The 57,671-nt window shown below is 74.7% G+C and carries 35 protein-coding genes (2 of these 35 running past the window's edge); 17 read left to right on the top strand and 18 right to left on the bottom strand.

Annotated elements, in window-relative coordinates:
* On the bottom strand, positions 1-502 hold the 5' portion of the coding sequence (locus ACIGNX_RS12275) for a GAF and ANTAR domain-containing protein (RefSeq protein WP_396539147.1). It extends 287 nt beyond the left edge of the window; 502 of the gene's 789 nt are visible here — the first part of the coding sequence; it begins with the start codon at positions 500-502; its stop codon lies off the left edge, out of view.
* Between the two features lie 91 nt (positions 503-593).
* On the opposite strand from ACIGNX_RS12275, the gene ACIGNX_RS12270 reads away from it, so the two are divergent.
* Positions 594-1,265: a TetR/AcrR family transcriptional regulator gene (locus tag ACIGNX_RS12270; RefSeq protein ID WP_396539201.1), complete on the top strand. Its 672-nt coding sequence runs from the start codon at positions 594-596 to the stop codon at positions 1,263-1,265.
* Positions 1,266-1,562: 297 nt separating this feature from the next.
* On the opposite strand, the gene ACIGNX_RS12265 is transcribed toward ACIGNX_RS12270, so the two are convergent.
* A complete protein-coding gene (locus ACIGNX_RS12265) occupies positions 1,563-2,210 on the bottom strand; it encodes a hypothetical protein (protein ID WP_396539145.1) in 648 nt (215 codons plus the stop codon).
* Positions 2,211-2,304: 94 nt separating this feature from the next.
* Positions 2,305-3,489: a GDSL-type esterase/lipase family protein gene (locus tag ACIGNX_RS12260; RefSeq protein ID WP_396539143.1), complete on the bottom strand. Its 1,185-nt coding sequence runs from the start codon at positions 3,487-3,489 to the stop codon at positions 2,305-2,307.
* 229 nt (positions 3,490-3,718) lie between these two features.
* Between ACIGNX_RS12260 and ACIGNX_RS12255 the strand changes: the two genes are divergently transcribed.
* Positions 3,719-4,540 (top strand): peptidoglycan DD-metalloendopeptidase family protein, encoded by an 822-nt coding sequence (locus ACIGNX_RS12255; RefSeq protein WP_396539141.1) that lies wholly within the window; start codon positions 3,719-3,721, stop codon positions 4,538-4,540.
* Between the two features lie 45 nt (positions 4,541-4,585).
* On the opposite strand, the gene ACIGNX_RS12250 is transcribed toward ACIGNX_RS12255, so the two are convergent.
* From ACIGNX_RS12250 to ACIGNX_RS12235, 4 genes are all read right to left on the bottom strand, one after another.
* Positions 4,586-5,374, bottom strand: coding sequence for an NPP1 family protein (locus ACIGNX_RS12250; protein ID WP_396539199.1), 789 nt, complete (start codon positions 5,372-5,374; stop codon positions 4,586-4,588).
* A gap of 203 nt (positions 5,375-5,577) precedes the next feature.
* Positions 5,578-6,072, bottom strand: a complete 495-nt coding sequence (locus ACIGNX_RS12245) for a hypothetical protein (RefSeq protein ID WP_396539139.1) — start codon at positions 6,070-6,072, stop codon at positions 5,578-5,580.
* A gap of 282 nt (positions 6,073-6,354) precedes the next feature.
* Positions 6,355-8,190, bottom strand: a complete 1,836-nt coding sequence (asnB, locus tag ACIGNX_RS12240) for an asparagine synthase (glutamine-hydrolyzing) (RefSeq protein WP_396539137.1) — start codon at positions 8,188-8,190, stop codon at positions 6,355-6,357.
* Positions 8,191-8,438: 248 nt separating this feature from the next.
* Complete coding sequence (locus ACIGNX_RS12235; RefSeq protein ID WP_396539135.1) at positions 8,439-9,701, bottom strand: LacI family DNA-binding transcriptional regulator; 1,263 nt, start codon at positions 9,699-9,701, stop codon at positions 8,439-8,441.
* A 402-nt stretch (positions 9,702-10,103) separates the two neighbouring features.
* Here ACIGNX_RS12235 and ACIGNX_RS12230 point away from each other — a divergent pair, with 402 nt between their 5' ends.
* The 13 genes from ACIGNX_RS12230 to ACIGNX_RS12170 all read left to right on the top strand — a co-directional run bounded on the left by ACIGNX_RS12230 (position 10,104) and on the right by ACIGNX_RS12170 (position 48,510).
* A complete protein-coding gene (locus ACIGNX_RS12230; protein ID WP_396539133.1) occupies positions 10,104-11,075 on the top strand; it encodes a magnesium transporter CorA family protein in 972 nt (323 codons plus the stop codon).
* A gap of 1,101 nt (positions 11,076-12,176) precedes the next feature.
* Positions 12,177-14,864: an aldehyde dehydrogenase family protein gene (locus tag ACIGNX_RS12225; protein WP_396539132.1), complete on the top strand. Its 2,688-nt coding sequence runs from the start codon at positions 12,177-12,179 to the stop codon at positions 14,862-14,864.
* A gap of 13 nt (positions 14,865-14,877) precedes the next feature.
* Positions 14,878-16,605, top strand: a complete 1,728-nt coding sequence (locus ACIGNX_RS12220; RefSeq protein ID WP_396539130.1) for a thiamine pyrophosphate-binding protein — start codon at positions 14,878-14,880, stop codon at positions 16,603-16,605.
* 19 nt (positions 16,606-16,624) lie between these two features.
* On the top strand, positions 16,625-17,875 hold the full coding sequence (fabF, locus tag ACIGNX_RS12215) for a beta-ketoacyl-ACP synthase II (protein WP_396539128.1): 1,251 nt from the start codon (positions 16,625-16,627) through the stop codon (positions 17,873-17,875).
* 47 nt (positions 17,876-17,922) lie between these two features.
* Positions 17,923-28,905, top strand: coding sequence for an amino acid adenylation domain-containing protein (locus ACIGNX_RS12210; protein WP_396539126.1), 10,983 nt, complete (start codon positions 17,923-17,925; stop codon positions 28,903-28,905).
* Complete coding sequence (locus ACIGNX_RS12205) at positions 28,902-39,845, top strand: amino acid adenylation domain-containing protein (protein WP_396539124.1); 10,944 nt, start codon at positions 28,902-28,904, stop codon at positions 39,843-39,845. The genes ACIGNX_RS12210 and ACIGNX_RS12205 overlap by 4 nt, the downstream gene beginning before the upstream one ends.
* On the top strand, positions 39,842-43,738 hold the full coding sequence (locus ACIGNX_RS12200) for an amino acid adenylation domain-containing protein (RefSeq protein WP_396539122.1): 3,897 nt from the start codon (positions 39,842-39,844) through the stop codon (positions 43,736-43,738). Before ACIGNX_RS12205 ends, ACIGNX_RS12200 begins: the two co-directional genes overlap by 4 nt.
* Positions 43,735-43,947: an MbtH family protein gene (locus ACIGNX_RS12195; protein WP_396539120.1), complete on the top strand. Its 213-nt coding sequence runs from the start codon at positions 43,735-43,737 to the stop codon at positions 43,945-43,947. The genes ACIGNX_RS12200 and ACIGNX_RS12195 overlap by 4 nt, the downstream gene beginning before the upstream one ends.
* A 30-nt stretch (positions 43,948-43,977) precedes the next feature.
* A complete protein-coding gene (locus ACIGNX_RS12190) occupies positions 43,978-44,754 on the top strand; it encodes a thioesterase II family protein (protein ID WP_396539118.1) in 777 nt (258 codons plus the stop codon).
* 11 nt (positions 44,755-44,765) lie between these two features.
* Positions 44,766-45,746: a TauD/TfdA family dioxygenase gene (locus ACIGNX_RS12185; protein WP_396539116.1), complete on the top strand. Its 981-nt coding sequence runs from the start codon at positions 44,766-44,768 to the stop codon at positions 45,744-45,746.
* A gap of 3 nt (positions 45,747-45,749) precedes the next feature.
* Positions 45,750-46,574 (top strand): enoyl-ACP reductase FabI, encoded by an 825-nt coding sequence (fabI, locus tag ACIGNX_RS12180; protein WP_396539114.1) that lies wholly within the window; start codon positions 45,750-45,752, stop codon positions 46,572-46,574.
* Positions 46,575-46,759: 185 nt separating this feature from the next.
* Positions 46,760-47,713: an ATP-binding cassette domain-containing protein gene (locus ACIGNX_RS12175; protein WP_396539112.1), complete on the top strand. Its 954-nt coding sequence runs from the start codon at positions 46,760-46,762 to the stop codon at positions 47,711-47,713.
* On the top strand, positions 47,710-48,510 hold the full coding sequence (locus ACIGNX_RS12170) for an ABC transporter permease (protein ID WP_396539110.1): 801 nt from the start codon (positions 47,710-47,712) through the stop codon (positions 48,508-48,510). Before ACIGNX_RS12175 ends, ACIGNX_RS12170 begins: the two co-directional genes overlap by 4 nt.
* An 89-nt stretch (positions 48,511-48,599) precedes the next feature.
* Here ACIGNX_RS12170 and ACIGNX_RS12165 read toward each other — a convergent pair whose 3' ends face one another.
* Positions 48,600-48,809, bottom strand: coding sequence for a hypothetical protein (locus tag ACIGNX_RS12165; RefSeq protein WP_396539108.1), 210 nt, complete (start codon positions 48,807-48,809; stop codon positions 48,600-48,602).
* 30 nt (positions 48,810-48,839) lie between these two features.
* The gene (locus tag ACIGNX_RS12160) at positions 48,840-49,274 is read right to left on the bottom strand and encodes a hypothetical protein (protein ID WP_396539106.1); all 435 of its coding nucleotides are present in this window, start codon (positions 49,272-49,274) and stop codon (positions 48,840-48,842) included.
* Positions 49,275-49,302: 28 nt separating this feature from the next.
* Here ACIGNX_RS12160 and ACIGNX_RS12155 point away from each other — a divergent pair, with 28 nt between their 5' ends.
* Complete coding sequence (locus ACIGNX_RS12155) at positions 49,303-50,520, top strand: sensor histidine kinase (RefSeq protein ID WP_396539104.1); 1,218 nt, start codon at positions 49,303-49,305, stop codon at positions 50,518-50,520.
* Positions 50,517-51,164, top strand: coding sequence for a response regulator (locus tag ACIGNX_RS12150; RefSeq protein ID WP_396539102.1), 648 nt, complete (start codon positions 50,517-50,519; stop codon positions 51,162-51,164). Before ACIGNX_RS12155 ends, ACIGNX_RS12150 begins: the two co-directional genes overlap by 4 nt.
* 4 nt (positions 51,165-51,168) lie before the next feature.
* On the opposite strand, the gene ACIGNX_RS12145 is transcribed toward ACIGNX_RS12150, so the two are convergent.
* The 9 genes from ACIGNX_RS12145 to ACIGNX_RS12105 form a co-directional block, all read right to left on the bottom strand.
* Positions 51,169-51,870, bottom strand: coding sequence for an SDR family oxidoreductase (locus ACIGNX_RS12145; protein WP_396539100.1), 702 nt, complete (start codon positions 51,868-51,870; stop codon positions 51,169-51,171).
* Positions 51,867-52,277: a MaoC/PaaZ C-terminal domain-containing protein gene (locus ACIGNX_RS12140; protein WP_396539098.1), complete on the bottom strand. Its 411-nt coding sequence runs from the start codon at positions 52,275-52,277 to the stop codon at positions 51,867-51,869. The genes ACIGNX_RS12145 and ACIGNX_RS12140 overlap by 4 nt, the downstream gene beginning before the upstream one ends.
* Complete coding sequence (locus ACIGNX_RS12135; RefSeq protein ID WP_396539096.1) at positions 52,274-52,720, bottom strand: MaoC family dehydratase N-terminal domain-containing protein; 447 nt, start codon at positions 52,718-52,720, stop codon at positions 52,274-52,276. The genes ACIGNX_RS12140 and ACIGNX_RS12135 overlap by 4 nt, the downstream gene beginning before the upstream one ends.
* A gap of 234 nt (positions 52,721-52,954) precedes the next feature.
* A complete protein-coding gene (locus ACIGNX_RS12130; protein ID WP_396539094.1) occupies positions 52,955-53,719 on the bottom strand; it encodes a DUF899 domain-containing protein in 765 nt (254 codons plus the stop codon).
* Positions 53,720-53,776: 57 nt separating this feature from the next.
* Complete coding sequence (locus tag ACIGNX_RS12125; RefSeq protein ID WP_396539092.1) at positions 53,777-54,142, bottom strand: ArsR/SmtB family transcription factor; 366 nt, start codon at positions 54,140-54,142, stop codon at positions 53,777-53,779.
* 5 nt (positions 54,143-54,147) lie between these two features.
* The gene (locus tag ACIGNX_RS12120; RefSeq protein ID WP_396539090.1) at positions 54,148-54,579 is read right to left on the bottom strand and encodes an SRPBCC domain-containing protein; all 432 of its coding nucleotides are present in this window, start codon (positions 54,577-54,579) and stop codon (positions 54,148-54,150) included.
* 139 nt (positions 54,580-54,718) lie between these two features.
* Positions 54,719-56,251 carry a thiopeptide-type bacteriocin biosynthesis protein gene (locus tag ACIGNX_RS12115; protein ID WP_396539088.1) on the bottom strand — a complete coding sequence of 511 codons (1,533 nt, stop codon included), beginning with the start codon at positions 56,249-56,251 and terminating at the stop codon, positions 54,719-54,721.
* On the bottom strand, positions 56,248-57,348 hold the full coding sequence (locus ACIGNX_RS12110) for a hypothetical protein (protein WP_396539086.1): 1,101 nt from the start codon (positions 57,346-57,348) through the stop codon (positions 56,248-56,250). The genes ACIGNX_RS12115 and ACIGNX_RS12110 overlap by 4 nt, the downstream gene beginning before the upstream one ends.
* Positions 57,345-57,671, bottom strand: the final stretch of a protein-coding gene (locus ACIGNX_RS12105) for a TOMM precursor leader peptide-binding protein (protein WP_396539084.1). Its footprint extends 1,338 nt past the window's final position; only the last 327 of its 1,665 coding nucleotides appear in the window; the start codon falls outside the window, past its right edge; it ends in the stop codon at positions 57,345-57,347. Before ACIGNX_RS12105 ends, ACIGNX_RS12110 begins: the two co-directional genes overlap by 4 nt.

Raw genomic sequence — 57,671 nt, 5'->3', positions numbered from 1 at the left:
AGGCGCCGGGTTCGGACGCGTAGACCTTCATCGCGCCCAGCGCCTGACCACCCGCGAGCACCGGTGTGCTCAACGCCGAACGCAGGCCCGTGCCGCGCACCGCCGCGACCCACTCCGGCCAGCGGTGCTCCCGGCCGAGGTCGTCGACGCGCACCGCGGTGCGCCGCTCCCACGCCGTCAGGCAGGGGCCCTGCCCCAACTCGTACTGGAGGGCGTCGGCGCGGGCCACCACGTCGTCGGTCGCGGCCGCGGTCACCCGGCGCCCGTCCAGGTCGGCCAACGTGAAGCCGGCTCCGATCGCACCCGGGAAGACCTCCTTCGCCGCGGCCGTGATCAACCGCAACGCGGTGCCCATCGCCTCGGCGGACAACAGCATGCCCGACACGCGGACGAACACGCCCGCCGGGTCGTCACCCGGTGGCGAGCCCGGCGTCATCCGCACCACCTCCGCGCGCCCGCGGTCGTCCCCGCGCGAGTAGTTCCAGGCCGAGTCGACCCCCATCGTCGCGACATACCCATTCCGGCCCGTTCTAATCGCGATCGGCGTGGATCACCGCGCGACCAGCGCGATCACGGGCGGCCGGCGCGGTACGGTGTCGACCGTGGTGGCGGGCGTCGGCAGGGCTTCACGAGCGGAGCAGGTCGGCGCCACGCGGCAGCAGATCCTCACGACGGCGGAACGGCTGTTCGCCGAGCGGGGGCTGTACGCGGTGTCCAACCGCCGGATCAGCGCGGCCGCGGGCCAGGGCAACAACACCGCGGTCGGCTACCACTTCGGCACCAAGGTCGACCTGGTGCGGGCGATCATGCGCCGGCACACGTCCCGGATCGAGTCGTTGCGGCAGGACGCGGTGGCCGCCGCCGCCGGGTCGCGGGAGGTGCGGGACTGGGTCGCCTGCCTGGTGCGGCCGGTGACCGCGTACCTGGCCTCCTCGGGCGGGCAGACCTGGTTCGCGCGGTTCAGCGCGCAGGTGATGACCGACCCGGCGCTGCGCGCGGTCGTGGCCGAGGAGGCGCTGGCCGAGGCCTCCCTGCGGCACGTGGTGGACAACCTGGTCGAGCTGGTGCCGGACCTCCCGCCCGACGTGCGCGAGGACCGGGCCGCGATGGTGCGCCGGCTCATCGTGCACGCCTGCGCCGAGCGTGAGCGGGCGCTCGCCGAGGGCGCGGCCACGCCGAGGTCGACCTGGGACGAGACCGCGTCCGGCCTGATCGACGCCATCACGGGCCTGTGGTCGGCCCCGTGCACCGAAGAGCGCCGGTAGCGGGTGGTGGTTGAGCCACCGCGCCGCCCCACGACGATCACGGCCGCGGTCCGCGAGGCTGCCGAGGTGTGCCCGGCGGGGTGATCGCGCCGGCGGACCACGCGTGACCGAAGTGTCCGATGTGCTCCTCGTGGGCGCGTCGGCCTGGCCATCGCCGAGGCGTTGCGCCGCAACGGCTTCACCGGTGGCCTGACGACGCTGGACGACGAGCCGCACCCGCCCGGCGGGGAGGTGTCCGTCGTGGACGGTGCCGCCGCGGCACGGTGGCGAACCGCCGGAGTCACCCGGTGACGCGGGTCACTTCGTCCAGGTGACCGGCGACTTGTCGTACCCGTCGCCCTTGTCGAACGTCGCGCCGCCGACGCTCGCGCCCTCACGGGCACCCTGCAGCACGCACGTCTCGAACTTGGCACCCGCGGTGGTGAAGTCCTTCTTCGCCGACTCCGACTGGCACTGCGCCGTCTCGCCGCTGATGATGACGCCGGTGCCCTTGCCGTCCGGGCCGACCGCGCGCAGGCTGACCGAGCTGTAGGCGAGGTCCGTGCCGCCGACGTTCTCCACCGAGACCCGGATGTAGAACGGCGTGATGCCCTTGGCCTTCTCGCCGAACGCGGCCAGGTCGGCGTTGTCGCCCTGCTCGATGGCGGTGACGGTGATCGCGATCGTGCCGTTCTTGTCCGTGCCGTACTTGAACGGCACCACCGCGCGCTCGCCGACCTTGAGCTTCGTGCCGGGCGCGGTGACGTCACCCGGCGCGGCGGGCGCCGCGGAGGTGGCCGAACCGGTCTTCGACGCGGCGCTCGACGTGGTGGTCCCGGCGGTCGCCTCCGTGGTGGCGGCGGGCGCGGCGGTGCCCGAGGTGGCGTCGCCGCAGGCGGAGAGCAGGAGCGCGAGCGCCCCCGCGGAGGCGACCAGGGCGCGTCGGGACGTCGTGGAGTGCTGCATGGCCGGCACGGTAGCCGCGGTCGGGGTAGCACGCTGTGGTCCGTTCGCACCACAATCGCCGCGAGCGGGGCGTGACGGCGGGCACACGCCCAGGTCAGGCGGTCCCTGGCGCCGACAGCACCATCTTGGCCGGGCCCGCGCCCGGGGTGTTGTGGCAGGCGAAGTCGCCGGAACCCCTCTGGTGCGCCAGGCGCAGGCACGTGCCCAGCGCGCGTTGCCCGTACGCGTTGGGGTGCATGCTCTCCTGGCGGTCGCCCTGCGCCGAGTAGCCGGTGACGACCCACCGCACCCACTCCGCCGTCGTGCCCGGCAGCGGGTTGGCGGCGGAGTGGGCCGACGTCGCCTGGCGGGAGTCCGACGCGCACACCTCGCGCCCGGTGAAGGCGTCCTGGAGGTCGAGGAACCGCACGCCCCGGTGCGCGGCGACCCGCTTCGGCTGCCCGGCGATCGTCGGCACCAGCTCCTCGCGCGCCCAGTCGGCGTCGCTGTCCCACACCGGGCAGCCGCCCTCGGTCCACCGCGGCCCGCTCTCGGCGATGCGGAACCCGGCGGCGGCCGGCATCGGCGCGGGGTAGGACTGGAGGACGAACTGGTAGGTGCCCGCGCCCTGCGCGGCGTCGACCACCTCCCTGATCGCCTCGATCGTGGCCCCGACGTCCGCCCGCAGCCGGTCGAGCTGCCCGGTGACGGTCGGGCCCCACTTCGGCGCGCAGGTGTAGGAGGAGGTGAGGTAGCCCTTGGCGCAGTCGGCGATGATGTCGCCGAACCCGAGGTCGTTGCCGCCGACCGACAGCACGACCAGCTCCACCCGGTGGTCGCGCACGGCGGCGCGCAGCAGCTCCAGCTGGTTGGGCTGACCGCGGTCGGGGTCGCCGGCGCGCACGTCGGACGTGGTCGCGCCGGAGCACGCCAGGTTCACCGCCGTGACGTCGGCGATGGCGGCGCTGACGATCTCGGCGGACGTGGAGCGGTGGCACGTGTTCGTCGTGCCGTGCGTGTCGCCGTAGACCCGTCGCGGGTCGGTGGTGCAGCCGCCCGCGTCGCACTTCGTGGCGAGGTCGGTGCCCCACTTGTCGCCGGTGTTCTCCAGCGCGTTGCCCCGCCACCGGCCCGCCTCTCCGGAGATGTAGCTGTCCCCGAGCGAGACGACGGCGGCGGTCTTGGCGGGCGCGGCGGGTGCTTCGCCTGCGGTCGCCAGGGCGGCGGCGGTGATGGCTGCGGTGATGACGGCGGTAACGGCTGCGGTGGTGGCGGCGCGGCTGCGGAAGGTGCCGGACATTCGGCCTCAACTCCTCGGTGCGGTGGGGTCACGGTAGGAGCAGGACACCCGGCGGAGGACGGCCGGCGAACGCGAGAACCCGATGGTGAGGCCGCCATCCCCGGCCGTGTGACACCGCTTCGCGCTCGGTGACGGGGGCGCGTGCTCACCCGGCGCACGCCTCCCACCCGAATGGCCGTCGGTCGAACGCACCATGCCGGTGCCGGTACCGCCTCCCTACGTTCGGTGCATGACCAACGACGGGTTCAGCAGACGGGCCTTGTTGCACGGGACGGTGGCGGCCGGGGTCGTCACAGCGGTCGGCGCCACCGCGGCGCACGCGGCCGTGCCGGGGTTCTACAACCCCTTCAGCGGCTACCGGATCACCGGCACGTGGGAGGAGCACCTCAGCCGCGGCTCGCTCGGCGGCATCGACTTCGGCATGGCCGTCGGCACGCGGCTGCCCGCCGCGGGCGGCGGGGTGGTCACCAACACCCCGAACAACGGCACGGGCGGCCACACCGTCACCATCCAGCACGACAACGGCTACCGCAGCCAGTACCTGCACCTGTCGCAGTTCCTGCTCGCCAACGGCACGCGGGTGGGCATGGGCGGGATCGTCGGCCTGTCCGGCGGCGAACCGGGCGCGCCGGGCTCGGGTTCGTCCACGGGCCCGCACGTGCACTGGCACATGATCAACCCGAGCGGCGTGCGCATCAACCCGCTGACGTACCTCGGCAGCGGCTCCGGCCTGCCGAAGACGAGCACGGAGCAGGACGGCGTGCCCGGCGCGGTCATGTGGAAGCGGGCGCAGAACTGGCTGCGCCTCGAACAGGGGTACACCGGGCCCATCGACGGGGTGCCGGGCGCCAACACCTACGCGGCGTTGCAGCGGGGCGTGCGCGCGTACGGCTACACGGGCCCGATCGACGGCGTGCCCGGCCCGGCCACCTGGGCGGGGGTGCAGCGCCTGGCCGCGCGGTGGGGCTACACCGGGCCTATCGACGGCGTGATGGGACCGAACTCGTGGCGCGGCTTCGCCCGCTTCCTCAACCAGGACAAGTACGACTGAGCGACCGGTGGGACCCCGCCGCCGCGGCCGGGGTCCCACGTCGCGTCAGGCGTTCGGGTCGAACGGGATCCCGCTCGGCTTCGCCCGGGCCAGGTTGTCGGCGAACGCGCCGTCCTTGATCGCGAGGCTCGCGCTGCCGAAGTCCGCGCCCACCAGGATGTCGCGGATGCCGGCGGGGAAGCGGTCCCAGCTCACCAGGTCCGGGTACTGCCAGGTCCCGTAGTGGTTCTCCGGCTGCTCGCCCGCGCTCGCGAGGCGGAAGCAGTGGGTGCTCAGGCCGTCCTTGTGGTAGACGATCTTCGGGTGCGTGCCCTCCCACGCCACCTGCGACCGCGGGTAGGTCGAGTACCTGCCGTGCGCCGACGTGGAGACGTACTGCGCCTGGTCGCCGCTCACCCACACGATCACGTGCTCGATGTCGTGCCGGTGCCCGCAGCAGTCGATGCCCGGCACCGCCTGGTCCTTCTCGAAGTACAGGTCGTACAGGTGGGCGCACCAGTTGTTGTTGCACCGGGAACGCGCGTAGGAGTTCGTGTTGTCCAGGTCGGACTGGTCGCGGCACTGGCCGTTGAGGGCGCCGGAGTTCTTCAGCCCGGTGGCCACGGCGCCGGTGGGTGAGATCGCGGGGGTCGGGTAGCAGCCGTCGGTGTCGTAGTCGAACGCCGGCTGCCACCTGGCGTCGGCGTCGGTGTGGTTCGCGGGCAGGGCCCGCGGCGGTTCGGCCCACGCGGCTCCGGGCACGAGCACCGCGAGCAGCGCCGCGCCGACGAGCGCGCTCAGCAGCCTCGCGGCGCTTTTCCGGGTGCGGGACGTGGTGCGGGACGGGTCCGTCATCTGGGCGGTCATGACGACCATGCCCTCCATCCGGTCTCGAGTGGCGCGGCGGCGGGTGACCGGTGTCGCGGAGGTCACCGGCCGGCACCGAGGTTCCCGGCCCGGTCGTGACGGCGTCAACCCGTCGGTGGTCGCGTCGGGGAGAACAGGCGGCGAACACCGGGGGACCCGGGTGGCGGGCGGCCCGCCACCCGGGGCGCGGCTCAGTTGAACGGGTTGTCGTAGGACGCGCTGCGGCTGACCTGCGTCGCGGTCGTCCCCGAGAAGTGCAGCCCCTCGTAGACCAGGGTGAGGTCGCGCACCACCCCGGCGTACGGCACGTCGGCGTTCACGGCGAGGGACTGGCCGTGCCCGCCGCCGCAGGCCTCGGGCCGGTAGCCGTCCTCGCCCGAGTAGTACCGGTGGTAGGCGCCGTTGACGTTCACGGTCAGCTTGGTGCTCGTGTAGCTGGACTGGCGGCACAGCGTCAGGTCCAGCCGGTAGAGGGAGTTGCCGTCGTCGAACCGGACCGTGCCGACGAGGCGGCCGACCAGCGTGGTGTAGCCGCTGGGCGAGTAGCCCTTGAGCTGGATGTCGACCGGCTGGGCGGGACCGTAGGCGGCCTGCGCGGGCGCGGCGGCCAGGGCCGCGCCGAGGAACGCGGCGAGCGTGAGGGCGGCGAGGTTGGTGAGCCTGCGTAAGCGGCTGCTCCGGGGCATGCGCGAACTCCTTCGTCCACGGGGGCGGTCGCCGTGCCCACCTGCGCGGACCCGGCGGCGTGGTGAGCAGGGTGGACGGCGGGCCGCCTGTCCGCCAGCCGCGACCGCGAGTTTGGCCTGGCTGCGGCAACGCGGTGGCCCGGTGGGAGTCGGCGCCGTTCGCACGAGCGGACCGGCTTGCGCAACGTTGCGCAAGCACGGGGGTCAGGGGTGGGCCGGCGCGACCCGTGGCACCGCCGCCCCGACCGGGGCCGCCGGAGGTCCGACGGCCCCGGCCCGCCGTCAGGAGAGGACCAGCCGCGGGCGGTACAGGTCGATCCAGGCGCCGAAGTCGAGGGCCCGTTCCAGGCCCAGCCTGGTCACCCGGTCGACGGAGGCGGGCTCCTGGTCCGTCACCCGCCGCAGCCAGTCCCGGTCCACCAGCGCGAACACCTCGTGATCCGGGCGCGCGAGCACCTCCTTGCCCTGGAGCTGCAACTGGCGCACGTAGTACGGGTCCTGGGTCGACGGGTAGGGGCTCTTCACCCGCCAGGCGACCGACTCCGGCAGCACGTCCTTCACCGCGCCGCGCAGCAGGCTCTTCTCCCGGCCGTCGTAGTGCTTGAACGACCAGGGGGCGTTGTAGACGTACTCGACCAGCCGGTGGTCGCAGAACGGCACCCGCACCTCCAGGCCGACGGCCATGCTCAACCGGTCCTTGCGGTCGAGCAGGAACCGCAGGAACCGGGTCAGGTGCAGGTGGATCATGATCCGCATCCGGTACTCGTGGTCGTCCTCGGTGTCACCGCGCTTGACGTCCGCGACCGCCGCCTCGTACTGGTCGCGGCGGAACTCCTCCAGCTCCAGCCCGGCCAGCAGCGACCGGTCCAGCCCGTGGCCGTCCTTGTCCAGCGGGCCGACGTTGAACGCGATCCAGGGGAACGCGCGGGCCTGCTGCACCTCCGGGGTGTGGATGTGCCGGTAGCCGCCGAACAGCTCGTCCGCCGACTCGCCCGACAGGGCGACGGTCGACCGCTTGCGGATCTCCTTGAACAGCAGGTACAGCGACAGGTCCATGTCGCCGAGGGTCGTGGGCACGTCCCGGGCGGTCAGCACGGCCCGGCGCACCTCGGGGTCGGCCAGCGTCTTCGGGTCCAGCACGATGTCGGCGTGCTCCGAGCCGACGTGCTCGACCACGTCCCGCACGAACGGGGTGTCCGGCGTGTCGCGCAGGTCGTCCGGCCGGAAGTTCTCGGCCTGGCCCATGAAGTCGACGGCGAACGTCCGCACCCGCTCCTCGCCCAGGTGCCGCGCGGACAGCGCCGTCAGCGCGCCCGAGTCCAGCCCGCCCGACAGCAGCAGGCAGCGCGGGACGTCCGCGACGAGCTGCCGCCGCACGGTGTCGTCGAGCAGCTCGCGGACCCGGCCGACGGTGGTCTCCAGGTCGTCCTGGTGCTCGCGGGTCTCCAGGCGCCAGTAGGTGCGCTCGCGCACCCCGTCACGGTCGACGGTGACGACCGTCCCCGGCTCGACCTGCCGCATGCCCGCCCAGATCGCGTGGCCGGGCGTGAAGGAGAACGCCAGCGACTCCCGCACCCCGTCGAGGTCGACGACCCGCTCGGCCAGCGGGTTGGCCAGGATCGCCTTGGGCTCGGAGCCGAACAGGACGCCGTCGCCGGTGCGGTAGTAGTACAGCGGCTTGATGCCGAGCCGGTCGCGGACCAGGACCAGCCTGCGGTCCCGCTCGTCCCAGATCGCGAACGCGTACATGCCGTTGAGCCGCTCGGCCAGCGCCGGCCCCCAGCGCAGGTAGCCGCGCAGGACCACCTCGGTGTCGCTGGAGGTGCTGAACCGCTCGCCCGCCGCGATCAGCTCGTCGCGCAGCTCGACGTAGTTGTACGCCTCACCGCTGTAGACCAGGGTCACCTCGCCGTTGGGCGTGCGCACCGACATCGGCTGCGCGCCGCCGGGTAAGTCGATCACGGCCAGCCGCCGGTGGCCGAGGGCGGCGTGCCGCCCGAACCACGTGCCGGAGGCGTCCGGACCGCGACACGCCATCGTGCCGGTCATCGCGTCGAGCACCTCCCGCTCCCGGGTGAGGTCGCGGTCGTACGAGACCCAGCCGGTGATACCGCACATCTTCGTGCCTCCTGAGGTGTTCTCGAAATGGGTTCGCTGCTTCGTGCCGGAAACCGGCGAACAAGGCTTTCCGGACACCGCCGCGGGTTCCCGGGCGCGGGGACGGCACCGGCGGGAACCGCGCATCGTCCCACACTACGATTACCGTCGAATCGGGAGTCGCGCCCGAGCCCGCCGAAGAAGGCGCGTCGAAAACTTTCGACTGAAAGTGGAAACGTTTCAGGTCTTCGCCCGGCCGGCGCGGTGGGTCACTTCGGCGGCGCGGTGCTGTCGCGGACCACGAGGGTGGTGGCCAGCTCCACGCGGGCGCGCTCGGGCGCGCGGCCGGCGGCCAGGGACAGCACCAGCTCGGCGGCGGCCGCGCCCATCTCCACCATGGGCTGCCGGACCGTCGTCATCGGCGGCCCGCACCACTGCACGGCCGGGATGTCGTCGAAGCCCACCACGCTGAGGTCTTCGGGGATGCGCAGGCCCTCCTGCCGCGCCGCCTCGTAGACGCCCAGCGCCTGCAGGTCGTTGCCGCACAGCACGGCGGTGGGCGGGTCGGGCAGCCGCAGCAGCTCCCGGGCGTGGGCGAAGCCGTCCTCGAACGAGAACCGCCCGACGCGCACCAGCCGCTCGTCCGCCGGCGCGCCGTGCTCGGCCATCGCCGCCCGGATGCCGCCGAGCCGGGCCCGCGCGCACATCCGCTCCGCGGGGCCGGCGACGACGGCGATGCGCCGGTGCCCCAGCGACAGCAGGTGCCGGGCGGCGGCGACACCCCCGCTCCAGTTGGCCGCGCCGACCGACGGCACCGAGTGCTCCGGCTCGCCGGTCGGGTCCAGGGCCACCAGCGGGATGCCGCTCGCGACCAGCAGCCCGTGCTGCTCGCTGGTGAAGCCGAGGTGCACGGCCACCACGCCGTACGGCTGGCGGGACAGCAGGTCGTGCGCCCAGGACCGGCCGGTCGACGTCTGGCGCGCCGCGTCGGTGAACCCCACGGCGAGCCGGCGCGCGCCCGCGACCCGCTCGACGCCGTGCATCACCTCGACCGCCAGGTAGCTCTGCATGCCGAAGAAGACGACCTCGACGTTGGGCGCGCGCACGACCGCGTCCGGCCGCCGGTAGCCGTGCTCGCGCAGCGCCGCCTCGACCCGCAGCCGCGTCGCCGCCGCCACCCCGGGGCGGCCGTTGAGCACCTTGGACACCGTCGGCGCGGACACGCCGGCCAGCCGCGCGACCGCCGCGACGGTCAGCTCGCCCCGCCTGCGGCCGCGAGGCCGCGCGTCCGGGGCGGGGTCGGGGCGTTGCCTGACCCGCGGGCCGCGCAGCGCCTCCACCTCGGCCAGCAGGCGGGTCCGGACCGCCTCCGCCGCCCGGTCCGCGTCCGGCCCGGCCGGCACGGTCTCGGTGAGGTACCGCCGCTTGCCCGTGCCGGGGTGGACCCCGGCGTACACCCGGACCCGCAACGACCCGCTGGGCAGCCGTTCGACCTCGCCGCGCGCCTGCCGTCGTGAACCGGGGATGCCCATGGAGCCACGATAGCGGGAGATAGCTCCACAGCGTAGCCGGGACGGCTCCACGGTCGATTCGGTCAGCGGGTCGCGAGCGTCCACCTGCTCGACGGCCGGGTGAACGACGGTGGCGGTCGCCACCCGCACCACGCGATCCCGTCCGGAGGCTGGAGAACGCGACCAAGACGACGTTCCGGGATCGCAGCCCCGGTTCCACGCCGGCTCCAGCCCAAGGCGATGGCGGCACAACACCTCCTTGGCGCACGGCGCGACCTGCTGACCGGTCGGGGGAGCGGGGTCGGGGGAGGGCGTGCGGGCGGAGTCGACCCGAGGGCCGCGCGGCGGCCGTGCCGGTCCACCACGTCCCCCGGTCGCGGACCCGTGCCGCAGCCGGGGGTGGCCGTCGCTACTGTGGGTCACGTGTCACGAAACCGCCTGTACCGCGCCGGCCGCCTCGCCGAAGAGGACTTCCCGGTCACCGACATCCCCCGGTTGCTGCGGGACGAGGGCGCGGTCGTCTGGCTCGACCTGTGCGGCCCGTCCGAGTCGGACATGGCGGCGATCTCGGACCTGCTGGGCCTGCACGCGACGTCCGTCGAGGACGCGCTCGGCAGCCACGAGCGGCCGAAGCTGCACCAGTACGACACGCACCTGCTGGTCAACGCGTACGCGGTGGCCCTGGACGAGGCGTCGGGGCGGTTGACGACCGCCGAGGTGTCGGCGTTCGTGACCCCGCGGGCGCTGGTCACCGTCCGCAACGACGAGAAGTTCGACATCGACGCCCTGGTCCGGCGCTGGGACGAGTCGTCCGACCTGGCCGCCAGCGGCGTGGGGTTCCTGCTGCATGGGCTGCTCGACCTGGTGGTCGACAGCCACTTCGACGCCGTGCAGGCGTTGGACGACCACATCGAGGGCCTGGAGGACCTGGTCTTCACCGAGAGCCCGAACGACCCCGACATGCAGCGGCGCGCGTTGGCGATGCGCAAGTCGCTGGTCACCCTGCGCCGGGTCGTGCTGCCGATGCGCGAGGTCGTCAACGGGCTGATGCGCCGCGACCACTCCGTGGTGGACAGTCGGATGGCGCCCTACTACCAGGACGTCTACGACCACGTGCTGCGCGCGTCGGAGTGGACGGAGTCGCTGCGGGACATGGTCGCGACCATTCGCGACATCCAGCTGAACCTCCAGGGCAACCGGCTCAACCTGATCATGAAGAAGGTCACGGGCTGGGCGGCGATCATCGCCGTGCCCACCGCCGTGACCGGTTTCTACGGCCAGAACGTCCCGTACCCCGGTTTCAACGAGGTGTGGGGCTTCTGGACGTCCACGGTGGCCATGCTGCTGCTCTCGGCCGGCCTCTACTCGCTGTTCAAGCACCGCGACTGGATCTGACCCCGCGAGCGCGGGGTCGCAATCGGACAATCCTGGCGCCGCGCACCGCGCGCGTCAACCGGTCCCGGGCCGCCGGGTGGGGTTCCCGATCCCGCCGCGCGCACCGCTTCGGAGGTGCGCAGGTGGGTGCCCGGACCTGTTCCCGGATGCGTCTCGATCGGTGCGGCGGGCCGATCACCGCAACCCGCGGCGAACCTGTCGACCGAGTTAACGTGAAGATCGAACCGTTGGCGGGCCGCAGGGCGTTCTATACGGGTTCTATATCGCCATGTTGCGGCGGTACTGGCACGTGCCGCAAGTTCACGAGCGTTCATCCGAGTGGTTCGGCTCGATTTGACACGTCGTCCGGGTGATCGCTAGCTTGCCGCGCCGATCAATGTGAACGGCCTTCTTGTTCGTGGATTCGCAGCGGTTTTGTCGGGGTGCTGCGCCAATCGGCTGATTGTGATCGACACGGCTCGCCGCCAAGGTTGTTGGTGCTGATGAACGGGAACCAACCGCTAACTGTGGGAAGTTGACGAGTTGGTTCACTGATCAGTCACCTCCGAGTCTGCGCAGCTCAACGGGGTGCAAGCGCGTCCTCCGGCCTCCGTTGGGCGGGTGCACGACCTGCGACGCGCGGTCCGCCGGCCGCGTGCGAACTCTCATTGAGGACTACGGCAGTGAATACGATCTCCTGTCCCAGGGGCCCGTTCACCGTCGTTCCCGAACGATTCGGGAACGTGGTGCGCGGGGCGGACAAACGTGAGGCGGCCACTTCCGCCGGCGACTCGGGCAACGTGGTCCCGACCGCGCCGTCGGGCGGTCCACCGAGTCGAGCGCAGCGGTTCCGCCCGTGGCACGCACCGCGTCCGACGCGTGCGCCACGCGAGGCGCGACCCTCCTCCTAGCGCCACGGCGCCATTTCCGGCACCCCGCGTGCGGTCGCGGGTGAAATGTGTCCGAAAGCCTCGGCTCACGTTCGGTTCGTGAGCCGCCCACGCCTGTCCCGGCGTTGTCGGCCCGCGACCCCCGACCGGGTTCCCGCGTGCCGCCGGACCGGGTCCATTCCGCGTCAACGCCCCGGTGGGTGTCCGAAGAACGAGGAACGAGGGCAGAGCCATGCTTGTCAACGAACACGGCGGGGAAACACCCCTGGCGAACGTCGCCGAACGCTGCCACGCGCTGATCCGCGTGCTGCGGGAGCGCGGGGTCGACGACGGCGATCGCGTCGTGCTGTCGGCGCGCAACTCCGACGACTTCGTCGTGGTCCTGCTCGCGCTGGTCGAGCTGGGCGTCTCCGTCGGCCTGGTGGACCCCGGTCTGCCGCCCGCGCAGGCCGCCGAGCACGTCGTGGACTCCGGCGCGCGGTGGTTCGTCACCGACGCCGACCAGGCCGACCCGGCGTTCGACCGGATCGCCGCCGGCCTGGTCGACCTGCACGCGCTGGTGAAGACCGCGCACGACGTGCCGGTGACCGACGTCCCCGGGCTGACCTTCGCCAAGTGGGCCGCCCGGCGCGACGCGCTGGTCGTGTGGAGCTCCGGCAGCTCCGGCAAGCCCAAGGGGATCGTGCGCTCCGGCGCGTCCGTGCTGCGCAACGTGGAGCGCACGCAGCGGCGCATGGGCTACGTCGAGTCCGACGTGCTGCTGCCCCTGCTGCCGTTCACCCACCAGTACGGCCTGTCCATGCTGCTGCTGTGGTGGAACGCCCGCGCCACGCTCGTCATCGCGCCCAGCCGGCGCGTCGACCAGGCGCTGGACGTGATCGTCCGGCGCCGGGTGACCGTCGTGGACGCGGTGCCCGCCACCTACGACACGATGCTGCGCGTCGTCGCCCGCCGCGACACCCGCGACCTGGGCTCCGTGCGCATGTGGTGCGTCGGCGGCGAACCGCTGCGCGACGAGCTGCGCACCCGCTTCGAGACGCGGTTCCGCGCCACCCTGCTCGACGGCTACGGCAGCAGCGAGGCGGGCAACATCGCCCTGTCCTCGCCCGAGGACCCCACCCACTGCGGCACGCCCCTGGACGGCGTGGCCGTCGAGGTGCGCGACCCGGTGGGCAACCCCGTGCCGCCCGGCGAGATCGGCGAGGTCGTCGTCCGCACCCCCGACATCATGGTGGGCCTGCTCGAACCCGGCGGCCGCGTCCGCGAGGTGGAGCGGCAGGAGTTCCACACCCGCGACATCGGCTTCCTCACCCCGGCGGGGCAGCTGCGCGTGCTGGGCCGCAAGTCCGCCGTGCACCGGTTCGGCCACACGCTCTACCCCGACGCCATCGCGGAGAAGGCCGGCGCGTGCGGCGCGCCGGTGCGCGTGATCCCGGTCGAGGACGAGCAGCGCGGCACCCAGCTCGTGTTCGTGATCACCGACCCGACCGAGCAGCCCGTGGCGCACTGGAAGCGCACGGTGTCGCGATTCGTCGCCGCGCACGAGCAGCCCAATCGCGTGGTCGTGCTGAAGGAGCTGCCGCTCAACGGCAACGGCAAGGTCGACCTGCGGGCGCTGCACGACATCGCCGCCTCCACCGTGGCGCTGGAAGGCGTCAAGGGCGTGTTCCCGCGCGTCCACGGCGACGCCGACCCGTCCGCGATCCCGTTCCCGGACCGCCTGGACCGGCTCACCGACCTCGCCGAGCTGCTGCGCGACCGCCGCACCGAGGTCATGTCGCTGCTCACCCAGGTGATGAGCTACAAGACCGCGTACGGCGAGATCGACGCCTCGATCGCCGCCCTGGAGGGCGCCGCGGCCGAGGTCGCCCGGTACCGGCCGCCCGTGGTCGGCCAGATCGGCGTGCTGATGCCGTCGAACATCCCGCTCTACAGCTACGTGCTGTACCTGGCGATCCCCAGCCTCTACAGCGAGCGCGTGGTGTTCCGGCCGTCGCGGCGCATCGGCGACCAGCTGCTCAAGCTGCACGAGCTGCTGTCGGGCGTGCACCACCTGCCGATCGTGCTGGACGACAGCGACCAGCGGGAGTTCCTGGAGGGCGAGGGCGCGCGCTCGGACGTGCTGGTGTTCACCGGCACGTTCAAGAACGCCGAGAAGATCCGCGCCGGCCTGCGCCGCGACCAGCTCTTCCTCTACTTCGGCCAGGGCGTGAACCCGTTCGTGGTCGGCGCCGACGCCGACATCCCCAAGGCCGTGGACGGCCTGCTGCGGGTGCGGATGCTCAACTCCGGCCAGGACTGCTTCGGACCGGACGTGGTGTTCGTGCACACCTCGATCAGCGCCCAGTTCTGCAACCTGCTGTGCCGCCGGGTGGACAACCTGCGCTACGGCCGGTTCGACGACCCGAGCGCCGACTACAGCCACATGTTCTACCTCGACGCGTTCGACTCCTCGTTGGACTACCTGCGCTCGGCCCGCGAGTACCTGGCGGCGGGCGGCGAGGTCAACTTCGTCGACGACCACCTCAGCCCGACCGTGCTGATCCGGCCCGCCGATACCAGGATCACGCCGCCCGAGCTGTTCGCGCCGATCTTCAACGTCGTGCCGTTCACCTCGACCGACTGGCTGCACCCGATGCTGGACCACCAGTACTTCCAGGAGCGCGCGATGGCCGCCACGGTCTACGGCGACCTGCCCGAGACCGTCGAGCTGCTGCGCCGCAGGCACACCGTCAGCGTGAACGAGACGGTGATCGACATCGAGGACGGCAACGCGCCGTTCGGCGGCACCGGCATCCGCGCCAACTACGCCTCGCTGGGCCGCAAGCGCGTCGCCGAGCCGCTGCTGGTGTCCAAGGCCGTGGCCGACCACCTCGGCGCCGACCACGCCGCGTCCGACGCCACCGGCCGCACGGCCTGACGGGGGGATGGCTGTGAACGACTGGGAACCGCCGTCCGCGCAGGGATCACCGGGCGATCGCGTCGCGGGCGCGTGGCACGCCGTGGCCCGGCTGCTCGCCGAGGCGGGCGTCGAGGTGGTCTTCGGGCTGCCCGACGACGACCTGACCGCGTTGGACGCGCTGCACGCCGTCGGCGTCCGGCTCGTGGTGTGCCGCGACCAGCGCAACGCCGTGTTCATGGCCACCGGCTACGCGTTGCGCTCCGGCGCGCTGGGCGTCGCGCTCGTCGGCAAGGGGCCGGCGGTGACGAACACCGTGACCGGCCTGCTGGAAGCGGCCTCGTCCGGCGCGCCCGTGCTGCTGCTGTCCGGCGGCACGGCGGCCGAGCGGCGGGGCAGCGGCGCGTTCCAGGAACTGGACCAGCAGGCCGTGGTCGCGCCCCTGGTGAAGTCGGCGACCCGGGTCGAGCACCCCGACCGGCTCGCGCCCGCGGTGCGCCGGGCGGTCCTGGTGGCCCGCTCCGGCGCGCCCGGCCCGGTGTACGTGGAGGTGCCCGACCACCTGCTGAAGGCGGACGTGCCCGTGCCGCCGCCCCCGCCGCCCGCCGAACGGCCGGTGTCCGTGCCGGCCGGCGACTCGGCCGCGCTCGACGTGCTGCGCGGCGCCCGGCGGCCGATCGTGCTGGTCGGCGGCGGGATGCGGCACCGCAACGCCGACGGCGTGGTGGAGCGGTTCGCCGAGCGCGTCGGCGCGGCCCTGTCCTGCACGGCCAGCGGGCGCGGTGCGGTGGACGAGTCGTCGACCCGGTTCATCGGGCTGGCCGGCCTGTACGCCTCCGACCGCGCCAAGGCGCTGTGGGCGGACACCGACTGCGTGGTGGTGCTCGGCAGCAGGCTGGAGGAGACCGCGACCTACGGCTGGTCGGACGCCCTGGGCGCGACGGTGCCCGTGGTGCAGGTCAACCTCGACGCGGCGGGCGTGGCCACGCAGTTCGCCGGGCCGGTGGTGCTCGGCGACGGCGCGGACGTGTGCGCGGCCTGGCTGGAGCGGCTGGCGGAGGACGTGCCGGCGGAGTGGTCCAAGCGCGTGGACGAGGTGCACCACGGGTTGCGCGACGACCACCGCCGCGAGCTGGCCGACCTCGCCGCCGCGCCGGAGCTGCACGTCGTCGAGGTGCTGGCCGCGCTCGCCGCCGAACTGCCCGCCGACCGGGTGCTGGTGCAGGAGAACGGCTTGCAGGACATGTGGTCCTACAGCTTCCCCCGCTTCGAGTGCGCGCACGGCGCGGGTTCCGTCGTGCCGTCGGAGCAGACCAGCCTCGGGTTCGGCGCGGCGGCGGCGATCGGCGTCAAGGCCGCGGCGGGCGGGCGGCCCGTGGTCGCGTTCGTCGGCGACGGCGCGTTCGGCCTGTTCGACGCCGACCTGCCGACGGCCGTCGCGCTCGGCGGCGGCCTGGTCTACGTGGTGCTGCGCAACGGCGGCTACGGCTGGCTGCACTCCCAGCTCGGCCCGCACAACCGCGACCTCGCCGGCACGGCGCTGGTCGACCCGGCCGCCGTGACCGCCGAAGCGCCCCGGTGGCGCGGGGTGCACCAGGCGACCGTCACCAAGGAGTCGCTGCGCGCCGACGTCGCCGACGCCTGGCGGCGCGCGCAAGAGGGCGAGGTCGTCGTCCTCAACGTCCCGGCACGCCTGGAGGACGCGTTGTTCGCCGACCACGAACTCGGCGGCAGCTTCCCGGTCACCGACCCAACCCCCTGATCGAAGCGAGGAGCGGCACATGGCTGAACGACACGGCAGGCGGGTCGTCATCACCGGCTGGGGCGTGGTGTCCCCGGTCGGCCTCACCGCCGACGAGACCTGGGACGCGCTGGTCGCCGGGCGCAGCGGCATCGGGCACGTGACCGTCATCGACGCCTCGGACCTGCCCACGAACCTCGCGGGCGAGGTCAAGGGCTTCGAGCCGAAGAAGTACCTCGACCACAAGCAGGCCCGGCGCATGGACCCGTACGCGCAGTACGCGTTCGCCGCCGCATCGCAGGCCGTCGGCACGGCCAAGCTGGAGATCACCGAGGACGACGCCCACCGCGTCGGCGCGCTGATCGGCAGCGGGTACGGGCCGATGCACTCCATCAGCGAGCACGTGCAGACGCTGGACCGGAAGGGGCCGCGCGGGGTCAGCCCGTTCGCGCCCGTCACCGGCGCCATCGACAGCGCGGCGGGCGAGATCAGCCTGGCGTTCGGCGTCACGGGGCCGACCCGGGCGTTGAGCAGCGCGTGCGCGTCCGGCACCGACGCGATCGGCGAGGCGGCCCGCTGGGTGCGCCACGGCGTGGTGGACGCGGTGATCGCCGGCGGCGCGGAGAACATCCTCACCCGCGTGGACATGGCCGGCAGCGGCAACGCCAAGGCCCTGTCCGGCCGGGTCGACGCGCCCACCGAGGCGTGCCGGCCGTTCGACGCGGACCGCGACGGGTTCGTGATGGCCTCCGGGGCGGGCGTCGTGGTGATGGAGTCCGCCGAGCACGCGCTGGCGCGCGGCGCGACGATCCTGGCCGAGGTCGCCGGTTACGCGGCCACGTCCGACGCGCACCACTGGACCGCGCCGCACCCCGAGGGCCGCGGGGCGCGCGCGGCCATGCGCGGGGCGCTGGAGGACGCCCTCCTCTCGCCGGAGGACGTCGGCTACGTCAACGCCCACGGCACCAGCACGGTGTTCAACGACCAGTCCGAACTGGACTCGTTGCGCGCGGTGTTCGGCGACCACGTCGAGCGCATCCCGATCAGCTCCACGAAGTCCATGACCGGCCACATGATCGGGGCGGCCGGCGCGGTGGAGGCGATCGTCGGAGCGATGGTGGTCAACCGGGGCCTCGTGCCGCCGACGATCAACTGCCACCGGCCGATCGACCCGGCCGTCAACTTCGTCGCCCACGAGGCGCAGGCCCACGACGTGGACGTGGTGATGAGCAATTCGTTCGGCTTCGGCGGGCACAACGCGGTGGTCGTGCTGCGCCGGTGGCGGGGCTAGGACCCGGCGGCGAGGACCACGGGCCAGGGCGAGGGAGGACCAGGGACATGAGCGAGGACAGGCGGCGGTGGCCGCTCTCCCCGGGGCAACTGGGGATCTGGTACGGCCAGCGGTTGAACCCCGACAACGTGTTCGTCATGTCGGAGTACCTGGAGATCCACGGCCCGGTGGACGTGGCGCTGTTCGAGGAGGCGCTGCGCCGCACCGTGCTGGAGGCCGAGACCGTCCAGGTCAGGTTCACCGAGGACGCCGACGGCGTGTGGCAGTTCCTCGCCCCGGACCCGCACCTGAGGTTCTTCGACCACACCGACCGCGCCGACCCGGTCGGCGACGCGGTGGCGTGGATGGACGACGACGTGTACCGGCCGATGGACCTCGAACGCGGTCCGCTGTCGGTGGACGCCCTGTTCCGGGTCGCCCCCGACCGGTTCCTGTACTACCAGCGCAACCACCACGTCATCGCCGACGGCGTGAGCGGGCGCATCTTCACCGACCGCCTCGCGGCGGTGTACTCGGCCCTGGTGGCGGGGGAGGAGCCCGCGCCCACCCCGTTCGCCACCCTCCAGCAGTACCTGGACGAGGACGCGGCCTACCGCGCGTCCGACGCCTACCGCCGCGACCAGGAGCACTGGCGGGCCCGCCTGTCCGACCGCCCGGCACCCGTCGGGCTCACCCCGGGCACCGCGCCCGCCAGCGCCCGCCCGGCCCGCGCCACCGCGCACGTCGAGCCGGCGCTGATGGACCGGATGAAGGAGCTGACCCGCACCAACGCCTCGACGTGGCCGATGGCGCTGACCGCGGCCACCGCCGTCTACCTGCACCTGGTGACGGGCGCCCGCACCACGCCGGTCGGGTTCCCGGTCATGGCGCGCAAGAGCAAGCTGCTGCGCGAGACGCCCGGCATGGTCAGCAACATCCTGGCGCTGTTCGTGGACGTCGACCCCGGCGCGACGTTCCTCGACGTGCTGCGGCGCACCACCGTCGAGGCGCGCAACACGCTCAAGCACCAGCGGTACCGGCAGGAGGACGTGCTGCGCGACCTCGGCCTGGTGCGCGGGGCGGGGCAGCTCGCGAACGTCGTGGTCAACATCATGCCGTTCGACTACAACGTCACCTTCGGCGGCCACCCCGTGACGGCGCACAACCTGTCCAACGGCGTGATCGACGACGTGGAGATCACCGCCTACGACCGGTCCGACGGCAAGCCCGTGCGGATCGACCTGGACGGCAACGAGTTCCTGTACCGCGAGGAGGAGGTGGCCGGCCACCTGGACCGGCTGCTGCGCCTGCTGGAGCGGCTGCTGGCGGCACCGGACGCGCCGCTGGCGTCGTTCGACCTGCTCGACGCCGCCGAGCGCGAGCAGGCGCTGGTCGGGTGGAACCGCACCGACGCGCCGCTGGACGACGCGGACGGCGTGGTGCGGCGGGTGCGGCGCCACGCCCGCGCCACGCCCGACGCGGTGGCCGTGGTGGACGACGAGGGCGCGCTCACCTACGCCGAGCTGGCGGGCCGGGCGGCCGCGGTGACGCGGCGCCTGTGGGAGGCCGGTGTCGGTCGCGGCGACGTGGTGGCCCTGCCCACCGCGCCGGGCCGCGACTTCGTGGTGTCCGTGCTGGCGGTGTTCGGCGCGGGCGCGGCCTACGTGCCGGTGGACTCCGACTCGCCGATCGCCCGCGGTCGCGCGCTGCTGGCCGACAGCGGCGCGCGGCTCGTGCTCACCCCGCCCGCCGTCGCCGGGTTCGCCGCCGACCTGGCCGGGGACCTGCCGCTGCTGGAGGTGGGGCGGGACGTCGCCGACGAGTGGCCCGAACCGGTCGGGGCGGGCGACGACCTCGCCTACGTGCTGTTCACCTCCGGGTCGACCGGCAAGCCCAAGGGCGCCATGGTCACCCACCGGGGCATGGTGAACCACCTGCTCGCCAAGGTCGAGGACTGCGGGCTGTCCGAACGCGACACCGTGGTGCAGAACGCGCCGCTGACGTTCGACATCTCGATCTGGCAGATGCTCGCGCCCCTCGTGGCCGGCGGAACGGCGCGGGTCGTCACGCGCGACCTCGCCGCCGACCCGCGCGGCCTCTTCGAGCGCACCGACCTCGAACGCGTGGCCGTGCTGGAGGTCGTCCCGTCGCTGCTGCGCGCGGCCCTCGACCTGTGGGACGCCGACGGCGGCCGGCCCGCGCTGCCCTCGCTGCGCCTGCTCGTGGCCACGGGCGAGGCGCTGCCCGCGGACCTGTGCGCCCGCTGGCTCGACGCCTTCCCCGGCATCCCGCTGATGAACGCCTACGGCCCGACCGAGTGCGCCGACGACGTCACGCACGCCGTCATCACCTCGCCGGCCGACGTCGCCGACGGCGTGCCCATCGGCACCGCCCTGCGCAACACCCGCCTGTACGTGCTGGACGACCGCCTGCGCCCGGTCCCCGTCGGCACGCCCGGCGAGCTGTACGTCGGCGGCGAGGGCGTCGGCCGCGGCTACCTCGGCGACCCCGGCCGCACGGGCGTGGTGTTCGTGGCCGACCCGTTCACGCCCCGACCCGGCCGCCGCATGTACCGCACCGGCGACTACGTGGTCCGCCGCGCGGACGGCTCGCTGGTGTTCCTGGAGCGCCGCGACCACCAGGTGAAGGTCCGCGGCCACCGCATCGAGCTGGGCGAGGTCGAGGCCGTGCTGTCCGGGCACGGCGGCGCGGACGCGCTCGCGGTCGTCGTGCGCGAGGACCGGCCCGGCGACAAGCGGCTGGTCGCCTACGCGACGCCCGCCGACGTGGACCTCGCCGCGCTGCGCGCGACGGCCGAGGCCCGGCTGCCCGGGTACATGGTGCCGTCGGCGTTCGTGGCGCTCGACGCGCTGCCGCTGACCGCGAACGGCAAGCTCGACCGCCACGCGCTGCCCGCGCCCGACCCGGGGGCGGCCGGCCGCGCGCCGCGCACCCCGCTGGAAGAGCTGCTGGTCGCCGTGTTCGCCGACGTGCTGGGCACCGGGCAGGTCGGGGTGGAGGACAGCTTCTTCGACCTCGGCGGCCACTCGCTGCTCGCCACGCGGCTGATCAGCAAGGTCCGGTCCGCGCTCGGCGTCGAGCTGTCCCTGCGGTCGGTGTTCGACCACCCGACGCCCGCCGGCCTGGCCCTCGTCGTGGACGGCGCCGCCGTCGCCCGGTCCCGGCCCGCCGCGCGACCGCGCCCGGACCTCGTGCCGCTGTCGTCGGCGCAGCGCCGGCTGTGGTTCCTGCACGGGCTGGACGAGACCGGCGGCACCTACAACGTGCCGCTGCCGCTGCGGCTGCGCGGCCCGCTGGACCGGGAGGCGCTGCTGGCCGCGCTCGGTGACGTCGTGATCCGCCACGAGCCGCTGCGCACCCGCTACCCCGAGGTGGCCGGCGAGCCGGTCCAGCACGTCCTCGACCCGGCCGACGCGCTGCGGCTGCTCCCCGGGCACGTGGAGGTGGCGGCCGTCGCCGACCCGGCCGAGCCGATGACCGCCGCCACCGGGCACCGCTTCGACCTCGCCGCCGGCCTGCCGTGGCGGCTGTGGCTGTTCGGGACCGCACCGGACGAGCACGTGCTGCTGCTGGTCGTGCACCACATCGCGGCCGACGGCTGGTCGCTGGCACCGCTGCTGCGCGACCTCGGCGATGCCTACCGCGCCCGGCACGCGGGCGTGGCCCCGGAGTTCACCCCGCTGCCGTTGCAGTACGCGGACTACGCGCTGTGGCAGCGGGAGGCGTTGGGCGACGAGGACGACCCGGACGGCGCGCTCAGCCGCCAGGTCCGCTTCTGGCGCGACCGCCTCGCCGGCCTGCCCGAGGTGCTGGAGCTGCCGACCGACCGGCCGCGCCCGGCGGTGCCGTCGCACCGGGGCGCGCGCGTGCCGCTGACCGTGGACGGCGAGCTGTACGCGCGCCTGGCCGACCTGGCGCGGGAGACGCGCACCAGCGTGTTCATGGTGCTGCACGCGGCCGTGGCGGCGTTGTTGACGCGGTTGGGCGCGGGTACGGACGTCCCGTTGGGCACGGCGGTGGCCGGTCGGACGGACGAGGTGTTGGACGACCTGGTCGGGTTCTTCGTCAACACGGTGGTGCTGCGCACCGACACCTCGGGCGACCCGACGTTCACCGACCTGCTGGAGCGGGTGCGGCAGACCGACCTGGCCGCGCTGGCGCACCAGGACGTGCCGTTCGAGCGGCTCGTGGAGGAGCTGAACCCGCGCCGGTCGCTGGCCCGGCACCCGCTGTTCCAGGTGATGCTGGTCCTGCAGAACACCCCCGACCCGGACGTCGACCTGCCCGGCCTGGACGTCGCCGTGGCCGACCTGCGCACGGCCGTCGCCAAGTTCGACCTGTGGTTCGACCTCTACGAGACCCGCGACGACAGCGGCGCGGTGACCGGCGTCGCCGGCGCGCTGGAGTACGCGCTCGACCTGTTCGACGAGGCCACCGCACGGCACCTGGTGAGCCGGCTGACCACGGTCCTCGCGGCCGTCGCCGCCGACCCGGCCACCCCGCTGGGCCGCCTCGACCTGCTCACCGCCGAGGAGCGGCACGCCGAGCTGGTGACCTGGAACGACACGGCCCGCCGGGTCGGCTCGACGTCGCCGGCCGCGCGGTTCGAGGCGCAGGCCGCGGCCACGCCCGACGCGCCGGCCCTGGTGTCGGACACCGGTGCCTTCACCTACCGCCAACTCGACGCCGAGGCCGACCGGTGGGCCCGCCGCCTCGCCGCCGCGGGCGTGATCGCCGAGACGCCGGTCGCGCTGCTGGTGGACCGGTCGCCGACGCTGGTGGTGCTGGTCCTCGCCGTGCTCAAGGCGGGCGGCTACTACGTGCCGCTGCACGAGTCCTACCCCGTGGAGCGGCTGAACTTCGTGCTCGCCGACCTCGGCGCGCCCGTCCTGGTCACCGACCGGCCGTCGCTGCCCGAGGGGCTGACCGCACCGGCGCACGTGCTGCGGACCGACGAGCGACCGCCCGCCGCCGCGCCGCTGAACCGGCGGTCGCACCCCGACCAGCTCGCCTACGTCATGCACACGTCCGGTTCCACCGGCGTGCCCAAGGGCGTCGCGGTCACGCACGCCAACGTCGTGGAGCTGGCCACCGACCGGCTGTTCACCACCCCGGCGCACGCCCGCGTGCTGCTGCACTCCTCGCACGCGTTCGACGCGGCCACCTACGAGCTGTGGGCGCCGCTGCTGTCCGGCGGCACGGTCGTCGTCGCCCCGCCCGGGGTGCTCGACATCGCCACGCTCGGCCGGGTGGTCGCCGAGCACCGGGTGACCGCCCTGTGGCTGACCGCCGGGCTGTTCCGGCTGGTCGCCGAGGAGGCGCCGACGTGCCTGGCGGGCGTGCGGGAGGTGTGGACCGGCGGTGACGTCGTGCCCGCCGCCGCGGTGGCCCGGGTCCGCGCGCACTGCCCGGACCTGACCGTGGTCGACGGCTACGGCCCCACCGAGACCACGACGTTCGCCACCCGCTTCCCGCTGCGCCCCGGCGAGCCGGACCCGGAGGCCGTGCCCATCGGCCTGCCGATGGACAACACCCGGGTGCACGTGCTGGACACCGACCTGAACCTCACCCCGCCCGGCGCGGTCGGCGAGCTGTACGTGGCGGGCACCGGTCTGGCGCGCGGCTACCTGCACCGCCCCGGGCTCACCGCGCAGCGGTTCGTGCCCAACCCGTACGGGCCTCCCGGCGACCGCATGTACCGCACCGGCGACCTGGTGCGCCGCCTGCCGGACGGGCGGCTGGCGTTCCACGGCCGCGCCGACGACCAGGTGAAGCTGCGCGGCTTCCGGATCGAGCCGGGCGAGGTCGAGTCCGCGCTGGCCCGGCACCCCGACGTGGCCCACGCCGTCGTCGCCGTGCGCGCCGACCACCGCGGCGAACGGCGCCTCGTGGCCTACGTGGTGCCCGCGGGGGGCACGGGCGTCGACCAGGCGGCGCTGCGCGCCCACCTCGGTGACGCGCTGCCCGCGTACATGGTGCCGTCGGTCGTGGTGGAGCTGGACGCGTTGCCGCTCAACGCCAACGGCAAGGTCGACCGGCACGCGCTGCCCGCGCCCGCCACCGCCGGGACGTCCGCGTCCCGTGCCGCGCACGGCGCGGAGGAGGTGCTGTGCGGGTTGTTCGCCGACGTGCTCGGCGTCGAGCGGGTCGGCGTGGACGACGGGTTCTTCGACCTCGGCGGCCACTCGCTGCTCGCCATGCGGCTGATCAGCCGGGTCCGCGCGGTGCTGGGCGTGGAAGCGCCGATCCGCGCGGTGTTCGAGCACCCGACGCCGGCCGGCCTGGCCCGCGCCCTGCGCGACGCCGCGCCCGCCCGCGCCAGGGTGACCCCGCGGCCCCGGCCCGAGGTCGTGCCGCTGTCCGCCGCCCAGCAGCGCCTGTGGTTCCTCGACCGGCTGGACGAGGCGGGCGGCATGTACTCCGTGCCGCTGGCCGTGCGGCTGACCGGCGCGCTGGACGACGCGGCGCTGCTCGCGGCCGTGGCGGACGTCGTGGGTCGGCACGAGGTGCTGCGCACGGTGTTCCCCGAGGTCGACGGCGCGCCCCGGCAGGCCGTGCTGGAGCCGGCCGCCGCGACCGCGCTGCTCAGCGCCGCCACGCGCCGCGTCGACACCACCGAGGACGCGCTGCCCGCGGAACTGGCCGACGCGGTGCGGCACAAGTTCGCCCTCGCCGACGACCTGCCCGTGGCCGTGCGGCTGTACCGGCTCGCCCCTGACCACCACGTGCTGCTCCTGCTGCTGCACCACGTGGCCGCCGACGGCTGGTCCCTCGCGCCGCTGCTGCGCGACCTGGGCGTCGCCTACCGCGCCCGGCACGCGGGCGCGGCCCCGGAGTTCGCGCCGCTGCCCGTGCAGTACGCGGACTACACGCTGTGGCAGCACGACGTGCTCGGCTCCGAGGACGACGAGCACAGCCCGCTGCGCGCGCAGCTGGACCACTGGCGCGCCCGGCTGGCCGGCCTGCCCGACACGCTGGACCTGCCCACCGACCGGCCGCGCCCGAACCGGCCCGAGAACGAGGGCGGCTCCGTGCCGCTGCGCCTGGCCGCCGACGTGCACGCCCGCGTGGCGCGCCTGGCCGCGGAGCACGGCGCGAGCCCGTTCATGGTGCTGCACGCGGCGCTGTCGGCGCTGCTGACCCGGCTGGGCGCGGGCACGGACATCCCGGTCGGCACGCCCGTGGCCGGCCGGCGCGACGAGGCGCTGGACGAGCTGGTCGGCTTCTTCGTCAACACGCTGGTGCTGCGGGTGGACACCTCCGGCGAGCCGACGTTCGCCGAGCTGCTCGACCGGGTTCGCGACACGGACCTGGCCGCGTTCGCCGACCAGGACGTGCCGTTCGACCGGCTGGTCGAGGAGCTGGCGCCGCAGCGCTCGCTGGCCCGGCACCCGCTGTTCCAGGTGCTGCTGGCGCTGCAGAACAACGCCGACCCCGACCTCGACCTGCCCGGCGTCACGCCCGAGGTGGTCGACCTGCCGGCCGGCCCGGCGAAGTTCGACCTGTCGTTCACGCTGGCCGAACGGCACGTCGACGGCGAGCCCGCGGGCCTGTCCGGCGAGCTGGAGTACAGCCGGGACCTGTTCGACGCCGACACCGCGCACCGGTTCGCGGGCTGGTTCGCCCGCGTGCTCGACCAGGCCACGGCCGAGCCGGCGCGGCGCGTCGGCGAGCTGGACCTGCTGGCCCCCGGCGAGGCCGACCACCTGGTGCGCGGCGCGGCCGGACCCGTCGGGCCGGTGCCCGACCCGACCGCGTTCGCCGCGTTCGAGCGGTTCGCCGCCACCTCCGGCGACCGCGTGGCGCTGGTCGCCGGCGACGTGCGGCTGACCGCGGCCGAGGTGGAGCGCCGGGCCAACCGGGTGGCGCACCTGCTGCTGCGGCGCGGCACGGCGGTGGGCGACGTGGTCGCCGTGGCGCTGCCCCGGTCCGTCGACACGGTCGTGGCGCTGCTGGGCGTGCTCAAGGCCGGCGCGGTGTACCTGCCGCTGGACCCGGACCACCCGGTGGAACGCCTGCGCGCCACCCTCGCCGACGCCCGTCCGGCCCTGGTGCTCACCGACGCCACGACCCTGCCGGACGAGCCGGCCCGCCTCGTGCTGGACGGCGCGGCCGACGCGCCCGACACCGCGCCCACCGACGCCGACCGCACCCGGCCGTTGACCGCCCGCGACGCCGTGTACGTCATCTACACCTCCGGCTCCACCGGGCGGCCCAAGGGCGTGGTGGTGGAGCACGGCTCGCTGGCCAACCTCCTGCGCCACCACGAGGAGCACGTGTTCACGCCCGTCACCCGCCGCCTGGGCCGCGACCGGCTGAGGTCCGCGCTGACCGCGCCCGTGGCGTTCGACGCGTCGTGGGACCCGGTGCTGTGGCTGCTGGCCGGGCACGAGCTGCACGTGATCGGCGACGACGCCCGCCGCGACCCGGACGCGCTGGTGGCCCACCTGCGCCGCGAGCGGGTCGACGTCATCGAGACCACGCCGTCCTACGTGGACCACCTGGTGGCGCACGGGCTGCTGGAGGGCGACGAGCGCTTCCCGTCGGTGGTGCTGCTCGGCGGCGAGGCGGTGCCCGCCCACCTGTGGGAGGTGCTGCGCGGCACGCCGGGCCTGGTGGCGTTCAACTTCTACGGCCCCACCGAGTCCACGGTGGACTCGATGATCGCCGACCTGGCCGACCACCCGGCCCCGGTCATCGGCGCGCCGGTGCTCAACAGCCGTGCCCACGTGCTGGACGCGTGGCTGCGGCCGGTGCCCGTCGGCGTGCCCGGCGAGCTGTACCTGTCGGGCCCGAACGTGGCCCGCGGCTACCTCGACCGGCCGGGGCTGACCGCGCAGCGGTTCGTGCCCGACCCCTACGGCCCGCCCGGCGCCCGCATGTACCGCACCGGCGACCTGGCGCGCCGCCTGCCCGACGGGCACGTGCGGTTCCTGGGCCGGGTCGACGGCCAGGTCAAGGTCCGCGGCTTCCGGGTGGAGCCGGGCGAGGTGGAGGCCGCGTTGCGCCGCCACGACGGCGTGGACGCGTGCGCCGTGCTGCTGCGCCCCGACCACGGCGGCACGCCCCGGCTCGTCGCCTACGTCACCGCGTCGGCCGGCGTCGAGCTGGACACGGCGGCCCTGCGGTCCGCGCTGCGCGCCGAGCTGCCCGACTACATGGTGCCGTCCGCGGTGGTGGTCCTGGACGAGCTGCCGCTGAGCCGCAACGGCAAGCTCGACCACGCCGTGCTGCCCGCGCCCGCCGCCCCCGACCCGGCGCCGCAGCCGACCGGCACGCGCACCGCCCGCGAGGAGGTGCTGTGCGCGGTGTTCGCCGACGTGCTCGGCCTGCCCGACGTCGGCGTCGACGACAGCTTCTTCGACCTCGGCGGCGACAGCATCGGCTCCATCCAGCTCGTCAGCCGCGCCCGCCGGGCCGGCCTGGTGTTCACCCCGCGCGACGTGTTCGAGCGCAAGACCGCGGCCGAGCTGGCGCTGGTGGCGGTCGAGCCGACCGACGCGCGGCTCGTGCCCGACACCACCGGCAGCGGACCGGCCGTGCTGACGCCGGTCGTGCGCTGGTTCCTCGACAGCGGCGGCACGCTCGACGGCTTCAACCAGGCGCAGCTCGTCGCCGTGCCCGCGGAGCTGGGCCGGGACCGGCTGCTGGGCGCGCTGGACGCCGTGCTGGACCGCCACGACGCCCTGCGCTCCCGCCTGCACCGCGACGACGAGGGGGAGTGGGTCTACGAGGTCGCCGACCCCGGCGCGGTGCGGGCGGCCGACATCACCGACCGGGTGGACGTGACCGGGCTGGACGACACCGCGCGCGCCGCCGCCGTCCGCGCCGAGGCCGACACGGCGTGGCGCCGCCTCGACCCGGCCCGCGGCCTGCTCGTGCGGGCGGTGTGGTTCGACGCGGGCCCGGCGCACCCCGGCGACCTGCTGCTGGTCGTGCACCACCTCGCCGTGGACGGCGTGTCGTGGCGCATCCTGCTGCCCGACCTCGCCCAGGCGTGGCACGCCCTGGCGGCCGGCCGGGAACCCGCGCTGGAACCGGTGTGGACGTCGTGGCGGCGCTGGTCGCACCTGCTGCACGACGCCGCGCACGACCCGGCGCGCGCCGAGCAGCTCCCGTACTGGACGGCCGTGCTCGACGGCCCGGACCCGCTGCTGGGCGCGCGCCCGCTCGACCCGGCCCGCGACACCGTCGGCACGGCCCGCACCAGCGAGGTCGTCCTGACGGTCGAGGAGACCGCGCCGCTGCTCACGGAGGTGCCCGCCGCGTTCCACGCGGGGGTGGACGACGTGCTGCTGACCGCGCTCGCGCTGGCCGTCGGCCGGTGGCGGGAGCGCCGCGGCCGGGGCGCGGAGACCTCCGTGCTGCTCCAGGTCGAGGGCCACGGCCGCGAGGAGGTCGTGCCGGACGTGGAGCTGTCCCGCACGGTCGGCTGGTTCACCAGCGTGCACCCGGTGCGCCTGGACCCCGGCCGGGTCGGCTGGCCCGAGCTGCTGGCCGGCGGACCCGCCGCGGGCACGGCCCTCAAGCGGGTCAAGGAGCAGCTGCGCGAGCTGCCGGAGAAGGGCGTCGGCTACGGCCTGCTGCGCCACCTCAACGCCGACACGGCGGGCAAGCTCGCCGGGCTGGGCGCGCCGCAGCTCGCGTTCAACTACCTGGGCCGGGTGGACACCGCCGCGCCGGGCGGCGACCGGCTGTGGCTGCCCGCGCCCGGCTTCACCGCCCCCGTCGGGCACGACGACCTGCCGTTCGTGCACGCGCTGGAGGTCACCGCGGTCACCGAGGACACCCCGGCCGGCCCGCGCCTGGCCGCCACCCTCGCCTGGCCCGCCGACCTGCTCGCCGACACCGAGGCCGCCGACCTCGCCACCGCGTGGCGGCAGGCACTGCACGGCCTGGTCGAGCACGTCCGGGGCGCCGCGGCGGGCGGGCTCACCCCGTCCGACGTGGACCTGGTCCCGCTCAGCCAGGAAGAGCTCGACCTGCTGGAAGACGACGAAGACGACGAGAGCGAGGACTTGGACCGATGAGCAAGAAGTCCGCAGTCGAGGACGTCCTGCCGCTCTCGTCGTTGCAGGAGGGGTTTCTCTTCCACGCCCTGTACGACCGGGACGGCCTGGACGTCTACACGGTGCAGATGACCACCGAGCTGACCGGCCCGGTGGACGTGCCCGCGCTGCACGCCGCCGCCGACGCCCTGCTGCGCCGGCACGCGAACCTGCGCGTCGGGTTCCGCCACAAGGGCCTCGACCGGCCCGTGCAGGTGGTGCGCCGCGAGGTGCGCGCGCCGTGGCGGGAGGTCGACCTCACCGGCGCCGCCGACCCCGAGACCGAGTACGCCGACCTGGTCGACGCCGAACGCGCCCGCCGCTTCGACATGGCCCGCGCCCCGCTGCTGCGGTTCGTGCTGGTCGTGCTGCCGGGGCAGGTGCACCGGCTGCTGCTGACCATGCACCACATCCTGATGGACGGCTGGTCCACGCCGGTGTTCCTGGACGAGCTGTTCACCCTCTACGAGCACGCGGGCGACGACTCGGCGATGCCCCGCGTCACGCCCTACCGCGACTACCTCGGCTGGCTGACCCGCCAGGACACCGAGAGCGCGCTGACCGCCTACGACGAGGTGCTGGCGGGGCTGGACGGGCCCACGCTCGTCGGGGCGGCGGCCGACAACGCCTCCGTGGTGCCCGACGGCGTGCTGGTCGAGCTGGACGACGAGCTGACCGACGCGCTCACCCGCACCACCCGCGCCCGCGGCTGGACGATGAACACCCTCGCCCAGGGCGCCTGGGGCGTGGTGCTCGGCCGCTACCTGGGCCGCCGGGACGTGGTGTTCGGCGGCACGGTGTCCGGCCGGCCCGCCGAGCTGCCCGGCGTGGAGACGATGCTGGGCCTGTTCATCAACACGCTGCCGGTGCGCGTGCGCTGGACCGCCGGGCAGACGTTGGCCGACCTGCTGGCCGGCGTGCAGGACCGGCAGGCCGGGCTGATCGCCCACCAGCACGTCGGCCTGGCCGAGGTGCAGCGCCGCACCGGCCACGGCGAGCTGTTCGACACCACGATGGTGTTCGAGAACTACCCGGTCGACGTCGACACCGCGCCCGTGCTGGGCGGGGGCGTGCGGATCACCGACTTCCAGGCCCGCGACGCCACGCACTACCCGATCAGCCTCGTCGGCCTGCCGGGCGAGCGGCTGGCGTTCCGCCTGGACTACCGGCCCGACGTGCTGGGCCGCGCCACCGTGGCCAGGATGGGGGAGTGGCTGCGGCTGGTGCTGCGCGCCATCGCGACCGACCCCGACCGGCCGATCAACGCCGTCGACCTGCTCGACGCCGACGAGCGGCAGCGCATCCTGGTCGACTGGAACGCCACCGACCGCGCCGTGGAGCCGCTGCACCTGACCGCCCTGCTGGACCGGCAGGCCGGGGCGACCCCGGACGCGACCGCGGTCGTCCACGGCGCCGAGCGGCGCACGTACGCCGAGCTGCACGCCGACGCCAACCGCCTGGCGCGCCTGCTGGTCGAGCAGGGCGCCGGGCCGGAAACCCTGGTCGCGGTGGCGCTGCCGCGCGGCACCCGCCTCGTCACGGCGCTGCTGGCGGTGCTCAAGACCGGCGCGGGCTACCTGCCGCTGGACCCCGACCAGCCCGCCGACCGCCTCGCCGACATGCTCGACGAGACCCGGCCCGTGCGGCTGGTCACCGACGCCGCCCTCGCGCCCCGCCTGGCCGCGCTCGACGTGCCGCCGCTGGTGCTGGACGACCTCGACCACGGCGACCGGTCCGCCGCCCCGCTGACCGACGCCGACCGGCGCTCGCCGCTGCGCCTGGAGCACGCCGCGTACGTCATCTACACCTCCGGGTCCACGGGCCGGCCCAAGGGCACCCTGGTCGAGCACCGCGCGGCCGTGAACTACCTCCAGTGGTCGGTCGACGCCTACCCCTCGGTGCGGTCCGGCGCGTTCCTGCACTCGCCGGTGACGTTCGACCTCACCGTCACCGGCCTGTACGCGCCGCTGATCTCCGGTGGCGCCGTGCACCTGGGCGACCTCGCCGACGACGGGATCGACCCGGGCAGCGCCACGGCGGCCGGGTTCGCGTTCCTCAAGGGCACGCCGAGCCACCTGTCCGTGCTGGACGTGCTGCCCGACACCTACTCGCCGACCGCCGAACTGGTGCTCGGCGGCGAGCCGCTGCCCGGCGCGCAGCTCGACGTCTGGCGCAAGCGCCACCCCGGCGCCCGCGTCGTCAACGAGTACGGCCCCACGGAGACCACCGTCGGCTGCACGTCGCTGGTGGTCGAGCCGGGCGACGAGATCCCGGCCGAGGTGCTGTCGCTGGGCCGCCCGCTGTGGAACACGCAGGCGTACGTGCTGGACGACGCGCTGCGCCCGGTGCCGCCGGGCGTGGTCGGCGAGCTGTACATCGCGGGCGAGAACCTGGCCCGCGGCTACGTGGCCCGGCCCGGCCTGACCTCCGGCCGGTTCGTCGCCAACCCCTACGGCCCGGCCGGCTCGCGCATGTACCGCACCGGCGACCTCGCGCGGTGGGGCGAGCACGGCGACCTGCTGTTCGCGGGCCGCGCCGACGACCAGGTCAAGATCCGCGGCTACCGCGTCGAGCTGGGCGAGATCGAGTCCGTGCTGTCGCGCCACCCCTCGACCGGCCCGGTCGGCGTGGTGGTGCGCGAGGACCAGCCCGGCGACCAGCGGCTCGTCGCCTACGTCGTGCCCGCCGAGGGCCACGACTTCGACCCGCTCGCCCTGCACGCGCACGTCGCCGCCGCCGTGCCGGACTACATGGTGCCGTCGGCGTTCGTGCGGCTGGACGCGCTGCCGCTGACCACCAACGGCAAGCTGGACCGCCGCAACCTGCCCGCGCCCGACGTGGTCGGCGGCACGGCGGCGACCGGCCGCGCGCCCCGCAACTTCACCGAGGAAGTGCTGGTCGGCGTGTTCGCCACGGTCCTCAACCTGCCGTCGGTGGGGGTGGAGGACAGCTTCTTCGACCTCGGCGGCCACTCGCTGCTGGCCACCCGCCTGGTCAGCCGCGTCCGGTCCGTGCTGGACGTGGAGCTGTCCATCCGCTCGGTGTTCGAGGCGCCCACCCCCGCGGCGCTGGCGGCCCTGGCCGAACGCGCCCGCGGCACCCGACACGACGTCGAGGTCCTGCCCCGCCCGGACGTGCTCCCCCTGTCGTACGCCCAGCGGCGGTTGTGGTTCCTCGACCGGCTGGAGGAGGCGGCGGGCATGTACAACGTGCCCCTGCCGCTCCGCCTGACCGGGCAGCTCGACCGCGCGGCGCTCACGGCCGCGTTCGGCGACGTCGTGGCCCGGCACGAGGCGCTGCGCACCACGTTCCCGGAGGTCGACGGCGAGCCGGTGCAGCGCGTGCTGGACGCGCCCGGGGTGGTGGTCCGGCACGTGGAGGTGGACGAGGACGACCTGCCCGCGGCCCTCGCCGAGGCGCTCGGGCACCGGTTCGACCTGGCCGCCGAGCCGCCGTGCCGGGTGTGGCTGTTCGAGCTGGCGCCCGACGAGCACGTGGTGCTGTTCCTGGTGCACCACATCGCCGGCGACGGCTGGTCGCTGACGCCCCTGCTGCGCGACCTCGGCGTGGCCTACCGCGCCCGGCTGGCCGGCACGGCGCCGGAGCTGCCGCCGCTGCCGCTGCAGTACGCGGACTACACGCTGTGGCAGCGGCGCGTGCTCGGGTCCGACGAGGAGGAGGGCAGCGCGCTCGCGGCGCAGGTCGCCTTCTGGCGCGAGCGGCTGGCCGGCCTGCCCGAGGTGCTGGAGCTGCCCGCGGACCGGCCGCGCCCGGCGGTGGCGTCGTACCGGGGCGGCCGGGTGCCGTTCCGGGTGGACGCCGACACGCACGCCAGGCTCGTGGCGCTGGCCCGGCAGACCCGCACGACGGTGTTCATGGTGCTCCAGGCGGCCGTGGCGGCGTTGTTGACGCGGTTGGGCGCGGGCACCGACATCCCGTTGGGCACGGCGGTGGCCGGTCGGTCCGACGAGGCGCTGGACGACCTGGTCGGGTTCTTCGTGAACACGCTGGTGCTGCGCACCGACACCTCGGGCGACCCGGCGTTCAAGGAGCTGCTGGAGAGGGTGCGGCAGACCGACCTGGCCGCGCTGGCGCACCAGGACGTGCCGTTCGAACGGCTCGTGGAAGTGCTCAACCCGCGCCGGTCGCTGGCCCGGCACCCGCTGTTCCAGGTGATGCTGGTCCTGCAGAACACCCCCGAGGCCGACCTCGACCTGCCCGACCTGGCCATCGACCTCGAGGAGGTGCCCGGCGGCGCGGCCAAGTTCGACCTGCTGCTGGACCTGAGCGAGACCCACGACCACGCGGGCCGCCCGGCCGGCGTGGAGGGCGACCTGGAACACGCCCTCGACCTGTTCGACGCGTCCACCGCCCGGACCCTGGCGCGCCGCCTGGTGCGGCTGCTGGAGACCGTCGTCGCCGACCCGGCGGTCCGCCTCGGCGACATCGACGTCATGGACCCCGCCGAGCGCGACCGCGTGCTGCACGCGTGGAACGACACCGCGCGGCCCGTGCCGGACGCCTTCGTGGAGCAGCTCATCGCCCGGCAGGCGGGCCGCACGCCCGACGCGGTCGCCGTCGTCGGCCCGGACCGCGTGCTCACCTACGCCGAGCTGGACGCCCGCGCCGACCGGCTGGCCGCCCTGCTGGTGGACCGCGGCGTGCGGCCGGAGGCGGTGGTCGCGGTGTCGTTGCCGCGCACGTCCGACGCCGTGGTCGCGCTGCTGGCGGTGCTGCGGGCGGGTGGCGCGTACGTGCCGCTGGACCCGGGCCACCCGGCCGAGCGGATCGCGTTCGTGCTGGACGACACGCGCCCGGTGTGCGTGGTCGCCGACAGCGGCACCGCCGCCCGGCTCGACGTGGCCGCCGACCTGCTCGTGCTGCTGGACGACCCGGCCGTGGCCGACCGCCTCGCCCGCCCCGCCGCGGCGCCGACCCCGGCCGTGCACGGCGGGTCGCTCGCCTACGTCATCCACACCTCCGGCTCCACCGGCCGCCCCAAGGGCGTGGCCGTGACCCGGCGCGGCATGGCGAACCTCGTCGCCTGGGCCGCGGACCACTTCACCGCCGAGGAGCTGTCCTCGGTGCTGCTGTCCACCTCGCTCAACTTCGACGTGTCGGTCTTCGAGCTGTTCACCCCGCTCGTCGTCGGCGGGCGCGTCGAGGTCGTGGAGAACCTGACCACCCTGGTGGAGCGGGGCGGCTGGACCGGCGGCCTGGTCAGCGGCGTGCCCTCGGTGTTCGCGCAGGTGCTCGCCGCCGGGGTGGAGCTGGACGCGCGTGCCGTCGTGCTCGCCGGGGAAGGACTGCCCGCGAGCGTCTACAACGACGTGCGCGCGGCCGTGCCGACCGCCCGCATCGACAACATCTACGGCCCCACCGAGGCCACCGTCTACACCCTCCAGTGGGGCGCCACCGGTCCCGAGCCGCTCGACGGGCCCGCGCCCACCGGCCGTCCGCTGTGGAACACGCGCGCCTACGTCCTCGACGGCGCGCTGCGCCCCGTGCCGCCCGGCACGCCCGGCGAGCTGTACCTCGCCGGCGAGGGCCTGGCCCGCGGCTACGTCGGCCGCGCCGCCCTGACCGCGGAGCGGTTCGTCGCCGACCCGTTCGGCCGCGGCGGGCGGCTCTACCGCACCGGCGACCTCGTGCGCTGGGGCGCGGACGGGCAGCTGGAGTACCTGGGCCGGTCCGACGACCAGGTGAAGGTGCGCGGGTTCCGGATCGAGCTGGGCGAGGTCGAGTCGGCGCTGACCCGGCACGCCGACGTCGACCGGGCCGCCGTCGTGGTCCGCGAGGACCGGCCCGGCGACAAGCGGCTCGTCGGGTACGTCGTGCCCGCGGCCGGCCGCGCCGTCGACCCGACCGCCGTGCTCGACACCGCGCGGGCCGCCCTGCCCGCCTACATGGTCCCGGCGGCGCTGGTGGTGCTCGACGCGTTCCCGTTGAACGCCAACGGCAAGCTCGACCGCCGCGCCCTGCCCGCGCCCGACACGGCCGTGGTCGGCGACGCCGCACCCCGCACCCCCGCCGAGGAGGTGCTGTGCGCGGTGTTCGCCGACGTGCTCGGCCTGGAGCGGGTCGGCGTGGACGACGGGTTCTTCGACCTGGGCGGCCACTCGCTGCTGGCCACCCGCCTGGTCAGCCAGGTGCGCGCGGCGCTGGGCGTGGAGCTGCCGCTGCGCGCGGTGTTCGAGGCACCGACGCCCGCCGCGCTCGCCGCCCGCGCCACCACGGCGGGCGCGGCGCGCACGGGCGTGGCGCGGGTCGACCGGCCCGACGTCGTGCCGCTGTCGTTCGCCCAGCGCCGGCTGTGGTTCCTCGACCGGCTGGAGCACGCGGGCGGGATGTACAACATCCCGATCGCGCTGCGCCTGTCCGGCGACCTGGACGTGACCGCGCTGCGCGCCGCCCTGGGCGACGTGCTGGCCCGGCACGAGGCGCTGCGCACGGTGTTCCCCGACACCGACGGCACGCCGCGCCAGCTCGTGGTGCCCGCCGCCGAGGCCGACGAGATGCTGACCCGGGCGTTCAGCGTGCGCACGACCGACGCCGGCGTGCTGCGCGAGCGGCTGGACGACGCGGCGGCGTGCACCTTCGACCTGTCCCGCGAGCTGCCGCTCAAGGCGTGGCTGTTCGAGCTGTCGCCCTCGGAGCACGTGCTACTGCTGGTGCTGCACCACATCGCCGGCGACGGCTGGTCGTTCACGCCCCTGACCCGCGACCTCGGCGACGCCTACCGCGCCCGCCTGGCCGGTCGCGCGCCGGAGCTGCCGGAGCTGCCCGTCCAGTACGCGGACTACGCGCTGTGGCAGGCCGACGTGCTCGGCGCGGACGACGACCCCGGCTCGGTCGGCGCGGCGCAGCTCGACTTCTGGCGGCGGCAGCTCGACGGCATCCCCGACGCGATCGAGCTGCCCGCCGACCGGCGGCGGCCCGCCGTGGCCTCGCACCGGGGCGGCCTCGTGCCGTGGCGCGTGGACGCGGACCTGCACGCCGACCTGCTGACCCTGGCCCGCCGGTCCGGCGCGAGCCTGTTCATGGTGCTCCAGGCGGCGATCTCGGCGCTGCTGACCCGGATGGGCGCGGGCGAGGACGTGGTCCTCGGCACGGCCGTCGCGGGCCGCACCGACGCCGCCCTGGAGGACCTGGTCGGCTTCTTCGTCAACACGCTGGTGCTGCGCGCGGACACGTCCGGCGACCCGGCGTTCGAGGAGCTGCTGGGTCGTGTGCGGCAGACCGACCTGGCCGCGTTCGCGCACCAGGACCTGCCCTTCGACCGGCTCGTGGACGCGCTCAACCCCGAGCGGTCCGTGGCGCGGCACCCGCTGTTCCAGGTGATGCTCGTGCTGCAGAACGCGCCCGAGCCGGACCTGGACCTGCCGGGCCTGCGGCTGGACCTGGTCGACCTCGGCGAGGGACCGGCGAAGTTCGACCTGTCGTTCGACCTCGGCGAGACCCACCGCGACGGCGCGCCGGCGGGTCTGGAGGGCACCATCCAGTTCGCCACCGACCTGTTCGACCGCGCCACCGCCGAGGACCTCGGCGCCCGGCTGACCCGCGTGCTGCGGGCCGTCGCCGCCGACGCCACCACCCCGGTCAGCGGCCTGCCCGTGCTGGGCGAGGGCGAACGCGCGATCGTGCTGGACGCGTGGGGCCGCACCACGTCCCACCGCGCCCCCGGCACGGTCGTGGACCGCTTCCGCGCCCGGGTCGCGCAGGCACCGGACGCCGTGGCCCTGGTCGACGGCGACCGCGAGCTGACCTACGCCGAGGTGGCCGACCGCGCCGACGCGCTGGCCCGGCGGCTGGTGGCGGTCGGCGTGCGGCCGGAGGCGCGGGTCGCGGTGCTCGCCCGCCGCACCGCCGAGCGCACCGTCGCCACCCTGGCGGTGCTCCTCGCGGGCGGCGCGTACGTGCCGCTGCACGACGGCAACCCCGCCGAGCGGCACAACCTGATCCTGGCCGACACCGCCGCGGGGGTGCTGCTCACCGACCGCGCCGAGCTGCCCGCCGGGCTCGCCGCGCCGGCGCACGTCGTGGACCTCACCGCGCCGCTGACGCCCGCGCCGGACGTCGAGCTGCCGACGCCGCTGCCGGACCAGCTCGCCTACGTCATCCACACCTCCGGCTCCACGGGCGTGCCGAAGGGCGCGGCCGTCACCCACGCCGACGTGGTGGAGCTGGCCGCGGATCCGATCTTCACGACGGGCGCGCACCGGCGCGTCCTGGTCCACTCCTCCTACGCGTTCGACGCGAGCACCTACGAGATGTGGGTGCCGCTGCTCAACGGCGGCACGTCGATCGTGGACTCGCCGGACGAGGTGGACCTCGCGGGCCTGGGCGCGGCGATCCGCCGGCACGGCGTGACCGCGCTGTGGCTCACCGCCGGCCTCTTCCGGGTCGTCGCCGAGGAGGCGCCGGAGACGCTGGCGCCCCTGCGCGAGGTGTGGACGGGCGGTGACGTGGTGCCCGAGCACGCGGTGGCCGCGGTGCGCCGGGCGTGCCCGGACCTCGTGCTGGTCAACGGCTACGGGCCCACCGAGACCACCACGTTCGCCTCGCGGCACGCGGTGCTGCCCGGCGAGGTGGTCGCGGGCCCGCTGCCGATCGGCGTGCCGATGGTCGGCACCGCGCTGCGGGTGCTGGACGCCCGGCTCCAGCCCGTGCCGCCGGGCGTGACGGGCGAGCTGTTCGTGGCCGGCGGCAAGCTGGCGCGCGGCTACCTGGCCCGGCCCGGGCTGACCGCCGAGCGGTTCGTGCCCGACCCGCACGGCGCGCCCGGTGACCGCATGTACCGCACCGGCGACCTGGCGCGCTGGTCGCGCGAGGGCAGGCTGGAGTTCGTCGGCCGCACCGACGGCCAGGTGAAGCTGCGCGGCTTCCGCATCGAGCCGGGCGAGGTCGAGGCCGCGCTGACCGGCCGCGCGGGCGTCCGGGGCGCGGCGGTGGTGCTGCGCGAGGACCGGCCCGGCGAGCGCCGGCTCGTGGCCTACCTCGTCGGCGACGGCGTGGACGTCGCCGCCGCGCGGGCCGCGGCCGCCGCCGCCCTGCCGGACTACTCGGTGCCGTCGGCGTTCGTGGTGCTGCCCGAGCTGCCGCTCACCGTCAACGGCAAGCTGGACCGCCGGGCCCTGCCCGCGCCGCGGCGCGAGGCCGCGCCGGTCACCGTGCCGCGCACCGCCGTCGAGGAGGCGCTGGCGGGCGTGTTCGCCGACGTGCTCGGCGTGGAGCGGGTCGGCGTGGACGACGGGTTCTTCGACCTGGGCGGCGACAGCATCATGTCGATCCAGCTCGTCAGCCGGGCCCGCACGGCGGGCTGGGTGTTCACCCCGCGCGACGTGTTCGAGCTGAAGACCGTGCGCCGCCTCGCCGGGGTCGCGGTCCCGTTGGCCGAGCAGGCCGAGGACGAGGCGGCCGACCGCGACGGCGTGGGCGAGGTGCCGCTGCTGCCGATCGTGGAGTGGCTGCGCGCCGGCGGCGGCCCGGTCGACGGGTTCAACCAGTCGCACCTGGTCGCCACGCCCGCCGGCCTCACCACCGCGCACCTGGTGGACGCCCTCGCGGTCGTGCTGGACCACCACGACGCCCTGCGCACCCGGCTGCGGCGCGACGACGACCGGTGGGCGCTCGAAGTGCTGCCGCACGGCGCGGTGCGCGCCGAGGAGCACGTCACCCGCGTGGACGTCGCCGGGCTCGACCAGGACGCGGTGGCGGCCGCGGTCGCGGAGCACACCGAGGCGGCCCGCCGCGCGCTGCGGCCCGACGACGCGGTGATGCTGCGCCTGGTGTGGTTCGACGCCGGTCCGGACGCGCCCGGCCGGCTGCTGGTCCTGGCCCACCACCTGGTCGTGGACGGCGTCTCCTGGCGCATCCTGCTGCCCGACCTCGCCACCGCGGCCACCGCGGCCCGCCTCGGGGTCGCACCCGAGCTGCCGCCGGTGCGCACGTCGTGGCGTCGGTGGGCGACCCGCCTGGCCGAGGCGGCGACCGAACCGCGCTGGGCCGAGCAGGTGCCGCACTGGCTCGCGACGGCCGACACCGCCCAGCCCGCCCTCGCGCCCCGGCCGCTCGACCCCCGCCGCGACACGCTGGCCACCGCCCGCACCGCCGTGGTCGAGGTCGACCCGGACGTGACCACGGCGTTGCTGACCACCGCGCCCGCCGCGTTCCGGGTCAGCGTGGACGACGTGCTGCTCACCGGCTTCGGCCTGGCCGTGCGGGAGTGGCTGGCCCGGCGCGGCGAACGGCTGCCCGACGCGCTGCTGGTGGACCGCGAGGGCCACGGCAGGCACGAGGACGCCGTCGCGCCCGGCCTGGACCTGTCCCGCACGGTCGGCTGGTTCACCAACCTCTACCCGGTGCGGGTGGACGTGCCGCCGCTGCGGTGGGCCGAGGTGGTGGCGGCCGGCGAACCCGTCGGCGCGGCCCTCAAGCAGGTCAAGGAAGGGCTGCGGGCGGTGCCCGACCACGGCCTGGGCTACGGGCTGCTGCGCCACCTCAACCCCGACACCGCGGGCAAGCTCGCCGCCTGCCCCGCGCCCCAGATCGGGTTCAACTACCTGGGCCGCACGAGCGTCGGCGCGACCGGCCGGGACTGGACCCCGCTGGCCGAGGCGGGCGGCGCGGTCGGTGACGACGGCCTGCCCTTCGCCCACGTCCTGGAGGTCAACGCCTTCACCGAGGACGGCGCCGACGGGCCGCGGCTCGTCGCCGCGCTGTCCTGGCCCGCCGCCCTGCTGGACGAACCGGACGTGGCTGAGCTGGGGCGGCTGTGGCGGGAGGCGCTGACCGCGCTCGCCGCCCACGCCCGCGACCCGCGCGCCGGCGGCCTCACGCCCTCCGACGTGGCGCTGGTCCCCCTGTCGCAGAAGAACATCGACCGCTTGGAGGCCATGATGAGGAAGGCAGGCCGGTCATGAGCAGCCGACTCGTGAGCGCACCGCGCATCGAGGACATCCTCCCGCTGGCCCCGTTGCAGCAGGGCCTGCTGTTCCACGCCCTGCACGACACCGACGGCCTCGACTTCTACACCGTGCAGGTGGCCGTCGACCTCTACGGCGAACTCGGCGTGGACGCGCTGCGCGACGCCGTGGAGGCGTTGGTGCGGCGGCACGCCGGGCTGCGGTCGCTGTTCGTCCACGAAGGGCTCGACCAGCCCGTGCAGGTCGTGCTCGACCACGTCGAGGTGCCGTGGGAGGTGGTGGACTGCTCGGGGCTGTCGGTCGCCGAGGCCGAGGCCCGGTTCGAGGCCCGCTACGACGCCGACCGGCTGCGCCGCTTCGCGCTGCACGAGGACGTGCCGCTGCGGTGCGTGCTGTTCCGGATGCCGTTCAAGGACTTCCGGCTGGCGATCACCGTGCACCACATCGTGGTCGACGGCTGGTCGCTGCCGGTGCTGCTGGACGAGCTGTTCGAGCTGTACGACCGGCACGGCGACGAGGAGGGCATGACCCCGGTCGCGCCCTACCGCGACTACCTGGCCTGGCTGGACGGGCGCGACCGGGAGGTGTCCCGCAAGGCGTGGGACGCCGTGCTGCACGGCGTCACCGCGCCCACGCTGGTGGGTGGCCCGGGGCGGCCCGGCGAGCAGGCGCCGCCCGCGCAGCTCAAGCTGAAGCTCGGCGAGGAGCCGACCGCGCGGCTGTCCGAGCTGGCCCGCGAGCGCGGCTGGACCGTGAACACGGTCGTGCAGGCGGCGTGGGGGCTCACGCTGGGCGTGCAGACCGGCCGCACGGACGTGGTGTTCGGCGGCACGGTGTCCGGGCGCCCGCCGGAGCTGCCCGGCGTGGAGCGCATGATCGGCCTGTTCATCAACACGCTGCCGGTGCGGGTGGCCTGGTCGCCCGAGGACACCGCGGCGGACCTGCTGGACGCCCTGCAGTCGCAGCAGACCGGCCTGATGGAGCACCAGCACGTCGGCCTGGCCGAGATCCAGGGCCGGGTCGGGCGCGGCCCGCTGTTCGACACCACGCTGGTGTTCGAGAACTACCCGACCGGCGACGACGACAACACCGAGCTGGCCGGCGGCGCGTTCGTGATCGACGTGGAGGCCCGCGACGCCACCCACTACCCGGTCACGCTGATCGGCGTGCCGGGCCCGAACCTGGCGTTCCGGCTGGACCACCGGCCCGACCTGGTGGACGCGGCCACCGCCCGCCGCCTCGCCGACCGGCTGCTGCGCGTGCTGACCGGCCTGGTCGAGCACCCCGACCGGCCGCTGGGCGCGCTCACGCCGCTGGACGAGGCCGACCGCGAGCTGGTGCTGCGCACGTGGAACGACACGGCGACCCCGGTCGAGGACGTCACGCTCACCGACCTGCTGGAGCGGCAGGCGGCGGGCTCGCCGCACGCGCCGGCCGTGGTCGACCACGACCGCGAGCTGGACTACGCCGCGCTGCACGCCGAAGCCGACCACCTGGCCCGCCGCCTGGTCGCCGCGGGCGCGGGACCGGACGCGCTGGTGGCCGTGTCGCTGCCCCGCTCGGCGGACCTGGTGGTGGCGCTGCTGGCCGTGCTGAAGTCCGGCGCGGCCTACCTGCCACTGGACACCGACCTGCCCGCCCGGCGGCGGGCCGTGCTGCTGGCCGGGGCGCGCCCGGTGTGCGTGGTGACCGACGACGCGGCGGCGTTCCCCGACCTGCCGGCGCTGGCGGTGCGCGGCACGGGCGACGCACCGGACGTGACGGCCCGCCGGGCCGCGCCGGACGACCTGGCCTACGTCATCCACACGTCCGGCTCCACGGGCACGCCCAAGGGCGTCGGCGTGCCGCACCGGGGCATCGTGAACCGCCTGCTGTGGATGCAGGACCGCTACCGCCTGGCCGCCGACGACCGGGTGCTGCTCAAGACCCCGTACACGTTCGACGTGTCGGTGTGGGAGTTCTTCTGGCCGCTGACCACCGGCGCGGCGATCGTCGTCGCCAAGCCCGACGGCCACCGCGACCCCGCGTACCTGGCCCGGACCATCAACGACCACGGCGTCACCACCGTCCACTTCGTACCGTCCATGCTGGACGTCTTCCTGGCCGACCCGTCCGCGCGGGAGTGCCCCGGGCTGCGGCGGGTCCTGTGCAGCGGCGAGGCGCTGCTGCCCGCCACCCGGGATCGGTTCCTGGCCACGCACGCGGCCGAGCTGCACAACCTCTACGGCCCCACCGAGGCGTCGGTGGACGTCACGTCGTGGCAGTGCGCCCCCGACGACCCGGGCGTGCCCATCGGCAGGCCGGTCTGGAACACCCGCGCGCTCGTGCTGGACGCCCGCCTCGCGCCGGTGCCGCCCGGCGCGCCGGGGGAGCTGTACCTGGCCGGCGTGCAGCTGGCCCGCGGCTACCTGGGCCGCCCCGGCGTCACCGCGACCCGGTTCGTCGCCGACCCGTACGGCCCGCCCGGCTCGCGCCTGTACCGCACCGGCGACCTGGCCCGGTGGGACGAGGACGGCGCCCTGCGGTACCTGGGACGCGCCGACGACCAGGTGAAGATCCGGGGCGTCCGGGTCGAGCTGGGCGAGGTCGAGGCCGCCGTGGCGCGGTGCGCCGGGGTGGCCCACGCGGCCGTCGCGGTGCGCGAGGACGTGCCCGGCGACCAGCGGTTGGCCGCCTACTACGTGCCCGAGCCCGGCGCCGAGCCGGACCCCGACGCGCTGCGCGAGCACGTGGCGGCCGACCTGCCCGCGCACCTCGTGCCCGGCACGTTCACCGCGCTGGAGGCGTTGCCGCTCAACGCCAACGGCAAGCTGGACCGCCGCGCCCTGCCCGCGCCTTCGGCGGCCGCCGCCGCGGGCCGCGCGCCGCGCACGCTCACCGAGGACCTGCTCTGCCGCATGTTCGCCGAGGTGCTGCGGGTCGGGCACGTCGACCCGGACCGCGGGTTCTTCGCCGCCGGCGGCCACTCGCTGCTGGCCGTGACGCTGGCCGACCGGGTGCGGTCCCGCTTCGGCGCCGACGTGACCGTGCGGACGCTGTTCGAGTCGCCCAGCCCCGCCGAGCTGGCCCGCCGCCTCGCCGGCGACCCGGCCGCCGAGGGCGTGGACGCGCTGGGCGCGCTGCTGCCGCTGCGGGTGGGCGGTGACGCGCCGCCGCTGTTCTGCCTGCCACCGGCGTCCGGCCTGAGCTGGTGCTACACCGGGCTGCTCGGCGCGCTGGACCCGGACGTGCCGCTGTACGGCCTCCAGACCGACCTCACCGGCGAGCCCGGCACCATCGGCGAGCAGGCCGCCCGGTACGTCGAGCACCTGCGCCGGGCCGCGCCGCACGGGCCGTACCGGCTGCTCGGCTGGTCCATGGGCGGGCACCTGGCGCACGAGGTCGCGGTGCGGCTGCAGGAGGCGGGCGAGCGCGTCGACCTGCTCGCGGTCCTCGACTCCTACCCGCGCGCCACCACCACCCCCATGACCGCCGACGAGGTGTTCGCCGACGCGTTCGCCGGCACCGGCCTCAGCCCCGCCGACCTCGCCACGCCCGAGGGCCACGCCCGCGCCGTGGCCGTGGTCCGCGCCGAGCTGGGCGGCTACGAGCAGACCACCGACGAGCTGGCGGGCGCGGTCCTGTCCGCCTACCTGGCCAACGGCCGCGCCCTGTCCGCCCACACCCCCCGCCGCTTCGACGGCGACCTGCTGTTCTTCCGCGCCGCCGACGCCGCCGACCACCCGGAACGCGACCCGGGCCGGTGGGCCCCGCACGTCACCGGCGAGATCCGCGTGCACGACGTGTCCGCACCCCACGAAGAGATGACTCGTCGAGACGTCCTCGACGAGGTCGCCAGGGCGGTCGACGCCGCCGTGGCGATGCCGCGACCCGAAGGAGACCCGCGATGAGCACCAACCCGTTCGAGGACGAGAACGGCACCTACTTCGTGCTGGTCAACGACGAGAACCAGCACTCCCTCTGGCCGCACTTCATCCCGGTGCCCGACGGCTGGCGCGTGGTGTTCGGGGAGGCCGGCCGCCAGGAGTGCCTGGACCACGTCGAGCGGAACTGGACCGACATGCGGCCCAAGAGCCTCATCGACGCCATGGGCGCCTGACCACCCGTACCCACGAACAAGGAGGTGCGCATGGCGGTCACCACCGCCGTCGACCGCTGGCTGCGCACGCGCACGCCCCGGCCGTCGGCCGCGCTGACCCTCGTGTGCCTGCCGCACGCGGGCGGCTCGGCGAGCTACTACCGCGACTGGGGCGCGCGGCTGCCCGCGTCGGTCGAGACGCGCGTCGTGCAGTACCCCGGCCGGGAGGAACGCCTGGTCGACGAGCCGGTGGACGACATGGCGGCCATGGCCGACGCGCTCGTCGACGTGCTCGCGCCGCTGTTCGACCGGCCGGTGGTGCTGTTCGGGCACAGCATGGGCGCGGCCATCGGCTACGAGGTCACCCGGCGCTGCGAGGAGCGCGGCCACCCGCCCGCGCTGCTCGTGGCCTCCGGGTTCCCCGCGCCGCACCGGCGGGTGCCCGACGACCTGCACACCCGTGACGACGACGCGCTCGTCGCCGAGATCACCCGCGTCTCCGGCGCGGCCGACACGGTGGCGCTGGCCAGCCCGGACCTCCGGGAGCTGCTGCTGCCGATGATCCGGGCCGACTACCGGCTCATCGAGCGGTACGCGCCCGCCGCGCCGCCGCCGGTGAGCACCCCGCTCGTCGTCTACCGCGGCGACGCCGACCCCGACGTGGACCACGACCTCGGCGAGGCGTGGCGGGACCTGGCGGCGTCGGGCGAGCTGCGCGAGCACCGCGCGTTCGACGGTGGGCACTTCTACTTCCGGCACGACCCGACCGCCCTGCTCGGGGCGATCTCGGCACACCTCGGGCGGGTCCGCCCGGTGACGACCCACTAGGGGTGAGGGACATGTTGTTGGCCAACGAAGACACGCTGACCACCGCCACGCTCGACGCGGACGAGCACGAGTGGCTCGACCGGATCGCCCGCGGCCTGCTGCCGGTGGCGGGCGGCCGCATCGACAGCCCGGAGTGGGTCGCCGCCGCGCGCCGCGCCTGGGAGGACGCGCCGGCGAGCCTGCGGCACACGCTCAAGGAGTTCCGCCGCGACTCGGGCACGGGCGGCGCGCTGCTGCTGCGCAACCTGCCCGTGGACGAGGCGAACCTGCCCGCCACGCCGAAGGCCGAGGGCTCGGTGGTGCGCGAGGCGACGGTGTCCGCCGCCGTGCTGGTGCTCGTGGCGCACGGCCTGGGCGACCCGGGCGCGTTCCGCGCCGAGAAGTCCGGCGCGCTGGTGCAGAACGTGGTGCCCGTGCCCGGCCGCGAGGAGGTGCAGGGCAACGTCGGCTCGGTGCACCTGACCTTCCACACCGAGAACGCGTTCCACCAGCACCGGCCCGACTTCGTGATGCTCGTGTGCGTGCGCCCGGACCACGAGCGCGTCGCCGAGCTGCGGCTGGTGTGCTCCCGCCAGGTGCTGCCCAAGCTCGGCGAGCAGGCCCGCGCGGCGCTGTCGTCGGCGGAGTTCGTCACCGAGCCGCCGCCCTCGTTCGGCACGACGTCGGGCGAGGTGCCGCCGCGGGCCGTGCTGCACGGCGACCCCGACGACCCCGACCTGTGCGTCGACCAGGCGGCCACCAGGCCGGTCACCGAACGCGCGGTCGCGGCCATGGCCGAGCTGGGCGAGCTGTTCGACAACTCCTTCAACGGGTTGCGGCTCGTCGCGGGCGACCTGGCGATCGTGGACAACCGGGTCACCGTGCACGGCCGGTCGGCGTTCACCCCGCGCTACGACGGCGCGGACCGCTGGTTGCAGCGCACCTTCGTGTTCGCCGACCTGCGCCGCTCCCGGGGTCACCGCCCCGGCGACGGCTACGTGCTGGAGAGCTGAGCCGTGGACCTGCTCAAGGGCAAGACCCTGCTGATCACCGGCGTGCTCACGCCGAACTCCATCGCCTACCACGTGGCCCGCCTCGCGCAGGAGGAGGGCGCGGAGGTCGTGCTCACCGCGTACGGCCGGGTGCGGCTGGTCGAACGGCTCGCGCAACGCCTCCCGTCACCCGCGCCGGTGGTGGAGCTGGACGTCACCGATGCCGACCACCTCGCGTCCCTGCCCGAGCGGGTCGGCGAGCACGCGGACAGCATCGACGGCGTGCTGCACTCCGTCGCCTACGCGCCGCCGCAGGCGCTGGGCGGCAACTTCCTCACCGCCGGCTGGGAGGACGTGGCGCCCGCGCTGCACGTCTCGGCCTACTCGTTGCAGGGGCTCGTGCGGGCCGTGCGGCCGATGCTCGGGCCGGGCAGCTCCGTGGTGGGCCTGGACTTCGACGCCTCGCAGGCGTTCAACGAGTACGACTGGATGGGCGTGGCCAAGGCCGCGCTGGAGTCCTGCGCCCGCTACCTCGCGTCCTACCTGGGCCGCGACGGCATCCGCGTCAACCTCGTCGCGGCCGGCCCGCTGCGCACCACCGCCGCCGTCGCCATCGGCCCCGGCGGCGACGAGGCGGCCCGCCGCGAGGGGCAGCGGTGGCACGCCAAGTCGCCGCTCGGCTGGGACGACCAGGAGTTCACGCCCGTGGCCCGCGCCTGCGTGGCCCTGCTGTCGGACTGGTTCCCCGCCACGACCGGCGAGATCGTCCACGTCGACGGCGGCGCGCACGTGATCGGGGACCGACCCGGCGTCCCGGCCGAGGCGCCGACCCCCTCGGCGGGGTCGTGACCGCGGACCACCGCGAAGGGGAGCGGTCCGGCCACGGGTCCGCGCGAGATCGCCCCCCGGGTCGCGGGGCCGCTCGGCCGGCACGCGCCGCCGCAGCCCCGCCCCGGCGGTCCCCCGCCGGTGGGCTCGACGCTGTTCCCGCCCCGGGTCCGGGCCGGGGCGGACGACCACACGGAGGAGCAACGATGACCGCAGCCGTCGAGGCGCGAGGCGTCGTCAAGTCCTACAAGGCGCACCGCGCCCTCGACGGCGTGGACCTCACCGTGCCCACCGGGACGGTGCTCGGCCTGCTCGGCCCGAACGGGGCCGGCAAGACCACGATGGTGCGGGTGCTGACGACGTTGCTGCGGCCCGACGCGGGCGACGTCCGCGTGGCCGGGTACGACGTCGTGGCGCAGTCGGCCGACGTGCGGCGGTCCATCGGCCTGTCCGGGCAGTACGCGGCGGTGGACGAGAGCCTGACCGGCTACGAGAACCTGTACCTGGTCGGCAGGCTGTACGGCTTCAAGGCCGCCGCCGCGCGGGCCCGGGCCCGGGAGCTGCTGGCGCTGTTCCGGCTGGAGCAGGCGTCCACGCGGCTGCTGCGCACCTACTCCGGCGGCATGCGGCGGCGGCTGGACCTGGCGGGCGCGCTCGTCGCCCGGCCGCCGGTCGTCGTGCTGGACGAGCCGACCACCGGCCTGGACCCGCGGTCCCGGCTCGACACCTGGGAGATGGTGCGGCGGCTGGTCGACGACGGCGCGTCCGTGCTGCTGACCACCCAGTACCTGGAGGAGGCCGACCAGTTGGCCGATTCCATCGTGGTGATCGACCGCGGCCGGGTGGTGGAGCGCGGCACGGCCGACGAGCTGAAGTCCCGCGTCGGCAGCGAGCGGCTGGAGATCGTCGTGGCCGACCGCGCCGACCTGCCCGCGCTGACCCGCGTGCTGGCCGAGGTGGGCGCCGCGGAACCGGTGGTGGACGAGCACCTGCGCCGGGCGCGCGTGCTGGTGCACGTCGGCCCGAAGACGCTGGTGGAGGCGTTGAAGCGGCTCGACGCGATCGACGTGCCGGTGCTGGACGTCTCGTTGCACCGGCCGAAGTTGGATGACGTGTTCCTGGCGCTGACCGACCGCGCCGACGACGGGGAGGACTCGTGACCGTGGTGACCAAGGTCGCCGTCGACGGCTGGATGATCGCCTGGCGCAACCTGCTGCACGTGCGGCGCAGCGTCGACTGGGCGTTCGCCGCGGTGGTGCAGCCGGTGATGTTCGTGCTGCTGTTCGGCTTCGTGTTCGGCGGCCTGCTCGGCGGCGCGGCCTACCGCGAGTACCTGCTGGCGGGCATCCTCGTGCAGACCCTCGCGTTCAACTCCGCGTTCACCGTCATCGGCCTGTCGACCGACCTGCGCAAGGGGTTCATCGACCGGCTGCGGTCGCTGCCGATGTCCGGCGTGTCGGTGATGGTCGGCCGCACGCTGTCCGACCTGGCCGTGAGCGTCGTGGCGATGCTGGTGACGTGCCTGTGCGGTCTGCTCATCGGCTGGCGCGTGCGGGGCAGCTTCGCGGACGCGGTGCTGGCGTTCCTGGTGCTGCTGGCGTTCGCGTTCGCCATGTCGTGGATCGGGGCGCTCATCGGGTTGATCTCGCCGAGCCCGGAGGCCGCGCAGAGCGCCGGCCTGATCTGGCTGACCCCGCTCACGTTCGTGTCGTCCGGTTTCGTGCCGGAGGAGTCCATGCCGGGCCCGCTGCGGGTGATCGCCGAGTGGAACCCGCTGACCGCCGTGATCAACGCGGTGCGCGGGCTGTTCGGCAACACCGTGCCGGGGCTGGACGTGTCGTCCGGGTCCTGGCCCGACGACCACGCGCTGGCCTACGCGTGGCTGGCGTCGCTGCTGATCGTGGCGGTGTTCGTGCCGCTGAGCATGCGCGCCTACCGCCGGGTCGCGGCCCGCTGACCCGGCGGCGGACATCGGGGTAGGTGGGACGGGCGCCCGTCCCACCTACCGTGCGGCGGCCAGGGGAGGCCGCCGAGTCCCGGTCGACGTCACCGCCGCCGGGTGGCGAACATCGACCGGTACACCGCCGTGATGACGAAGATCAGCGCGCCGACCATCGCCACCGTGATCGCGACGTTGGCGACGTCGGACACCTTGCCGCCGATGAAGTACTGCTTGATCAGGTTGCACCCCACGATCAGGACGACGTACACCCACCACGGGGCCCACCGACCGTCGTTGACCTTGCCCTCAGCCACTTGTCCTCCTTGCCGGGCGCGGGCACACCCTCAGCACAGTTCCTTGATTTTCGCGGCACCGTCGGCGATGTCCTGGGAATTGTCGGACAACAATTTGCGGGCCGCCTCCAGGACTTTCGCGGTGCGCGACCCCTCCTGCATGTTCCCGGCGATGTCGTCGATCACCGAGCCCAGCGTCTTGGCCGCCTCGCTCTTCCCGTCGGGGTTCGCGGACATCCACCCGTCGGCCACGTGGCACAACAAAGTCGTGCGACCGTCGTCGGTGTTGTCCGGGGAGGTCTGGTTGGCCGACGGGTCGCACGCGCTCAGCGCGAATGCCGACACCACCGCCAGTGCTACCGCCACGCTTTTCATGGTGACATCCGCTCCTCCCGGTGTGGTCGGCGGGCCGGTCGCCTGCCGTGACACCATCATCGCGAACGGGCCGAGGGCGCGGCATCGGCGATCGGAGCGATCGGCGGTCATCACTTCGGCCGATGCGAGGGGTGGGGGCGTGTGCTGTGATCGCGCGGTGCACGCCGGAATAAGTCGCGTCGTCTCCGGGCTGCGGAAGTTGCCGGACTGGCAGCACGACGCGCTCATCGTGATCAGCTCGCTGCTGGTCGGATCGGTGTTGTTCGCCACCGGCCTGTACCCGTTGTTCCGCCTCGACGACGAGATCCCGCTGTGGGTCCGCGTGCTGTTGTTCGGCGGCGTCTGCGCGGTCGAGGCGTTCCGCCGGATCGCACCCGGCACGGCCCTCGCGGTGGGCACGGCGTTCCTGCTCATCGACTGCGTCATCGGGGTCAGCACGCCCACGCTCGTCGTGTACGCCGACCTGCTCTACGCGGCCACGCTCTACGGCCCGCGCCGGCTCAGCCGCGACATGGTGCCCATCGCGGTGATGACGTCCATCAGCACGATCACCGCCACCGTGCTGCTGGTGCCGGGGTGGCGGGCCACCGTGCTGGCCGCGTTCGCCGTGCTGCCGTTCCTGCTCATCCCGGTGTGGTGGGCCACGAACGTGCGCCAGCACCAGCGGATGGCCGAGGTGGAGCGCGCGAACGCCCGGCAGCTCGCCAAGATCGCCGAGCTGGACCGGACCGCGGCCGTCGCCGCCGAACGCGCGCACATGGCCCGCGACCTGCACGACGTGATCGCCGGGCACCTGTCCGCGATCGCCATCCAGGCCGAGGCGGCGCTGTCGCTGAAGGACGAGGACCCGATGACGCGAGTGGTCCTCAGGTCCGTGCGGGAGAACAGCGTGAGCGCGCTGGAGGAGATGCGTGCCATGATCAACCTGCTGCGCGCGGACGTGACCCACCCCGACGAGCCGACCGCGCCCGCGCGGCTCGCCCAGCTGTCCCGGCTCATCGAGTCGGCGCAGGCGGGCGGCATGCGGCTGGACGTGCGGGTGGACTACGACGACACCGAGCCGCTGCCGGCCGCGGTGGACCTGACCGCGTACCGGATCGCGCAGGAGGCGCTGACCAACGCCATGAAGCACGCACCGCGCACGAACGTCGTCCTCGAACTGCGCCGCACGGACACCGAGATGGTGCTGGAGGTGGTGAACGAGCTGCGCAACGGCGGTTCGGGCGGTGGCCTGGGCACCGGGCTGCTCAACATGAAGGAGCGCACGGCGGCGGTGGGCGGCTCGCTCACCGCGGGCCCCGCGGACGGCTCGTGGCGGGTCCGCGCGGTCCTGCCGCTGCCGGAGGTGGAGCGGTGAGCACCCGGGTCCTGGTGGTCGACGACCACGCGGCCGTGCGCGCGGGCCTGGTGCTGATCCTGGGCAACGCCGAGGGCATCGAGGTGGTCGGCGAGGCCGGCGACGGCGCGACGGCGATCCGGCAGGCCAAGGCGCTGCGGCCGGACGTCGTGCTGATGGACATCCGGATGCCCGGCCTGGACGGCATCGCCGCCACCAAGGCGCTGCACGGCGAGGGCGTGGCGCAGGTGCTCGTGCTGACGACGTTCGACCTGGACGAGTACGTGTTCGCCGCCCTGCGCGCGGGCGCGGCGGGCTTCCTGCTCAAGTCGGTGGACGCGCCGCGGCTGGTCGAGGCGGTGCGGCTGGTGGCGGCGGGGGAGAACGTGCTCGGCCCGGAGATCACCCGCAAGCTGATCAAGGCCTACGCCGAGGCTCCGGCGAGGACCAGGTCCGCCGCCGACCCCCGCCTGGAGCAGCTCACCGAGCGGGAGCTGGACGTGCTGCGCTGCCTGGGCCGGGGCCTGTCGAACGCCCAGATCGCGCGGGAGCTGTTCATCAGCGGCGCGACGGCCAAGACCCACGTGTCCCGGATCCTGACCAAGCTGGAGCTGCGCTCGCGCGTGCAGGCCGCGATCTACGCCCAGGAGAACGACCTGGTGTGAGCGGCTACCAGCCGAGCGCGCCGCCACCGGTGACGGGGATCGTCGCGCCGGTGACGTAGGTCGAGCCCGCGACCCAGCGCACGACCTCGGCGACCTCCTCCGGTCGGGCCAGGCGGCCCAGCGGCACCTGGTCGACCAGCGCCTGGCGCTGCTTGTCGGTCAGCACGGCCACCATGTCGGTGTCCACGGGACCGGGCGCGACGACGTTGATCCGCACCCCGCGCCGCCCGTACTCCAGCGCGACCGACCGCGCGAACCCCTCCAACGCCGCCTTGGCCGCCGCGTAGTTCGCCTGGCCGGGTGACCCGGCGCGGGCCGAGGCCGACGACACGAGCACGATCGAGCCCGTGCGCGCCTTCGCCATGGCGGGCAGCACCCGCTGGACCACGCGGAACGCGCCGAGCTGGGTCACCTCGATGATCTCGCGGTAGTGCTCCTCGGGCATCCGGGCCAGCAGCCCGTCGCGGGTCAGGCCCGCGTTCAGCACGACCACCTCCGGCGCGCCCTGGTGGGAGGTCACCTCGGCGACGGCCCCGGCCACCCGGTCGGCGTCGGCGACGTCCAGCTCCACCGCGAACACGCCCTCGACCGGCACCCCGGACCCGCGGTGCGTGCCCGCCACCCGGTCGCCCCCGCGCGCGAACTCGCGCGCCACCGCCTCGCCGATGCCCCGGCTCGCACCCACGACCAGCACGGACCGGCTCATGGCGCCACCAGCTCCACCACGGCCTCGCCGCGCGCCACCGTGACGCCGTCGTCCCGTGCGGCGGTCAGCTGGAGGCGGGCGCACGGCGTGCCGTCGACCACGTCGACCGAGGCGACCTTGCCGGTGCAGGTGACCCGTGCGCCGACCGGCGTGGGGGCGGTGAACCGGGCTTTGAACGACCGCAGCGCGCGTGTGGCGGGCCATGCGGTGACCAGGCGGCCGAGGTGGGCCATGACGAGCATCCCGTGCGTCACCACACCGTCCAGCCCGCCCCGCCGGGCCGCGTCGTCGTCCAGGTGCACCGGGTTGTCGTCACCGGAGGCCACTGCGAATTCCCGAAGCTTCTCGCGGGTGATCGCGGGCACTTCGTGCGGGGGCAGCCGGTCACCGGCCGATGGCGTGCTCACGCCGACTCCTCCCGCTCGATGACGAGCACCTGTCGCAAATCCACGAGGTGTTCACCGGCGCGGTGCACGGTCGTCTCCTGCACGATGAACTCCAATCTCCCGTTCATGCGCCGGTAGACGTCGGAGACCTCGGTCCGGAACCGCAACTCCTCGTTGGCGTGCGCGCTGCGGTGGTAGGTGAAGGACTGTTCCGCGTGCAGCACCCGCAACGGGTCGAGGCCCATGTCGACCAACAGCTCCTCGCCGCGGATTTCGAGTTCCAGCCCGAACAACATCGTGGGTGGCAGAACGAGATCCGGAAAACCGGCCGCCCGCGCGGCGTCGAGGTCGACGTGAATGGCGGCTTCCTCGCCGATGGCCCGGGCGAAGGCGACGACCCGTTCCCGGGGAACGCGCAGCACGACCGGGTCGAGTTGTTTCCCGACGAACTCCGGAGCGATCACCGGCAAACCGTACCGGCGGGCGCCGGAGCACCGCGACCCGCCACGCGAATACCGCAGCGGTTTACCGAAATCTATATTTCCACCGCATTCGCCGGCGCCCGGGACCACCGACCGCGGTCGTGCCGGCGCCCCGTTCGCACCCGATCGCGGCCGGCCAGGCGGGTGGGCCGTGTTCGGGCCCGCCCGGCCCGGCGAGGCGGGCCGGGCGGGTGGCGAGAGGTCGGTGGCGACAGGTCAGTGGCAGCAGTCGTCGTGCGTCGCGGTCGTCCGGATCGGGATCAGGTGGCCCTCCGCTTCCGCGATCTTGTCCAGCCAGCCCTCCTCCGGACCCTGGCCCCGGTACTCGTCGTGCCAGTTCCACCACTCGTACGGCGGGGTCTGGGGGTAGCCCTCCGGCGAGTCCTCCCACTCCTCCTGCCGCCCCAGCGCGGTCATGTCGAGGTAGCTGAACGTGCTGCCCAGGGCCTCGTCCCCGCGCCCGTTGATGAAGTAGGTGCGGAACACCCGGTCGCCCTCGCGGATGAACGCGTTGGTGCCGTGCCACTCGTCCACGCCGAAGTCCGCGTCGAAGTCGTCCAGCATGGTGACCCACGGCATCTTCCAGCCCATCCGCGCCTTCAACCGCTCGATGTCGGCCTGCGGCGCGCGCGAGGCGAACACCAGCGTCGTGTCACGGGCGTGCAGGTGGGCGACGTGCCCGACCTGGTCGGCCGTCACGAGCGAGCACCCGCGGCACGCGTGGTCAGGCCAGCCGAACACCCCGGGCTCGTAGAACGCGCGGTAGACGACGAGTTGGCGGCGGCCTTCGAACAGGTCCGGCAGACTCATCCGGCCGCGTGGCGTGTCGAACGCGTACTCCTTCTCCACGGCCAGCCACGGCATCCGCCGCCGCGCCGCCGCCATCGCGTCCCGCGCCCGGGTCAGCTCCTTCTCCTTGACCAGCAACCGCTGCCGGGCCTGCTCCCACTCGGCCTGCGAGACGATCGGAGGGGTCTTCATCGTCAACGTCCACCTTCCACTTCCGCGCGCACGGCCGGGCCGACGGCGGGGCCGTGATCAGCGCTGCTCTCGGGGTTGCTCCGGCGGGGACGCGGTGCGGTCCAGGTGGTCCTTCAGCGCGTTGAGCGGGCCGTCCCAGTCACGGGCCAGCGAGGCGAGGTACTGCTGCGCCACCCGCATGGGCGCGGAGCGCAGCCGGAACCGCACCCGCCGCCGCTCGCCCGGCTCCGCCGTCACCAGGCCCACGTCGGTGAGCCGGGCGAGGTGCTTGGCGATCGCCTGCCGGCTGATCGGCAGGCGGCAGGCCAGGTCGGTGGCCGTGGCCGGTCCACCCGACGCCAACGCGGCCAGGATGGCGCGCCGGGTCGGGTCGGCCAGGGCGGTGAAAACCTGCTCGGCGGCCGCTTCGACGTCGGCAGGCATGGGGATCAGGTGGTGCCGAGGTGGCCGACCAGCTCGTCGAACTCGGTCGCCCAGCCCTGCTCGTGCGCCTGGTAGCCCTTGGCGTAGACGTCCTCCGGCAGCTGCGCGAACCCGGTCTCCACGACGGTGAGCCGCGTGCCCGCGCCGACCTGCTCCAACGTGAACTCGACGTACGTGCGGCGGGGGTCGTCCTCCGGCATGCCGAACACCGGCCAGGTGAAGCCGAACACCGTCGGCTCCTCCACCCGCTCCACCCGCATCTCGACCGTCGGGCCGTCCGACCAGCTCATCCGGGCCGTGCCGCCCGGCCGGAGGTCGATCGTCGCGTCGTCGCCGAACCACGCGCCCAAGCCCTCCGCCGTGGTCAGCACCGCCCACACCTTCGCGGGGGGTTGAGCGATTTCCACGACGCGCTCGATGCGATCAGGAAAACCCATGACGGCCTCTCACCGGGTGACAACGCTCTGCCTGGTCGACAGTATCGCAACCACGTGGTTGCGTCAACGTGGTCCACGATTACCCGATCGGGTGGTTCTCGCAGGGCCTGCGCCGGTGCGCCGGGGGAACGGCGGCCGGTCACGTTCGCGCGGCCACGGGCAGGAGGTACACCAGGGTGTCGTTCACGCCGTCCAGGCACAGCACGTCGTGCGCCAGGTCGTCGTGGAAGCCGCCGATCACCCCCAGCGCCAACCCCGACGCGGCGGCGACCAGCGCGAGGTTCTGCGCCAGGTGCCCGGCCTCGGTGAACGCCAACCGCAGGGCGCGCAGGCCGTAGGCCGCGCGCAGCGCCCCGACCCGCGCGTACAGCGCCAGCACGGCGGGCGTGGTGGCGGGGTCGACGCGGCCCTCCCCGTCGCCGAACCACATGGACGCGCCGCGCACGTCGTCCACCGGCGGCGCGGGCGCGACGCGGAGCAGGGTCCGCCGCACCTCGTCCACCTCGTACACCCCCGGTTCCAGCCCTCCCACCCGCAGCGCGACGACCCGCAGGCGGGCGCTGTGCCGCGCGCCCGCGCTGGGGTAGGGCCGACGCCCGTCGGGCAGGGCGCCCTGGGCGGTCCACAGCAGGGTCGCCAACCGGGTGGCGTCGAGCGGGCCGGCCAGCTCGCCGCCCCGCGCGGTGCGCCGGGTCGCCAGGGCGTCGGCCAGGCTGCCGGTCGGCGGCCCGACCTCCGGCAGCGGCACGTCCGGCCACCACGGCAGCGCCACCGGCGGGGTGGGCGCGACCTCGCGCGGACCCCGGTCGGGGACGTCCGGGTGGTACCGGCTCGCCGCCAGGTACCGGCGGTCGGGCGCGGTCGCGCCGTCCTCGTGGAACGGCGCGGGCCCGTCCGGCGCCTCGGCCGTCAGCGCGACCAGCCGGCAGACCGCGCGCTCCTCCTCGGGGGTGAGGCCGAGGCGGTTGCACAGCATGTGGAACTGGGAGGCCCACACGTGCCGCGGCAGGTCCACCGACCGCACCTGCTCCGCCCAGTACGCCACCGCGCCCGTGGCCCGCGTCCCGAGCCGGTCCCACCGGGCGGCGAGCCGGTCCGCGCGCGCGGCGTGCACCCGGTGGGCGGCGAGGTGGGAGCCGAGGCCCGGCGGCGCGACCGGCTCACGTGCCTGCCGCCACGCCGTGGCCAGGGAGCGCAGCCACGAGGCGGCCTCCACCCGGTCCATCCCCAGCGCGAGCGTCGTGGCCATCGCCAGCTCGACGGCCGCGGTGAACTTCGCCCCGGCGGACCGCAGCACGGCGACCGCCACCTCGGTGCTGCGGCAGAACACCGCCTCGGCGGCGGGCAGCGAACCCGGCCCGCCGTACCGCTCGACCTCCGGTTCGTACGGCGTCTCGCGCACGTCGCCGTGCGGCAGCGGGTCGTCCGACGGCACGACCGGGTGCCCGGCCGCCGCCACCAACCCCCGCAGCCGACCCACCAGGTCGACGGTCGCGCCACGCGCCCGGACGCGCAGGTGCGGACCGGTTTCCCAGTACCGCAGGTAGAACCAGTCGCCCACGTGCCCCGCGGCACGCAGCCCGTCCAGCTCCGGCGCGAGGACGTCGGTGATGAACGCGTCGACGTCCTCCACCGACCACGACAGCCGCACGTGCACGCTGGTCCACGTCATCGCGCCTCCAACGGGGTCAGGTCGTAGGTGAAGCCGGCGCCGCGCGGGCGGCCCACCAGCAGCAGGTAGAGCAGCGCGTGGGACGCGGGCGCGCCGACCAGCGCCTCCAGCGGCCCGTCGTGGGTGCTGCGCGCCGGTCGGCAGAACGCGCCCGTGCCCGCCGCGGCCGCGCACACGTGCTGCGCCGTCGCGCCGGCCGCGCGCAACAGGGCCCGGTAGCCGTCCGGGCCGTCGGCGGCGACCGCGGCGGCCGGGTCCCCGGTCGTCACCAGCGCGAGGTTCATCGACGCCACGTGGATCGTCCCGGCCGGGTGCCCGAACACGGGCGCCAGACCGGCCACGGCCGGGCCCGGCGAGACCAGCCGCAGCCCGCCCTCCAACGCGTACCAGCCGTCGGTGACGCCCTCGACGTTCCGCACCGCCAACCGGTGCCGCAGGTCGTCCCGCACGGGCGACCCGGCGGGTGGGCGGTCGACGGCCTCGACCACCGCGTCCAGCACCCGGCGGGGCAGCGGCCGCGGGTCGGCGGCGACCCCGCGCGGGCCGACGCCCGAGCTGCGCGGCGGCACGGGAACGGGGTCGGTGACGTCACCGAACGCCACGGTGACGGTCGAGCCGGCCGCCCGTGCGGCCAGGCCGAGCCGGGCGGCGTGCTCGACCAGCGCCGCCGCCACGTGCCCGACCTCCAGCTCGGTCAGCACGTCGCCGAACTCGCGGTAACCGGGGGAGAGGCGGTCGCGCCGGCGCACCAGGTCGATCCGCGCGGGCCCGTCGACCACCGGCGTGCCGCCGCCCACCAGCGCCCGCCGCACCGGGTCGAGCACCCACCGGCCCTCCAGCACCAGCTCGACGGTGGCGGCGGCACGGGCCGACGGGTAGGAGCGGTGGTCGTTGTACTGGTTCCACGGTTCCCACCGCAGCGGTGTGGCCACGTCGGTCAGCAGCCGCCCGAGCGCCGCGCCGAACCGCCCGCGCAGCGCGGTGAGCGGTACGCGCGGTCCGGCCGGGGCCGCGGCGGGCGGTGACGCCCCGGGCTCGACCACGCGGCCCGGCCCGTGCGCGTACGCGGCGGCCAGGGCCTCGTCCGCGGTGGTCACGGGAACGGGTGGGGCAGCGGGGGACCGGCCGGGCGCAACCGGGGTATGCCGTGCGTGCGCCGGTTCAGCTCGCCGAACGTCATCGGCACCGCGCCGGGCACGATCACCTTCGCCGAGTGCAGGCCGAGCCGGTCGCGCACCACCGGGTCGCTCTGGTCGACCGCGATCACCTCCAGTCCCAGCACCTCCCACGCGCGGACGTAGTGCTCCAGCAACGCGTCGAGGTCGTCACGCGGCACGTCCGGCACGGGCAGGTCCGCCTCCGGTCCCGGCGTGAGGAAGTCGTACCGCTCGGCGGCCTCCGCCAGCCCGTTGACGTTGAC

Source organism: Actinosynnema sp. NPDC053489, assembly GCF_044544865.1.
GTDB lineage: Bacteria > Actinomycetota > Actinomycetes > Mycobacteriales > Pseudonocardiaceae > Actinosynnema.
Note: the sequence above shows the minus strand (reverse complement) of the source record. Positions and strands in the feature narration are given on the sequence as shown.

Bases quoted from the DNA above. Each gene is read 5' to 3' on its own strand.
- ACIGNX_RS12185 (WP_396539116.1), top strand. From the start codon at position 44,766: ATGTTGTTGGCCAACGAAGACACGCTGACCACCGCCACGCTCGACGCG.
- ACIGNX_RS12225 (WP_396539132.1), top strand. From the start codon at position 12,177: ATGCTTGTCAACGAACACGGCGGGGAAACACCCCTGGCGAACGTCGCC.
- ACIGNX_RS12125 (WP_396539092.1), bottom strand. From the start codon at position 54,142: ATGCCTGCCGACGTCGAAGCGGCCGCCGAGCAGGTTTTCACCGCCCTG.
- ACIGNX_RS12250 (WP_396539199.1), bottom strand. From the start codon at position 5,374: ATGACGGACCCGTCCCGCACCACGTCCCGCACCCGGAAAAGCGCCGCG.
- ACIGNX_RS12245 (WP_396539139.1), bottom strand. From the start codon at position 6,072: ATGCCCCGGAGCAGCCGCTTACGCAGGCTCACCAACCTCGCCGCCCTC.
- ACIGNX_RS12210 (WP_396539126.1), top strand. From the start codon at position 17,923: ATGAGCGAGGACAGGCGGCGGTGGCCGCTCTCCCCGGGGCAACTGGGG.
- ACIGNX_RS12190 (WP_396539118.1), top strand. From the start codon at position 43,978: ATGGCGGTCACCACCGCCGTCGACCGCTGGCTGCGCACGCGCACGCCC.
- ACIGNX_RS12120 (WP_396539090.1), bottom strand. From the start codon at position 54,579: ATGGGTTTTCCTGATCGCATCGAGCGCGTCGTGGAAATCGCTCAACCC.
- ACIGNX_RS12160 (WP_396539106.1), bottom strand. From the start codon at position 49,274: ATGACCGCCGATCGCTCCGATCGCCGATGCCGCGCCCTCGGCCCGTTC.
- fabF (WP_396539128.1), top strand. From the start codon at position 16,625: ATGGCTGAACGACACGGCAGGCGGGTCGTCATCACCGGCTGGGGCGTG.
- ACIGNX_RS12205 (WP_396539124.1), top strand. From the start codon at position 28,902: ATGAGCAAGAAGTCCGCAGTCGAGGACGTCCTGCCGCTCTCGTCGTTG.
- ACIGNX_RS12255 (WP_396539141.1), top strand. From the start codon at position 3,719: ATGACCAACGACGGGTTCAGCAGACGGGCCTTGTTGCACGGGACGGTG.
- ACIGNX_RS12130 (WP_396539094.1), bottom strand. From the start codon at position 53,719: ATGAAGACCCCTCCGATCGTCTCGCAGGCCGAGTGGGAGCAGGCCCGG.
- ACIGNX_RS12265 (WP_396539145.1), bottom strand. From the start codon at position 2,210: ATGCAGCACTCCACGACGTCCCGACGCGCCCTGGTCGCCTCCGCGGGG.
- ACIGNX_RS12175 (WP_396539112.1), top strand. From the start codon at position 46,760: ATGACCGCAGCCGTCGAGGCGCGAGGCGTCGTCAAGTCCTACAAGGCG.
- ACIGNX_RS12115 (WP_396539088.1), bottom strand. From the start codon at position 56,251: ATGACGTGGACCAGCGTGCACGTGCGGCTGTCGTGGTCGGTGGAGGAC.
- ACIGNX_RS12260 (WP_396539143.1), bottom strand. From the start codon at position 3,489: ATGTCCGGCACCTTCCGCAGCCGCGCCGCCACCACCGCAGCCGTTACC.
- ACIGNX_RS12195 (WP_396539120.1), top strand. From the start codon at position 43,735: ATGAGCACCAACCCGTTCGAGGACGAGAACGGCACCTACTTCGTGCTG.
- ACIGNX_RS12235 (WP_396539135.1), bottom strand. From the start codon at position 9,701: ATGGGCATCCCCGGTTCACGACGGCAGGCGCGCGGCGAGGTCGAACGG.
- asnB (WP_396539137.1), bottom strand. From the start codon at position 8,190: ATGTGCGGTATCACCGGCTGGGTCTCGTACGACCGCGACCTCACCCGG.
- ACIGNX_RS12200 (WP_396539122.1), top strand. From the start codon at position 39,842: ATGAGCAGCCGACTCGTGAGCGCACCGCGCATCGAGGACATCCTCCCG.
- ACIGNX_RS12145 (WP_396539100.1), bottom strand. From the start codon at position 51,870: ATGAGCCGGTCCGTGCTGGTCGTGGGTGCGAGCCGGGGCATCGGCGAG.